Origin of the sequence: Acidisarcina sp. (assembly GCA_035539175.1) — a bacterium.
Classification (GTDB): domain Bacteria; phylum Acidobacteriota; class Terriglobia; order Terriglobales; family Acidobacteriaceae; genus JANXZS01.
In genome coordinates this window covers 57,672-115,342 of sequence record DATLIY010000007.1, presented here as the reverse complement: position 1 = coordinate 115,342, position 57,671 = coordinate 57,672, and the positions used below count along the sequence as shown (strand labels likewise).

Genomic DNA, 57,671 nt, shown 5'->3' with positions numbered 1-57,671 from the left:
CACTGGAACGGAGGACTACTTCCTTGGCGCCTGGGACTTCGGAGATCATGCATTTTCCTATGGGTTGTTTGGCGCGCCGGTAAAGGGTGTCGAACGCGCTGGTGGCCGGTATTCGCTCTATCGCTTCCACCTGGATTCACCGATCCCGTTTAACAAGTCCCTTGTGGCAGGAATCGAGCATGGCAATGCCAACCATCGTTCGGATAACTTCTTCTCCGTGGCCTACTGGTATCAGACGGAGCCGCACGCGAAGTTTCCCGCGCTCCCGTCAGTGGAGGATCGGTTGCCGAGGCTCTATCCCGTGGGCGGTCCAGGGAGTGTTCAAAAATAGACTTGCTTGACACCGTATAACTTGGGGGCAGGAAAACAGCAGCGCCAGTTTTCCTACCCCCAAGCTGACTGCGCCTGCGATACACGAATCCCCGCGCCCGTGCAGGCATGGCGTCCTGCCCGTACGATTCGCCTTTGAGCGTCGAAGGCAATAGAATCACTCAAACCACAGTGACTCCATTTTCTACGGCTCCAATTCGCAATACGTGTGTGCCCGCGGTACCCCGCCGCCGCTGGAGGATCGCATTCCTGTTGGGACTGGGCGTGCTGGTCAACTACTTTGACCGGGTAAACCTCTCCGTCTCGCAGGGCGCGCTGCACGCGGAGTTTGGCATCTCCATCGTTACCTTCGGATATCTACTAAGCGCCTACAACCTGACATATGCGCTGCTGCAGCTTCCGGTCGGAGTGCTGCTCGATCGCTTCGGGGTGAAGAAGGTCGGGCGCTTCAGCACACTCATCTGGAGTCTGGCATCGTTTGGTGCAGCGGCTTCGACAGGAGTTACGGGGTTGTTTTCCTCGCGATTTCTGCTGGGAGTTGGGGAGGCTCCCACATTCCCGGCCAACGCAAAGGCCGTTGGCTACTGGTTTCCGCGGCAGGAGCGGAGCCTGGCGACAGCGATCTTCGATGCCGCGGCAAAGTTTTCTTCAGCGATTGGCGTTCCCGTGATCGGGATTCTGCTGCTGCACTTCGGCTGGCGCTGGAGTTTCACTGCAACGGGCTTCATCAGCTTTGCGTATTTTCTGCTGTTTTGTGGGATGTATCGCAATCCCAGCGAAGATAGCAAGCTCTCAGATGAGGAGCGGCGCTTTCTGGTGGAAGGGGGCGCACAGGCAGAGCGACCCGCCGGGGCAGCGAAGAGTGTATCGCTTGGGTACCTGCTGCGCCAGCGGAAGGTAATTGGCCTGGCGCTGGGTTTTGCCGCCTATAACTACACCTTCTATCTGCTGCTGACCTGGCTGCCGAGCTACCTGTCGATGGCCATGCACATTTCTCTGTTGCACTCGGTCACGTACACCAGTGTTCCATGGGCGTTTGCGACAATTACGGATCTGTTTGTCGGGGGCTGGCTGGTGGATGCGCTTGTCCGGCGCGGCTGGAACGAATCGCGGGTGCGGCAGATTGTGCTGGTAACAGGTACGAGCCTGGGGCTGGGAATTCTGGGCGCAGCGTATTCGCACACCCCACAGGCGGCTCTCTTCTGGATCAGCCTGTCCATTGGGGGACTGGGAGCGGCGGCGCCCGTGGCGTGGTCTATTCCTTCCCTGATCGCGCCGCGCGAGAGCGTAGGAAAGGTGGGCGGGATCATTAATTTCGGCAACCAGATCGCAGCGATTGCCGCGCCGATCTTCACCGGCTACATTGCAGCGATAACGCACTCCTTCGCATGGGCCTTTGCAACCGCTGCCGTGTTTCTGCTGATTGGCGTTGCAGGATATGTGCTGCTGCTGGGCCGCATCGAGACCATACCCGAGGCGGCGTAAACGTCTCTCGAAGCCTGCGGCGCGGGATCAGCGCGCTGCGTAGTGCTGGGACTCCCCGGTGCGGGCGTTGAAGACTTCCATGCTGTTATCGGGATGGACGGTCAGCTTCAGGTAATAGCCGCTATCGGCTCCCGGGAGGTTGGCTATGTAGGGTACTGCGGTATTGTGCGCGGTGCCGCCCTCCTCCGAATAGTGAAGCTGCCAAAGGCGCTCAAGGCCGGGAGCCTGCTGCACTCTATCGATAATGCGAGGGGTTCCGCCTTTCTTCGCTCCGTTATCCATGATCGCAATGCGTGATTGAATCGCGCCCATCAGTGCAGGCGAGGTGCTCTGCTCCCAGCCATGATGGGAGACGATGTAGACATCGATCTTGCCCACCTTGTTCACTGGGCACATCAACTGCATCTCTTTGTCGGCGGTGAGGTCTCCCAGATCGAGCACGCGCACCTTGCCGAAGGTAAGCAGAAGTCCGAGGGAGCGAGCGTTCTCCGTAACGTCGTCAGGGTAGGATGCGGCTGAGTTGCAATAGGAGTTCGCCGCGCCACTGCCCTCTATCGGGTGGTCGATGAGATTTCCATCAGAGCTGACCACGGTTGCATGCAGGCCCTGGATGGGGAGCGTATCGCCAGGCTTTACGACGAGGCGCTTGCCGTGCGTCGCCAGGATCTTCTGGTAGATTTCCCAGTTCTGTTCGGTGTCTGCGTCCGCTGTCTCACGGTTTGGGCCGTGGTCGATAAAGGTACCCACCGGAATGCGTTCCACTAGTTGGGGCACTCCGCCGATATGATCGTTGTGATAGTGGGTAATGAGAACGTAGTCGATCCGGTTGAGGCCTGCGAGTTTGGCGGCTGCAACGATACGGTCCGCATCGCGGCCGTTGTTGCCGGCCCACCCGGTATCAATCAGCAAGGATTCATGCGCGGGAGTGACGAAAAGCGTGGCCTGACCGCCCTCGACATCGATGAAGTAGACCTGGAGCGCGCCTTTGGCGGCTGCGGCGGAGGTTTGAGGGCAGAGAGCAAGCGCCATCATCAGCGTCACGGCCAGCGCCGCGGTTTCCCCAGCGGCTTTTGCCTGTTGAATTTTCGAGAGCCACAGAGCGATGCGCTTCATTCAATCCTTCCTCGAGTGCGGCGGCAGATGGTGACCGCATCCGACTCATAACGGGTCAGTGGGCGTGAGCACAACCTTCATCAGATTGGGTTCATGCGCATAGAGCCGTTGAAACCACCGTGGCCCTTCTTCGAGCGGAGCGATGGCGGTGATGAGCGGCTGGACGCGAATGGCTCCGCTCGATAGCAGTTCGATGGCGCGAGGATATTCTCCTGCGGAGGCAGCCGATCCCTGCAGGCGAATCTGGCGGGTGACAACTTGCTGCAGTGGCAGCGTGACCTCGGGCGTGATGTTGCCGACGAGGGTGACGGTGCCTCCCTTGCGAACACTGGAGATGGCAGCGCGAACCGTGAGATCCAGGCCGACCGCCTCGACGACTGCATCGACTCCTGCTCCATCGGTGCGCCGGAGGATCTCCGCTGCCAGGTCGTCGCCTGAGAGTTGCAACGTTGCATCGGCTCCGAGTTCCTTCGCCAATTTGAGTCGGGAGGAATCGACGTCCGCGACGAGGACGCTGGGAAAACCCTCCGCGCGAAGGGCCTGTAGCGTGAGGATGCCGATCATTCCCGCGCCGATGACCAGAGCGGTGTTCTGCGGCTGGGTGTGGGAGAGAGACGCCGCATGCAGGGCAACCGAAGTGGCCTCGAGCATGGCTGCCTCAGCAAAAGAGAGGTTATCCGGCAGGCGGTAGAGGATGCGCTCGGGTACCAGAACATATTCAGCAAAAGCACCTGCGCGGCGGTACTCCTCGGTGGAGACTCCTAGCACCTGTCGGTTATCGCACAGGTTGACCATGCCCTGCAGGCAGAAGCGGCAGTGTCCGCAGTAGATGGTGGAATCGAAGGTGACGCGATCGCCGACGGCATAGTCGTGGACTCCTTCGCCTACTGCGGCAATGGTGCCCGCGGCCTCGTGTCCCATAACGATGGGTGGGATGCGACGGCCAGACGAGCCATCATACCCATGAACATCGCTGCCGCAGATGCCACAGGCGGCGACGCGAACCAGAACCTCTCCCACGGCGGGGATAGGCTGGGGCAGGTCGGCAATTTCCAGTTGTTTATAAGCAGAGAGCAGCAGAGACTTCATGATTCTTGAAGATTCCTCACGCCTGCAAGTCTGCCACATCCGTCCGGTGTCCGGCTACCGCACTGGATAGCGCATGGCCAGGCCAGACCCTGCCGTTCCTCGCAGCAGATGAAATTTATGAGATTGCCGGTGTGCACCGGCGCGGAATTAAGGGAGGATAGTATCCACGGATGCAATCTGGCAAAGCAGGTGCCCATCCACGAGGACCCATTTTACAATAGGAAATAGTTTCTCAAAGAGGGTGGATCGAGAGGGAACGCACGTGAGTGAAGACATCAATCGACTGAGTGAAGATCAGATACGAAAGATCGTGCGGCGAGCGATCAACGAATGCCTGCCCGTGCCAAGCACCGCGAGTCTTTCGCCGCAAGAGGCAACAGAACTATTCCATTCACCCGAGGCGCTGACTCTCAAGCGAGAGATCATCGATGCTGGACGCAAGCTGTGGCATCGTCAGTATGTGGATGGCAACGGGGGAAACATTTCGGCGCGAATCTCCCCCGGATATGTGATCTCCTCACCGACTCTTTGCAGCAAGGGCGATCTGCGTATCGAAGACCTCTCGCTCGTCGACCTAGAGAACAACCGCATCTGCGGCGATCGCCCTCACACCAGCGAGATCCTCTTGCATCTGGAGATCTACAAAGCGGTCCCGCAGGCCAAAGCAGTCATCCATTGCCATCCGCCTTATGCCACGGCACATGCTGTCGCCGGAGTGGTGCCTCCTGGCAACCTGATACCGGAACAGGAGGTCTTTATCGGGCCCGTTGCGTTGTCTCCCTATGAGACGCCGGGAACCAAGGCCTTTGCGCGCACAGTGCTGCCCTTTGTAAAGCATCACAATACGATCCTGCTGGCGAACCACGGCATCGTATGCTGGGCCGATACGGTAACGCATGCCGAATGGTACGTAGAAGTGATCGATACCTATTGCAAGACGGTGATGATTGCCTCGCAGCTGAAGCAGCCACTCAATGAGATTCCGCCGGACAAGATCACCGAACTTCTGGCCATCAAGAAGACGCTGGGATTGCCGGACGCGCGATTCGCCGGGGAAGAGGACAAGGAGCCAATGAATCGCGCAGTCAAGACGGCGATCAGCAAAGCATCCTTGACCGAGCGGCCATCGGAGAGCGAGATCGACCGGCTGGTGGATACGCTGAGCAGCGCTATCTTCGACTTCCTCGGAAAGTAGTCACACCACACCGCCATTCAGCGGCGGAACAATTCCTCTATGATGGTTGGTCAACTTAAATCAATCATGCCGCAGCCGTGATCGATCCACAGTCGCGACGTGGCATAGGAATGGAAAAATGCCAATACCGTGTCAGAGAAGTGGGAAGTGCCTGCTGGTGGCAGCGCTGTTCGCGTTGTTGTCCGCGAGCGCTGCATGGTCCGAGGTGAAGCTGCCTTCAATCTACGCCGATCACATGGTAGTGCAGCGCGGCATGCCCGTTGTTGTGCGTGGCAGTGCGAACCCAGGGGAGGCTGTCTCGGTTACATTTCGTGGTGCAACGCGGAAAGCCGTCGCAGACAAATTCGGACTGTGGGAGGTTGGACTGCCCGCAGGCATCGCCGGAGGCCCCTTCACCATGGATGTGGTGGCCAGCAACACAGTTACATTTTCCGATGTGCTGGTGGGCGATGTGTGGGTTGCGTCGGGACAATCCAACATGGAGTTCCCCATGAGCCGGGTGAGAAACGCAGCGGAGGAGTTAAAGACCGCAGACCGTCCGAATATCCGGCTGTTCCATGTGGAGAAGGCTGCGTCGCAGTATGCATTAGATGATGTAACCGCGAAGACCTGGGTGGCATGCACACCGGAGACGGTTACGGATTTTTCAGCAGTGGCCTTCTTCTTCGCCAAAGATGTTCAAGCCGATCAGAAGGTTCCGTTAGGTCTGATTGAGGCGGATTGGGGAGGAACCCCCGCAGAGGCATGGACAAGTATGCGGGCGCTCTCCGCCGATGCCTCGCTGATGCCGGTCTTCTCCGAATGGGGAAAAATGACCGACGCACAATCTCATCGCATGCGGGAACTGGACTACGAAAAGCACGCGCGAGAGGCAGCGAAAGCGGAGGGCAAGCCGGAGCCGAGGTTTCCCTGGCACCCTGAAATTCGCTCCTATGCTCCGGGTGAGCTATGGAACGCGATGATTGCCCCACTCACGCACTTTCCCATTCGCGGAGTGATCTGGTATCAGGGCGAGACGAACTCCGCCGTGGGACGCTGGCCCATTTACAGCCATCTGTTTCAGACCATGATTCGCGACTGGAGACATAGCTGGGGCCAGGGCGATTTCCCGTTCCTCTTTGTGCAGATATCGAGCTACCACTCGCCCGAGGAGAATTGGCCCGAGGCTCGCGATGCCCAACGTCGCGTGCTGGCACTGAGAAATACGGCGATGGCGGTGACGATCGATATCGGCAACCCCGACGATGTACATCCCACCAATAAGCAGGACGTAGGTGCACGGCTGGCGCTGGCGGCCCGAGCCCTCGCCTATAACGAGACACTGGAGTACTCCGGTCCGCTGTACCGCATGGTTTCTCCCGAGGAAGGTGGTTTGCGGGTATGGTTTGACCACAGCGCGGGTCTGGTTGCGAAGGGCGGTGCTCCCCGGGGATTTGAGATTGCCGGGGCCGACCGGAAGTTCGTAAAAGCACAGGCGCGGATCGATGGGCAGTCGGTCGTCGTGTCCAGCGCAGAGGTGGCCGAACCGGAGTATGTGCGCTACTCCTGGAGCGAGGTTCCGGATGGAAACCTCTACAACGCCGCAGGCTTACCGGCTTCACCCTTTGTATCGGATTAAATTGCAGAGATGTGCGCCCGGGCCTGCAAGCCGATTTGGATGCAGGCCCAGCCCGTCAAAATGTTCAGTTACTCGGTCAGATGGTACATGACGGAGGCGTGGGGTTTGAGCGTTATGGCGAGGGACTTGGCGGGTCCAAGATCCTTGGGCTGCCATAGGTCGCGCACTCTGTAGCTGGAGGCTTTCAGTTCGAGATCCTTCCAAGCGTAGTGGATACTCTGGTCCGCGTCTCCTGTATTGAAGATTGCAAGGTAGTGTCCTTTGCCACTCTCCGGCTGAGCCAGCCAAATGACAGTGTTGGCCGTCTCGACTACAGGATGGTTTCCGGTTGAGTGCTGGTCGATGGCGAGAATTTCGCGATTGGTGAGCAGCGGAGTGAGCGAGGCTCCGCTCTCGGCAAAGTTGGAGCCGATGAAGAGGGGCGAGCGGAAGATGGCCCATAGATTGAGCAGCGTGTGCTGCTCGTCCGGAGTAAGGTTGGAGTCGCGCGCAGGCCCCCATCCGGGTATCGGGCCGAGATGGCCTACAGGCAGCATATCTGCATCTGGCCAATGGCCGGGCTGTGCACGTCCAGCCCACGCGGCTGTCAGCGCAAACTGATCCCACACACCCTGCGGAAACCAGTCCTTGACCCCGGTGTGCTTCCACTGATCCCACACGTCATTAGAGATCCGCCACATCTGCGCATACTTGCTGAGCTCGGCCTGCTTGTCCAGCGGAGTGGGGCCGGGGGACAGGCTGAGGACGATGGGACGTCCCGTCTTCTGCAGCGCCAGGCTCATCATGCGAATCTCATCGTCCTTATATGGCGAAGAGATGCAGTCCACCTTGATGAAGTCCAGGCCCCATCCGGCATAGAGCTGAGCGAGCGAATCGTAGTACGCCTGTCCGGCAGCATTGGCTTTAAGGCCGTAGTTGTCCGGATTCCAGGCACAGGTGTCGCTCTTGTCGGCGGCATCGGCAGCGTGGAAGGACGAGCCGGCGATGGGGAGATTCTTCTCGACCGCATCGCGGGGGATCCCGCGAATAATGTGGATGCCGAACTTCAGGCCGAGTGCGTGGACGGAGTCAGCGATCGGCTTGAATCCAGCGCCATTGGCGGAGGAAGGGAAACGCATCTCGGAGGGCATGTACCTGCCATCCTTGCTGAGCGTGTACTCCCATGCAGGCTTGCCCTGATTCTCCGGGTGGTTGAGATACCATCCCTCGTCGATGACGACATACTGCCAGCCGTATGCCTTGAGATTCCTGCTGAACCAATCGACATTGGTTTTGAACTGCGCCTCGGTGATGGTAAGTCCATAGGAATCCCAACTGTTCCAGCCCATCGGCGGAGTGGCGGCGAGAATCTGGCTGCTTGCCGTGGATGGCAAGGAGACGGTGCCGAGGAAGAGCGCGAGAACAAGGGCTGTGCGTCGCATAGAGACGAGCCTTTCGGAGAGCATGCACAGATGTCGCGGAAACAGTCAGGTAGCAGCGACCATCCATCTTAAAGGCATGCAGGGAGGCCCGCAGCAATATCTCAAAAGCCGGGGCGATGGGCGACGGGAGCTTGGAGTTACTTTTGAGGTTTATAGCTGTTGCAGCTGACCTCAATCTTGTTGCTGCTGGTGCAGCTCCATTCCGGATCGTTGCCCAAACCAGCCTGCGGACCCTCGGGATAGAACACCATAAGCTTGCGGTCACTAATCCATTCGAGCTTTATGTCGCGTGGATCGCTCCGCGACGTGAAGGCGACAAGGTGGTCCACTCCAAGGATCGCATGCACCATAACCGAGGTGTGGAAGGGGTTGGCAGGACCGCCGTGGAACTCCTCCACGCTGGCAGCGTAGCGGTGATCCGGACTCACTATAGCCGGGAAGCGATGGCTGGCGATTACGATGTATCCATAGAGCGCCACGGAGAGAGTGCTGCAAACCAGGATTGCCCATCGCAGCGGCTGCAGGATCCAGCGAACGGCTTTGGGCCGAGGCGCGATCCACTGGCCGGATTTGCCTGCGACAACGATCAGCAGGACGAACAGGAAAACAGGCAAAAGCTCGTGAAGATCCAAGACCTCACTCCCAGGGTAACGGATACTTCTACGCTTAGTTTACATAGTCGTGCATCCTTACAGGCTATTCCAGCAGGTGCAGCAGCCTCTCCAGTTGCTGCTTCATCCCGGCGACTTCGGCTTGCAGGGAGGCGACCTGCTCTTCCAGCGCCTGGACGCGGTCTGGGGTAGAACTGGAGCTTTTTCCTGAGGACGACGGCGTCTCAGCGGCCTCCACCTCGCCAGAGAAGAGGTGGATATAGCGAGCCTCCTTGGTGCCCGCCTGGCGCGGCAAGGCCTTGACGAGCGGAGGGTCTCGCTCGATGAGGCGATTCAGCGCCGTCTGGACATCGCTGAGCTCGTCGAAGTGGAAGAGGCGCTCGCTTCTGCCGCGAATCTCGCCAACTGTCTGCGGGCCGCGAAGTAGCAGCACGCAGATGGCGGCCATCTCTGCCCGGCTGAAGTTGAAGGCCTCCTGCAGCCAGTGCTCATATTTGCTGACGCGGCCATCCGATCCGCGGGCGACTCCGGCAAGACGCTTCTCCTCCAGCCCATGCAGTGCCTGGCGGAGGTCCTCCTCGTCTAAGTCCATCACCGGCTCGCGGTTGGAGCGCTGGTTGCACGCATTCATCAGGGCGTTGAGCGAGAGGGGATAGTAATCCGGCGTCGTGATCTCTTTTTCAATCAACGCGCCGAGAGCACGCGCTTCCACCAGGGTGAGCAGGGGATTCATGATTCAGGCCTTTGTGAAGAGTGTTCGCGATCATGCTCCCCGCAAGCGCGAATAGCAAGATTGGCTAGAGTATTGAGGGGCATTTGCCGAATTGCTGCAGCAGGTCGTCGATCGTATCGGCGGTTTTGGAGCGCCACGTCTCCTCGGTCGTGTGTGTCAAACCGGAGGTGCTGGTCTCCTCTTCCCTGGTTACAAAGCTGAGGACACGATCCTCGGGATCATCGATCCAGTTGTTCTTGCCCTGCGATCGCGTGGAGCCGCGCTGCCACCCACGCGGTGTCAGGTGCCATTCCGTCCACTCGCGTCTTGCTGCCATGGAAGCATCGTAGCATCCCAGCCCGCGCCGTAGAATAGCTGCATGATTCGCGAAACCTTTCCTGTAGGACCGCTGCAATGCAACTGCACCATCCTGGGCGACGAGGTCAGCCACGAGGCCATCGTCATCGATCCCGGTGACAACATTCCCCAGATTTTGACGCGGTTGAAGAACCACAACCTGACGGTGAAGCAGATCCTCGTGACCCACGCACACATTGACCACGTTGGCGGTGCGCTGCAGTTAAAGCGACTGACCGGAGCGCCGATTTTCCTGAATGAGCGCGATCTGCCACTGCTCAAGATGATGAACATGCAGGCAGGATGGCTGGGAGTCGCTCCGCCGGAGGTTGCCCCTCCAGATACCAGCCTGGAAGATGCCATGACGGTTGGGCTGGCAGCCTATCCTGCACAGGTGCTGCATACGCCAGGGCACACGCAAGGGAGCGTCTGTCTCCACTTTGCGCCGCAGAATCTGCTGATTGCAGGAGACACGCTGTTTGCCGGATCGATTGGGCGCACCGATCTCCCGGGTGGCAATTCGAGCCAGATCATCGAATCGATCCATGACCGTTTGCTGGTGCTTCCGCCTGAGACGCAGGTGATTCCCGGTCACGGCCCAGAGACAACGATCGGGGTAGAGGCAGCCCGTAACCCATTTCTTGTATAGATAAGATGCTTATAATGAAATAGATGAGCACGAATATCTAACGTGACTCTTGAAAGAATTAGCAGGAAAGGCCCCATTAAGGTCGAAACAGATGTTAATGCGGATAGTAAATATAATGTATCCATGCAGATACGTTCAATATATAAAGTATAAGTTTAGGGGATCAAGAAAGGTAGCATCTATTTTTTAGATTCCTTCTTGACAAGTTGCAGCAGCCCGTGAATTCCCTGGAAGAAATCCGCAGGGATGGTCAGCAGGCTGACGACGAGCCAGCCGGACTCAGGGAATCCGAAGAAGTATCCCGGGTGTAGAGAGATGCCTTCCGCGAGCAGTGCAATGGCAGTCTCTTCGTCCGGCCGGATGGCTGGAATGCGAAGCACCGCATACCAACCTCCCTCGATCACGAGCTGCGAGACGAGTGTCTGCGTTTCGAGCAATTCGTGCAAAACACCTAGATTCTCTGCAACACGTCTGCGAATCTGCTCCTGAATCCGGTCGCTGGTGTCGAGCCAATCGGGCAACGCGTGCTGGACCGGTGCGTTCATGGAGAGGAATGTGTCAGCAATGATCTCCAGTCGATCCTGAGCAAGATGCCTCTCCGGTTCGGGGCCGAGGCAGGCGATCCAGGCAGCCTTCATCTGTGGTAATCCGGCCACTTTGCTCAATCCGCTGAGGACGAAGGTGAGGACGGGAGATGGGCCCTGGGCAAAGCTGTGTGCAACGGCGGAGCGATCGAGTCCGTAATCGAGAAAAACCTCATCGACGATGAGTGCCAATCCGTGTTCCCGGCAAAGGCGCTCCAGCATCTCCCGCTCCCACGGCTTGGTGAAGTGTCCGGTGGGATTGTTGGGATTGACCAACGCAATGGCCCGGGTGCGAGGGGTAATGCGCTGGCGCAGCGATTCCTCATCCATCTGCCAGCCATGGTCATAGATCAGCGGATAGGGAATCAGGCGCACATCATCGAGCACAGCGAGAAAGTCGAAGAGCGGATAGCTGGGCTGTGCGATCAGGACCTCATCGCCGCCGTCGCAGAGCAGCCGGAAGACCCAGCTATAGGCTTCGCTGGTACCGGTGGTAAGAAAGATCTGCTGCGGTTCCAGGCTGGCCTGGTGCGCCGAATAATACTTGCAAACCGCCTCCCGTGCCGTAAGCATGCCGCGTGGATTGGGATCGTAATCCAATGCGGCGGGGTTCGCGAGCGGCGCCAGAAGAGACCCCGCGTTATAGGCGAAGCCGCAGTGGGTAGGGTTCGACGCGGTGAGGTCGAGCACGGGGCGTCCCGAGTGCTGCAGCTCCCGCAGAGCCTTTGCCAGGGCGGTCTCCATGACGTCCCAATTCGTGCGCTTTGAAAATGCGATTCCCAATGGATTCTCTCCCGATGTCTTTTCAAGCGGGTGTCATCACAGATAGCAAGCTCTCTCCCGCATAATAAAGAGGTTACTTTGTGATTCCACCCGGAGTATTTCATGGATCTTCGTGCTGTTGTTTTTGACTATGGGATGGTGCTGAGTGCGCCGCTGGACCCGCAGGCCCGCCGAGGGATGATCGCAACGACTGGCTTGTCGCCGGAGGTATTCGATCACTATTACTGGTCCAATCGTCACGACTTTGACCGTGGTGCGCTGGATGGTCAAGCGTATTGGCAAAAGATCGCCAGAGATACCGATATTCGCTTGTCGGAGGAGCAGGTCAACCATCTCTTAACTCTGGATGCCTATGGCTGGATGTCGCTGAATGAGCCAGCTCTGGCGTGGGCGCAGCAGGTACAGGCAGCGGGAATGAAGACCGGAATCCTCTCGAACATCGGCGACACTCAGGTGGTGGAGATGAAGAGGCAGTTTGGCTGGCTGAAGGATTTCAACCACTGCACCTGGTCCTACGAGCTGAAAATGGCGAAGCCCGAGCCGGAGATATATCGTTACACCGTGGCGAAGCTCGGAGTGGCCCCGGAGCAGGCCCTTTTTCTCGATGACCGGGCAGAGAATATACGCGGTGCAGAGTCTGTGGGGATGTGCGGATTTGTCTTCCGCAACATGCAGCAATTGGTGGAGGATCTGAAGGCGCACGGCTTGGACCGGCTTCTTCCGATACCGCTGGCGCTGGATCCGCAGGCAGTCTAGAAGGGAATCGATGGGGGACGAAAAGAAAGCATTACCGCTCGCAGGAGGAGCCAAGGAGCCAATCGTCTATGCCAAGGAGCCGCCCTGGCCCGCGCTCCTGGGGTTGCTGGCGGTAGGTGGATTAAGCCTTTCGTTGCCCGAGGAGCTCACAGTGGGACCGAAATGGCTGCTGCTGGTGCTGATCGTGGCTCTCTGGGTTCCATCGATCCTCGCGCATCGCGCCAAGCGATTTGGTGTCAGCCATTTTCTAGGCTATATGTTGAGCGGCGTGATCACGCTGGCCATGGTCCTCTCCCTGGCATCTCTGGTCCGGGCGCTGCCGGCTCACAAGGAGGCCCCGACCGATCTGCTTCTCTCTGCAGGGGCGCTGTGGATTACCAATATTCTGGTGTTTGCCTCGTGGTATTGGCGCCTGGATGCCGGCGGGCCGCACGCACGGTCGCTGCGCGAGGTGCACTCGGATGGGGCGTTCCTCTTCCCACAGATGACGCAGCACACAGGCCGGGGAGCCGCAGCCGCGATGGCCTGGCGACCAGGATTTGTGGATTATCTATTTCTTGCCTTCAATACCAGCACGGCGCTCTCCCCGGCCGATACGGGTGTGCTATCGCGCTGGGCAAAGGGGCTGATGATGGTGCAGTCGATGATTTCGCTGGCCACGATTGCGCTGCTGGCGGCGCGGGCCGTAAATATCCTGTGATCGGTTGGAGTCCCCCGGAGAGCTTTCACCCCGAGGGACTCCGGAAATGCCCTAGATGCCCTGATGGCTGGTCGCGGATTTACTGCGAGCCTCGCCGGGGATGGGGATCTGCTCCACGATTTCAAGGTCGAAGCCCTCGAGCGCAGGGATGTGCGTCGGCGTATTGGAGAGCAGGCGGATCTTACGGATGTTGAGGTCCGAAAGAATCTGGCCGCCGAGACCCACCGCGCGGAGGATCCGCTGGTTGCGTTCTTCGCGCTGCTCCAGTGCACGCAGCTCGCGATGAAAGACGATTCGACCCGCGTCCGGGTTCGTGCGGTCAATCTCAAATCCTCGGCTGGTGTTGTGCAGGTAAACGAGCGCACCACGGCCTGCTTCGGCAATAGCCCTGAGCGAGCGCTGCATGACGGAGTAGCAATCGCAACTTGTTGCTCCGAAGATGTCTCCCTCCGTGCAACGAGAGTGGACGCGCACCAGTACCGGCTCAGTGGAGGAAGCTACGTCTCCCTTGACGAGCGCCACGTGGCTTTCGCCGCCGTCGACTTCGCTCTCATAGGCGATCATGCGGAAGTCGCCAAATTCGGTGGGCAGCGTATTCTCCGCTACGCGATAAATGTAGCGCTCATGCTGGAGCCGATAGCGAATCAGTTCTGCGACGGTAAGAATCCTGAGGCCGTGTTCGTTGCAGAATTCGATAAGGTCAGGGACACGGGCCATCGTGCCGTCGTTCTTCATGATCTCGCAGATCACACCGGCAGGGATAAGGCCAGCCATCCGAGCGAGATCGACGGAAGCCTCCGTCTGCCCTGCGCGTACAAGAACTCCGCCGCGGCGTGCACGCAAAGGAAAGACGTGGCCAGGGCGTGCCAGGTCATTCGCCGAGGAATGCGGATCGATGGCGACCTTGATCGTGTGTGCGCGATCGTAGGCGGAGATGCCGGTCGTGACGCCTTCGCGCGCCTCGATGCTCTCTGTGAACGCCGTTCCAAAGCGCGAGGAATTCTGTTGGGTCATCGGACCGAGACGGAGATAATCGGCCCGCTCCTCGGTAAGGGTGAGGCAGATGAGTCCGCGGCCATGGATGGCCATGAAGTTGATGGCTTCCGGAGTCACGAATTCCGCGGCGAGAGTGAGGTCGCCTTCGTTCTCACGGTCCTCATCGTCGACAACCACAATCATGCGTCCGGCTTTGAATTCCTCTAACGCTCCGGGCACATCGATAAAGGGTGGCTTGGATTGCATTGATTCATTTTATGCTCGCCACGGTGAAACGCCAGTGAGATCCGACACACTATCTCGAACAGTTCTCCTTCTGCTGCATGCAGAATGCGCAGGGAGGACTGGTCCGTTGACTTCGTCCGGACACAGAAACGCCGCTCGGATGGGAGCGGCGTTTCCTAACTCAGCAAAAACAGCGGGAGCTAGAGAGTGGATTCGATCTCAAAACCCCAGGCTTCCAGAAGCGCCTCGGGGATGTACTTGGAGTTCTTGTTGCGGCGAGCCCACTCGCGCAACCGCGTGGAACGAATATATTGATCCGGGGTGAGCTTGAACTCCTTGACGATCTGCTCGAATGAGGTCACGGTCGGAACCACGGGACCGATGGGCTCCGGTTTACCCCAGTTAGGATTACCTCGACGCTTTGCCATTTTGATCAGTTTTCCTTTTGCTGAATAGTGACTACGAAGGTCCGGGGAACGGTAAGCCGCTCCGGTGGGTCACAAACATCTCATTATAAGTATTTTTTATCCAAAAAACAATAGCTTTCGGGTGTGAGTAAGATACAATTCTGCCTGCAACCGGCATCGACCTCTCTTTTCAAAGTGCTTAGATAGAAGAGGATGCACCGCTGGCTCTCAAATCACAGCTCCAAGGCGAGAAACTGGCACTTGGACCGGCCATAACAACCATTCGCCACTCTTTAGACGCATCCTACCTGCGATTTGGTGCAAGACGGCCAGAAGTTTCGTCTGACCTGTCCAAGTGACGGAAATCGTACTCGTCAGGATGGAATTGCACTATGCTGGACGGTGAGCGATCAACAGGGACTCGGCGATATCCTCGCCAATGCGGTAACACATGGTCTAGGGGCAGTGCTTGCGGTCGCCGGGGCGGCTGAGTTGATTGTAGCTTCGGCTCATGGCAATGCCTGGAAGATTGTTAGCTGTTCCATCTTCGGCGCCACACTGATTCTGGTCTACGTATGCTCCACGCTGTACCACTCCCTGATTCGCACTCGCGCCCGGCATCTCCTTAGAATCCTCGATCACTCCTCAATCTACCTTTTGATCGCTGGCACGTATACGCCGTTCACACTCGTATGTCTGCGCGGGCGGGTAGGGTGGGCTCTGTTGGCTGCGGTGTGGACGCTGGCCGTGGCCGGAGTGGTGTTCAAAAGCATTGCGGTGGATCGATACCAGATTCTTTCTGCCGTTGTGTACATCGGCATGGGCTGGCTGGTGATCTTTGCTACCGGGCCGCTGGTTCGCGCGGTGACGTGGCATGGAGCAGCGTGGCTGCTGGCCGGTGGCCTCTGCTATACCGGCGGAGTCTTCTTTTTCGCGCTGGACCGGGTGCCATTTTTTCATGGGATATGGCACCTATTTGTGCTGGCCGGCAGCGCCTTCCACTACTTCGCGGTATGGTTCTACGTTTTGCCCCACGCGGCCTAAAAGACCGCCGCGAGACGTTGATGGCGATACGTTGGGACGAAAGTGTATTACACTCCTTGGCGACGCAATTTCAGCATTGAAACCTTTCCCAAATGGAGGAATTTGTCCATGCGTATCCCTGCTGGCTGGTTTACGTTGGCGCTGGCTTGTCTTGTTGCTGCTCCCGCAGCGGTCGCCCAGTTGCTGCCGTCCGATCTCAAGTGTGAATCCCTAACCAACCCTGCGGGGATCGACGCCACCGCACCACGCCTGAGCTGGCTGCTGGAGTCTTCGGATACCAAGGCGCACAACAAGAAGCAGACCGCGTATCAGATCCTGGTTGCGGGCAGCGAAGAGGCGCTCCAGGGTGACAAGGGAGATTTGTGGGATAGCGGCAAAGTCGCGTCCGGGAACTCCATCCAGATTCAGTATGCGGGGAAGCCGCTGACGTCTCGCGAGGCTGCATGGTGGAAGGTCCGCTCCTGGGATGAGTCGGGCGCGGCCTCGAACTGGAGTGCGCCGGCACATTGGTCGATGGGGTTGCTGAGCGAGACCGATTGGAAGGCGAAGTGGATCGGGCTGGACATGGAAGCGACGCCGGAACAGCGGATTGGGGACGAAATACATCGCACCTTGCCGGCGCGCATGCTGCGCAAGGAGTTCCACGCCCATGGACCGGTGAAGCAGGCAACCGCATATATCAGCGGACTCGGCATCTTTGAGCTCTCGCTGAACGGCCGGAAGGTGAGCGACGAGGTGCTCGCGCCCGCGCTGAGCGACTACGAGAAGCGGGTCTACTATCGCACCTACGATGTGACCTCCCAGGTGAAACAGGGCGCCAATGCGATTGGCGTAATGCTGGGCAGCGGACGCTTCTACGCGCTGCGGCCGAAAGACAAAAACTTCGGATTTCCAAAGCTGTTGATGCAACTCGATGTGACCTATGCGGATGGCAGCACAGAGACCATCGCAACGGATGAGAGCTGGAAGCTGACGGCCGATGGCCCGATTACCGCGCAGAATGAATATGACGGCGAGCGCTACGACGCGCGGAAGGAGCAGACGGGCTGGAACACCGCTGGGTTCAACGACTCTGCCTGGCGGCCTGCGGAGCTGGTCACGCCTCCGGCAGGAGTGTTGGCGGCGCAGGAGATCGCTCCGATCCGCGTAACAGAGACGCTGAAGCCGAAGGCGATCAGCGAGCCTGCCCCCGGCGTCTACATCTTCGACATGGGGCAGAACATGGTGGGGTGGACGCGTCTCACGGTGTCTGGGCCAAAAGGGACAGCGGTCACGCTGGCTCACGCCGAAACGCTGAAGCCGGATGGAACGTTGTACACAGCGAATCTCCGCTCGGCGAATGCCCAGGATATCTACACGCTGAAGGGAGAGGGAACGGAGGTCTATGAGCCTCGCTTCACGTATCACGGGTTCCGTTACGTGCAGGTGACCGGCTATCCGGGCAAGCCCACGCTGGCGACGCTGACGGGTCAGGTGGTGCACGACGACATGACTCCGATCGACGACTTCACCACTTCGAACGAGCTGCTCAACAGCATCCATCACAATATTCTGTGGGGAGCCAAGGGTAACTATCGCAGTATGCCGACGGACTGCCCGCAGCGCGATGAGCGGCAGGGTTGGCTGGGCGATCGCGGAGCATCCAGCTTGGGAGAGTCGTATCTCTTCGATGTCTCGGCACTCTACTCCAAGTGGATGACGGATGTGGCGGATTCACAGCGTGCTGACGGAGCTTTGCCCGATGTTGCGCCTCCTTACTGGAGTGTTTACAACGACGATGTGACCTGGCCATACGCATTCCTGTCCATCCATCGAATGCTCTACGAGCAGTACGGAGACAAACACAGTATCGAGCGCGACTATCCGGCGATGCAGAAGTGGATGACGCGCATGGAGTCGTTCGTGAAGGAGGGCATCACCGCAAAGGACACCTATGGCGACTGGTGTGTCCCGCCAGAGTCACCCGATCTGATCCACTCAAAGGATCCCTTAAGGAAGACGGAGGGGTCGTTGCTGGCGACGGCATATTTCTACAGCGCGGCGCGGCTGATGGCGGAGAATGCATCCTTGTTGAGCAAGCCGCAGGATGCGGCGGAATACAACGAGCTTGCGGACCGCCTTAAAGTATCCTTCAACCGCAAATACTTCCATGCGGAGACGAACCAGTACGCGAACGATTCGCAGACTTCCAGCATCCTGCCGCTGGCGTTTGGGCTGGTTCCCGACGGTGCCCGCAGTGCGGTCTTCGAGCAACTGGTAAAGAAGATCGAGGAGCAGAACAAGGGACACGTTGGAACGGGATTGCTCGGCGCGCAATTTCTGATGCGGACGCTTACCGAGAACGGGCGGCCCGATCTCGCTTATGAGATTGCCGCGCAGGATACCTATCCCAGCTGGGGCTACATGGTTCGGCAGGGAGCGACAACCGTGTGGGAGCTGTGGAATGGGAATACAGCGAATCCGGAGATGAACTCTGGCAATCACATGATGCTGGTGGGCGATCTGAATATCTGGTTCTATGAGGATCTTGCCGGAATCAAGCCAGACCCAGTGCAGCCGGGCTTTCAGCACTTCCTCATCCGGCCTTCGACGGTGGAGAAGCTGTCGTTTGTTCGCGCCTCGCATCTGTCGCCTTATGGAAAGATCGTTTCGTCGTGGAAGCGCGATGGATCGCGGCTGACACTGGATGTGACGGTTCCCGTGAATACGACAGCGACGGTATATGTACCCTCTGCATCGGCCGATGGGGTGAAGGTGAACGGCAAGCTCGCCTCTGCTCAGGCGGATGTGAAATTTGTGAGGGCGGAAGCGGGAGCAGCCGTCTACGAAGTAGGCTCGGGTCAATATACGTTTGTCACACAAAACCTGGGCGGCGTAGCTCGCAAGTAAGATGAGGACCGCGCAGATAGCAGGAGAAAGGGAGGCTGTCCTTTTTCCTGCTTTTTCGGTATCGTTTTCACGAAAGAAAAAACAGGTATTTGTACTCGTCGTGGATTGATTCACGGGTGTTTCTGCGCGTGAAGACAATGCCCCAGACGAGGCTTCCAAACGATCAAAAGAGGGAATCCATGACGCTAAGCTGTAATCGTTTACAAAAATTCCTGCTGTCGATGGCAATCTTGTTGCCTGCTGGGGTGGGATCTCTCTCCGCCCAGCAGCGGCCTCCCGCGGTACCGCTGGTGGCACACGATCCTTACTTCAGCATCTGGTCCATGAACGACAAATTGACGGACGGAAATACGCGTCATTGGACGGGAGCAGAGCAACCGCTGGCCGGGCTGGTTCGCATCGACGGAAAACCGTATCGCGTAATGGGAGCAGAGCCTCGCGACGTTCCCGCGCTGGCACAGACCTCTCTGCGGATGACGCCGACGCATACGATCTACACCTTTGCGGGAAGTGGAGTGGAGGTAACGTTGACGTTCTTCACCCCCGCACTGGCCCAGGATCTCGACATTCTCTCGCGGCCGGTGACGTATCTGAGTTGGCAGGTCAAATCGACGGAGGCGACGAGCCACCAGGTCTCGCTCAACCTGGACGTGGATTCGCGAGTAGCGGTGAACTCCAGTGACCAGGAAGTGGTGTGGGGGCGCTCTCACGCAGGCGGATTGTCGGTGCTGAACGTTGGCTCGCGGGAGCAGAAGATGCTGAACCGCTCCGGCGACAATCTGCGCATCGACTGGGGCTACTTCCATCTGGCCGTGCCGGACAGCGAGCATGCCACGCTGGCGACTTCGGATGCAGCGATAGAAGAGTTTGCGAAATCCGGCCGGCTGCCGGCGGATGACGATATGGAGATGCCGAAGCAGCCTCGCGATGGAGCGGCGCGGCTGGCGGTGGAGTTCGATCTGGGCAGCGTCGGGGCAGAGGCGCAACAGCGCCACGTACTGCTCTCCTATACGGAAGATTTTGCGATTGAGTTGATGAATCGCAAACTGCATCCCTACTGGCAGCGGAATGGGCAGACCGTGCAGTCCATGCTGACGGATGCGGAGGCGCAATACTCCGCCCTGGACGCTCGCGCGGCAAAGTTCGACGCGGAATTGACGGCGGATCTGGAGCGGGTTGGCGGCAAGGGATATGCGGATCTGGCAGTGCTGGCCTATCGGCAGACACTCGCCGCGCACAAGCTGGTTGCCGACCTGGATGGATCGCCTGCGTATTTCCCGAAGGAGAACTTCAGCAATGGCTGTATTGCAACCGTGGATGTGCTGTATCCCTCGGCGCCGTTTTTCCTGCTGCTGAGTCCGCGTCTGCTGGAGGCGCAGTTGAAGCCCGTGCTCGATTACGCCAATCTGCCCCGCTGGCGGTGGCCTTTTGCTCCGCACGATCTGGGGCAGTATCCGCTGGCGAACGGGCAGGTGTACGGCGGCGGCGAGCGCACGGAAGAGAATCAGATGCCGGTGGAGGAGAGCGGAAACATGCTGATCCTGGTAGCGGCACTGGGCAAGGCGGAAGGGAACTACCACGTCGCGGAGCAGTACTGGCCGCTACTCTCCAAATGGGCGGAATATGTGCGTCAAAAAGGACTCGATCCGGAGAACCAGCTATCGACGGACGACTTCGCCGGGCACCTGGCGCATAACGCGAACCTCTCCATCAAGGCGATTGACGGACTGGCGGCCTACTCGCAGATGGCGCGGGCACTGGGCAAGGCCGCTGTTGCGGAGGACTATGGCAAGGCAGCGAGAGAGATGGCCGCGAAGTGGCAGCAACTGGCCATCGATGGGGACCACTACAAGCTGGCCTTCGACAAACCCGGCACATGGAGCCAGAAGTACAACCTGGTGTGGGATCAGGTGCTGGGGCTGAACATTTTTCCGGCAAAAATTCGTGAGACGGAGATTGCCTTCTACGAGAAGCACATGAATGAATATGGGCTGCCGCTGGATAGTCGCGAAACCTACACCAAGCTGGACTGGGAAGTGTGGACGGCGACTCTGGCCAGCACTCCGGAGCACTTCCAGACGCTGTTTGCGCCGATTCCGAAGTGGATCAACGAGACGCCAAGCCGCGTTCCGCTGACCGACTGGTACGACACGAAGTCAGGAAAGATGATCGGCTTCCAGGCGCGCTCGGTGGTAGGCGGAGTGTACATCAAGGCGTTGGCCGATAAGGACACCGCTGCGAAGTGGCAAGGACGTGCAAGGCAGTAAGCCGAACAGTGCGGAATGCAGCGAGGCCTCTTCGAATCCGAAGAGGCCTCGCTATTTTAAAAGCTTATTTTGTGGAACGCCCGCATCGTACACTCGGGCGATTGCCCCCACCGCATTTAGATCTCTGCGGCGGAGTCCGGAAGGTTGCGTTGCTGCTGGAACCAGTCGATGGCAACCGACAGGCAGGAATATTCCTCTGCAGGCAGATGGGAAGCAAGGTTGACGATTCCGATCAGTGCCAGGCCGACCAGGTCAGGAAAGAGCATCGGGGCCATGGGCGGCGCTCCGTTGACCAGCTTATCGAAGATGCTGGAGCCGGGAGCAACAAGGTTCGCCTGAAGATGAAACCAGAATCCAAGGATTCCGACGAGCGCCTGAAGGATCATCACTCCCATGCAAAGATCGAGAAAGCGGCGGCGTACCGGCATCATGAGCGGCACGAGCAGAAAGCCAGTGGCAAGTGCGCTGGAGATGACCGGGATCCACTCCGTCTTTGCAAAGAAGCCGTTGGAGGCGTGGTCGGTCAGCGAGAGGACAAAGTTGCCGAAGAAGCCTCCCAGCGCGAGGAACATGACCCAGCGGGACCAATCGATGCTGCGGGGATCGACGAGCCGGTTCATCAGCAACAGGAAACCGAGTCCCGAATAAGCAAGCGGAGCGACGAACGGGGCCGCATAGGTCAGACTGCGGAGGGTACGTTCGAGAAAGAAGTGGCTCTGCAGATGCAGGACGACTCCGGTCAATCCGATAAGGAGCGAAACCCAGCCGATGAGATGCCCGACATCCCGCCACGGCGCTGTTTTATGCCACACCCACTTGAGCGCGATGCAGAGGGCGAGCAGCACCGGCGCCGCGATGGAGAAGTAGAGCGGAATGTACTCGGCAGGCTTGCGAAACCGGTTGACCGAGTGAGCAAGATAGATATCCGCGGCAAGCACGGCTAGGTTCGAGGTGACGAAGAGCTCCACCCACAACTGCGCGTCATAGATCCAGGCCATGCGCGGATTGGCCAGCAGGGGCCAGCGCCGGCTGAGCCAGTTACTTGCCGGCATGCTGCCTCCGCAGTTCCGCGTCCATCTGCTTCAACTGGATGGTCTTCTGCAGCATGGGGTAGTTGCCGTGCCACTGAACGAAGTCGGCGCCTCCCATATACGCGGCATGCTTGGAGGTGCGTCCATCGTAGTGCCACAGATCAAAGTAGAGGAAGTCGACCGGGCTGGAGAAGGGAGGACCGGTAATGATGCCGTCCTTGCGCAAACCATCGACGATGGCCTTGGCTGCCAGCACGTGAGCATTGGTGTTGCTGATAACCTGCTCGCCCTGCGCATAGACGCGATCGACGACGCTCTTGGTATGGCACTGCAGGCAGACCTGCTGCATGTTGGCCTGGGCGCGGAGATAGTTGGGCCGCCTCTGGCTCACCGCATCTGCCAGATACCAGGAAAGACGCTCCGAAGGATCGTGCGTGACCTTGAGTCCATTGATGCCGCTCATGTGACAGGTGGCGCAGGTCGGCACGAACATATCACGGGTGGTCAGCGATTTGGGTTCGGCATCGAGGTTGAGGAGATGCTCCTGCGCAGCAAACATAACGCCATGCTTGGATTCGTCATAGATCTCGATCTGGGAGTGATCCGGCCCCATGTGGCATTGCCCGCAGGTGCTGGGCCGGCGTGCAAGCGCAACCGAGGTGGTGTGGCGTGAGTGACAGTTGGTGCAGGTGCCGATGGTTCCATCGTCGTTGGGCTTACCGACGGAGTGGCACTGCTCGCAGCCGCTCTTCATGGCGGAGTTGCCCTCTGCGGTGACGAAGGGATGCGGCGGGCGGCGCGTGCCGCCGGGCTGGTACTGCTCGGAGAAATTGACCTGCTCGGGCGAAAGCCCCTTTTCGCCATAGATAGCCGCCCACGAGGGTGCGGCATGGCGGCTGTGGAGGAACTCCTGGTAGATGCCCTCATGGCAACTGCGGCAGTTTCCCGCGGTGAGGTGCGTGCTGATCACAAATCCGTGGTGATCCTGCTTCTGCTGGCCCTGCGCGGGCTGGTGGCAGTCCAGGCAGTTGATGCCTTTCTTGGCATGGGCGCTCATCTCGTATTCATGCACGATGGAGTACTGAGTACGCGCATGACACTCGGCGCACTTTCCCGAGGCGCGAACGAAGTCGGCGGTGGGCTGTTGAACCTCGGCCTTGGGGCGCTGACGATTCAGGAAAAACGCAGAAAGGATAAGCGCGAAGGCGATGACCACGGCGACAAAGATCGAGCGAAAAGACATTCCTGGGCCTCGAGACAAATAAGACTGGTTTTGAAAGCTGCGGTCAAGAGAGACGCAGCCGCTTGCTCACAATAATAAAAATGAGATGTGAGAGGACAGCACTAAAGTCACAGACAGACATTTATTTTTGAGCACAAACAGGTATTTTTTTTAAAAAAAACGAAGGCAGGGCAATAGAAAAGGCAGGCTCAAGGCCTGCCCTGGTAGCTTTGCGGTGATTTGACGGCTATTTGCCGGATTTTGCCGGGGCCGAGGTGGTGGTACCTTCCAGCACGGAGTGCGATCCGTGCGCGCGCGCCATCAAAATCGTCAGGCTGATGGAGGTGCAGGTGAAGATGACCGCGGACCAGGTCGTCAGCCGGGTGAGCAGGTTCGCTGCGCCGCGTGGGCCAAAGGCCGTCTGAGATCCCTGACCGCCGAAAGCACCGGCGAGGTCTGCGCTCTTGCCCTGCTGCAGCAGGACAACGCCAATCAAAAAGAGCGAGACGATGACGTGAATCACGATGACGAAACCTAGAAGATAGCTCATGCGGATATTTCTTTGAAAGACCTCAGCCGGAGTGCTTTACCCGGAAAATGGTTGGGTTGTTCGTTGGTGCGGAAGGGGGGACTTGAACCCCCATGCCTTTTGGGCGCCACCCCCTCAAGATGGTGTGTCTGCCAATTTCACCACTTCCGCAATTCGTGGAACGATCCGTAGCTGAGTATAGCAAAGCAACTCGAAGAATCCAAAGCGCGCGCTACTGCACAGTAACGGCTCAGTTTGTTCTACCTCCACGAATCAATGTGTACACGCCGATCAGAGACCGTGAGCGGCACGAATTGTTCTGCTAAACAGAATTTCCTAGATGGAAGATTGGCTCAACCCCAGGTGCGCGTGCGAGCAGCGCCTGCTCCTCTGCGGGATCGAGTGGCTTGTAGTTCTGCGCCACGTCCATGGCAAGACGGAAGTAGGTTTCGTCTCCCGGCGGAACAGCGGCAGTGATGGGATGGCCAAGCGTCCAGCGCAGGCCGAGGGAAGCCTCCTGAGGATAGCCCGCAGGCTGATACCAGCATTTTGGCTGAGGATGATTGTTCCGCTCGTCGGCTTTCCAGGTCGTCTTGGCCATTCCTTTCAGCGCGAGGACGCCGACGCCTTTCTCCTGTGTGCGCTGGAGCACCTGCGGCCCGAAATTGGCGCGCGAATAGAGCACCCAATTTACCGGGAAGAGGATGCTGTCGAAGTTGTAGCGGTCCAGGGCGGAGAGGGCTGTTTCCACGGAATGCGCCGAAAAACCAATAAAGCGGATCTTGCCTTCCTTGCGTGCGGCTTCAAATGTCTCCATCGCGCCGCCAGGGCCAAGCACCTGGTCGAGGTCCTTCATCTTGGTGAGTGCGTGGAACTGGTAGAGATCGAGGTGATCGGTCTTGAGCAGCTTCAGGGAGTCTTCCAGTTCCTTGCGTGCGCCTTCTTTATCGCGGGCATCGGTCTTGCAGGCCAGAAAGCTCTTGCTGCGATAGGGTTCGAGAGCGGGGCCAAGGCGCTCCTGCGCATTGCCATAGCTGGGTGCGACGTCGAAGTAGTTGATGCCGCGATCGACTGCCTCAGCGACGATCTCTTTCGCGTGGCCGGGCTCAGCGTCTTTGACCACGATTCCGCCCATACCGATGATGGAGAGGCTCTCGCCCGTCTTGCCGAGCTTGCGGCGTGCGATGGCATGTGTGTTGGTGGAGGCTGCCAGCGAATCAGGGACATTGCTGGATGCCGCAGCGGCCGCTGCGACGATTGCGCTCTGCTTCAGAAAATCGCGTCGTTCCATGCTCATGTGCTCCTGCAAACTATTTTGCCAGAGGCGGCGGAGGTTGTCTTGCGGCTTCGATATGCCGTGATGAGGTATTACATCGATTTTCTACCGCATCAAAGAAGGGAAATGGGAGTGGAGAGCGTCCTAGAAGTGTTCGAGCAGGGATGCGAAGCCGGAGAGTTCCAGAAAGCGCTGGCCTTGAGGAGCAGGATTGACTGCTTCATGTTCCAGAATCCAGGTATGCGGATGATGCACCAGCACCGCGTGGAGACCGGCCGCGAGCGCAGGGTTAATGTCGGAGCGCGGACTGTTGCCGATCATCCAGGTATTGGCGTAGTTCAGGTTGTGCCGGCGGCAAACATCCACATAGGCGGCGGTGTCCTTCTCCCGGGGAATTTCGACTGCGGAGAAGTATTCGGAGATGCCGGAGCGGGCGAACTTATCGGCCTGTTCGGTCCGGTGGCCCTTGGTCATCAGGATGAGCTGGTGGCGCGAGGCGAGGTTGGGCAGAGCTTCGCGGACACCCTCGAGTAGTTCGATCTCGCGATCGGCGATGGCCTGGGCAAAGCTGAGGATGCGGGCGTGCTTCTCCTCGGTAATCGGCTCGGTGCTGAGGTGCTCAAAGCAGGCGACGAGGGAGCGGCGAAAGCTGGTGAGTCCATAGCCGTGCTCGCGGATGGTCTCCCGTTCAGCGCGGTTAAGCTCCTCGCGCACCTGCTCCCGCGTGTACTTGTGATGGTTGAGATAGGTGATGAAGGAGGCGATGGCCTGCTCAAAGTAGATGTTGTTTTCCCATAGCGTATCGTCCGCGTCCATAAGGAGCGTCTGGCGCGAAATAGAACGATGAGCGAAGGCAGTCATCCACCTCCAGCTTAGCGCACTCTAGCGGAAGAGAAGCGGAGCAAAGGTCGTCAGATTGCGCCGCCATACCATCCAGGTATGTGCACCGGGCGTTTCGATGGTTGTCGGCTTGATGCCCTGCGCATTCACCCAGGCGATGAATTTGTGGTTGGAGTCGAGCAGATGGTCGCTGGTGCCGCAGGCGATCCACAGCAGCTTGATGCGGTCTGCGTCCTTTGCGCTGAGCGCAGGAAAGATCTGCGAATAATTATCCCTGGCCACGCCATTGGTCAGGCCGCCCATGCTGAAGGAGCCGATCCACGCAAACTTATCGAGGTTGTTGAGCCCGGTATAGAGTGACTCGGAGCCTCCCATCGAGAGGCCGGCGATGGCGCGGTCCTTGCGGTCGCTGGAGACCTTATAGCTGCGCTCCACCTGGGGTATTACCTCGGTGAGCAGGGCATCGCGAAACTTGTCGACATTGTGCTGCGTGAGTTCAGGGTCATCAAAGTTGTGGCTGTTATGCGAGGCGTAGTTCGGAACGCCATAGCCCAGCGTCATCACGACGAGCATCGGCTTTGCTTTGCCTTGTGCGATCAGCGAATCGAGAATGAAATTGGCTTTGCCTACCTCGCTCCAGCCGCTGGCGTCATCGCTGAATCCGTGCAACAGGTAGAGCACCGGATATTTCGTCTTTGCCCTGGCATCGAAGCCGGGCGGCGTGTAGACGAAGTAGTCACGATCATCGCCGATCACGGCCGAGTGGTAGAAGTGGTGATGCAGTTCTCCGTGCGGTATATCCGTCCTGTCCCAAGGCTGAGGCACATCTCCGGGCACATCGAGCAGATTGCTCGGCGAGAGCAGGTTGCTCTTGTAGCTGGTATTTTGCGGGTCTACAACCAGCGTGCCGTCCACGTCAAAGACGTAGCCGTAAAGATCCGGTTCCAGGACTGGCGTCGTCACGCTCCACAGGCCCTCGGCATCTTTTGTAAGCGGAAGGTTCTGTGCCGTCTCCAGCTTGACAGAGACCTTCTGCGCGTTGGGCATGAGCAGGCGGAAGGTAACAGTGTGATCGGGGTGCACTTCAGGAGAGACAGGAGCAAGTGGCTGCTGCGAGAAGACCGGGAGGGCCGCAAACATTGCCACGACCAGCGCGGCAAAGCAGGAAGGGCGAAGCACGGTGGTTTTCATAGACACGCCAGTGTACAGGGATTCGCTTCTGGAGCGAAGGCCATCCATCGACTTAGCGTGTTACTGAATTGTGGGCCGGGGAAGAGACGCAGGAGAACCGAAAGCGGCCAGAACCGCTTCCATGCGGCTGGAGACACCGAGCTTTTCAAACATGCGGAAGAGGTGATTCTTTACCGTGTGTTCGCTCACGTGGAGAGAAGCCGCAATTTCCTTGTTACTAAAGCCCTCGGCAAGAAGCATGAGGACCTCCTGCTCACGCTTGCTCAGGAGTGCTTCCGCGTCGGCGGTGACGATCGGGGAGCGCTTGATCTGCGAGAGTGTTTCCACGAGATATTGCAGTTGCAGGCTATTGGCCCATATTTGCCCGTTGTTGATCTGCTTGACTGCTTTTGCCAGCATGTCGAGATCGGGCACAGGATACTGCATAATTCCGCGGGCTGCCGATTGGAAGGCGCTGACGACATCGTCGCGTTCGAGGCTTTCGGCGAGCAGCAGGGAACGGGTCTCCGGGTGGGAGCGTGCCAGTTGCTGAATCGCGGCAAGGCCAGAACGGCGGCCTTCGTTCAGATTCTCCCTGACGACGGCAATGTGAGCATCGTGGTCGATAGCGAGCCTGAGCAGGTCCGAGGTATGGAATGCATAGCCAACGAGCCGGAAATCAGGGTACCGCGCCAGTGCGCGCCCCAGAGCTTCACAATTTGCCTGGCCCGTGTCCGCGATCACTATCCTGGTAGGGGTATCGCCCATCCGTGAACCCAACTCTGCGTGGTGATGATTTGTGGTGTCTGGTTACATGTATGCCGCTTCAATGAGCTCCAGGACTGCAGCAAACTAACGGCATTATGGCATCTGGAGTCGCGAAAGGAACTACCACGAAAGATATTTGACTCGCATGGGACGGGGGTTAGCTTGATAGGCAATAGAAGCGAAGTTTCCCTGAGGGTTGCAATACTTTGCGGGTAGACTGATGGCAGCAAAAGGACCATCGTAGGTCCAATTTCTCATAACCGGGGAAGCACCGGATTGTTAAACAGAGGCAACTTGATGGTACTGCTTGGGTGTCTTAATTGGCAGTAAAGGATTCGTGTAAAGAATTCATCCTGAGGGAAATGCATGTCTAACGTTTTCGACTTCTCCGCTGCTTCCGGGGCACAGGCGGCGGAACCGGTCAGAATTGCGGTCATTGGTTCCGGTTATGTCGGGCTTGTTGCTGCAGCCTGTTTTGCCGAATTGGGACATCTTGTTGTGTGCGTGGACAATGACGAGGAGCGGGTCGCCTCTTTGCAGCAGGGACATGTACCGATCCATGAGGACCTGCTGCCGGAGCTGTTGGCGCGGCATAGCGGTAAGTCGTTGGCTTTTAGTTCGGATCTGGTTTCTGCGGTTGAGGAGTCCGAGGCAATCTTTATCGCCGTTGGCACTCCGTCCACGGAGAACGGCGATGCCGATCTTTCGTATGTCGAGTCGGTGGCCGCGGAGATCGCGCGCACGATGACGGACTACAAGGTGATCGTGGAAAAGAGCACCGTCCCGGTCTACACCAGCGGATGGATTGCGCGCATCATGAGCCGCAACCAGGTCCCGGAGTCCCAGTTTGATGTTGTGTCCAATCCCGAGTTTCTGCGCGAGGGAACGGCAGTGGGCGACTTCCTTCATCCTGACCGGATAGTGATAGGCACAAGCAGCGACCGGGCCTTCGCGATTATGGAGCGCATCTATCACCCCCTGACCTCCGGCGAGTACTACAACCAGGACACCAGCGTCCCTGGCGACTGCAGCCAGGCCTCTCCCGCGCTGCTCCTGCGGACATGCCCGGCGAGCGCCGAGCTGATCAAGCATGCGTCGAATGCATTCCTGGCGATGAAGATCAGCTTTATTAATTGCGTGGCGAATATGTGCGAGGCGGCGAACGCGGATATCGGCGAAGTCGCGAATGGGATCGGGTCCGACAGAAGAATCGGGCGAAACTTCCTGAAGGCTGGCCTGGGGTATGGCGGATCCTGCTTCCCCAAGGACGTAAAGGCATTTCGCGCCGTAGGTGCGGAGATGGGGCTCGATCTGGGCTTGCTGGAGCATGTCGAGCGAATCAATAACAACCAGCAAAAGCGTTTCCTCCACAAGGTTCGCTCCGCCTTATGGACACTGCGGAAGAAGAAGCTGGGGGTGCTTGGACTGTCTTTCAAGGGCGGTACGGACGACATCCGCGAATCTCCGGCGATACGGATGGTGCAGGCATTTCTGGTGGAGGGTTGCTCGATCGTAGCCTATGATCCGGCGGCAATGGAGAATTCCCGACCCCTGTTTGTCGGTCAGGATGTGTCGTTCGTGGAAGAGGCTGCGGATGTTGCAGACCAGGCGGATGCGCTGATTATCCTTTCGGACTGGCAGGAGTTCACGCAACTCGATTTTGCCGACATTAAGCGGCGGATGAAGTATCCCATCCTGCTGGACGGCAGGAATCTTCTGGATCCGCGGCAGATGGCGAGTCTCGGCTTTACGTATCTGAGCGTTGGCCGGCCAACCTATGAGCCGCAACCGGCGCCAAACTTCATCAACAAGGCGGTCATTTAGATGCGTGCCCTGGTCACAGGAGCGGCAGGCTTTCTAGGCTCGCATCTGGTGGATGCGTTGCTTGCCATGGGACACCAGGTCGTAGGAGTCGACAACTTCCTGACGGGAACCAAAGAAAATCTTGCCCATCTGGCCAGGAACGCGAACTTCGAGTTCCTAGAGCAGGACATTACGCTTCCGTTCGACGTAGGGAAGGTGGATTACGTATTCAATCTTGCGAGTCCCGCGAGTCCCGTGGATTACATGACCTATGGTGTCGAAACGTTGATGGTGGGCTCCGCTGGGACGCGTGAGGCGCTGGAGATCGCCCGTCGCTACGATGCAGGCTTTCTGCACACCTCCACCTCGGAGTGCTATGGTGATCCTCATGTTCATCCGCAGCCGGAGAGTTACTGGGGCAACGTCAATCCGATCGGCCCAAGATCGGTGTATGACGAAGCGAAGAGATTTTCCGAAGCCTTGATCATGGCCTATCACCGCTACTACGGGGTGGATACCCATATCGTGCGGATCTTTAATACCTATGGCCCGCGGCTGCAGATGCAGGATGGCCGGGTGATCTCGAATTTTATGTCGCAGGCGCTGCGGGGCGAAGACATCACGATCTATGGAGACGGTACCCAGACGCGCAGCTTCTGCTACGTTTCCGACCAGATCGATGGCATTCTCAAGCTGGCCCAAAGCAGCGAACACCGGCCGGTGAATATCGGGAATCCCGAAGAATTCACCATGATCGAATGTGCGCAGGAGATTCTTAAGCTGACTGGAGCGATCAGCAATCTCAGGTTCGAGCCATTGCCCGAGGATGATCCCAAACAGCGCAAACCTGACATTACACGGGCAAGGGAAGTGCTCGGCTGGTCACCGAAAATCGATCTCCAGGAAGGGTTGAAGCTGATGCTTCCCTGGTTCCGCGAGCACGTAGAACCGCCGAAAACCGCAGCCAGCTCCAATGCCTGAGCAGTTATCTATGACTTGGTCAGTTCCTCAAGCAAGACCTTCGCCTTGGTCGCCAGGGTGGAGGCTCCATCAACATCGTCGACGGTGAGTGCCTGCTTGGCCTGCTTGAGATAGGTACGAATCTGTGTCGCGGTTTCCTGCTCCTGGGTATTCAACGCGCGTTTGATTGCGTTCAGTCCCTGCTCCGTATTGCTGATCAGATCCGAGGTGTCATGCCGTTTTTGCGCTCCATTGGCACCTTCACCGCTGGATAGCTGGCCGATGGGCGAGACTCCGGAAGGCTCGACCGCGGCTTGTTGAACCGGCGCGGAAGCAGGCTCCGCCGAGTTCGGCACCATCGGCTTGGCCGCCGAGGGTTTGGACTTGGCTCTCACTCCGGAGGTCTTCTTCCGTGTGCTTGCCTGGTGCTTCGGGGATGGTGGAGGGGGCGGGGCTACCTTCGGCTTCGTCGGCTCGGGAGTAGTCGGCGGCGCGTCAGTTGTTTGCGGAAAGGGCGACGGGTACATGACTCCCGCCTGATCGGTAGTCGTGGGAGCCTGGGCCGCAATGGGAGGCTTCGTCTTGGCTTTTCTGAAGGCGCACCCCTGCAGCAGCGCAAGGGAAAGAGCCATAAGGACGATCTTGCCTGCCTGCTTCATGCCTGGGGCTCCACGGATGGCGTTATCGTGCCGACAAGGTGTCCGCGCAGCCTCGATTCGACCGGATTATTTAGCGGAATTCGAAGTGTAAACGTTGTGCCTTCACCTGGCACGGATTCAACATCCACGCTCCCATTATGCAACTGGATAATGCGGTATGTCATGGCAAGACCGATACCACTGCCCTCTTTTTTTGTGGTGAAGTAAAGGTCAAAAATCTTCTCCAGGAGATCGTCGGGAATTCCTTCTCCTTCATCGCGGACGCTCAACATGGCAGTACGTCCATCTTCGACCAGGCGGACCTCGAGAACTCCGCCCTCGGACATGGCCTGGGCCCCATTGAGAATAACGTTCAGCAGTGCCTGGCGCACCAGATCGGTATCGATCTTGACGAGCACTGGCCGCTCAGGCACGCGGCTAACTACTTTGACATTACGGGTTTCCATCTCGGCCGAGGCCAGCATCAGAACCGATGTAACCACGGATCGCAGGTCGCTCTCCTGCAGGCGCAGTTCGACGGGGCGGGAGAAGTCGACGAGGGTCTGGACGACGCGATCCAGCCTCTGGATCTCGCTCTCGATGATCTCAAGGTGGCGCAAGGCGCGTGCGTCGGAGCTATCCAGTTTATTTTTAAGCAGTTCCAAATGAACCACGATCGCGTTGATGGGATTCTTGACCTCGTGGCCAACGCCGGAGGTGAGGCGCCCAATGGCAGCCATGCGCCGCGAGAGTTCCAGTTCGCTCTCGATCTCCTGGACGGATTCGAGGTCGTGCAGCGTTAACAGGGCACCCAAGGAATTGGGAGAGGCATGTTCTTCACGGATAAAGTCCAGCGAAACCTCGATGTGCCTGTCGGTCTCAGTCGTGATCTCCTCCTGGACCAGGGCGATTCCGCCATCGAAGGCTTCGCGCACGGTGCGTCCCAGGAGGCTCTCGCCATCAAAAATCTCGCGTACCTCGGCACCCAGAATGTCCTCCCGTCCCCGGAGCAGGAAGCGCTCCACCGACGAGCTGACAAGGACGGCGCGTCCGGTGCGTGTAAAGAGGATGATGCCGTCCTGCAAATTGGTCAGGATCTGGTCGAGGTTTTCCTTCAGGGCAGAAAAGACCTCCTCGACGTTGCGCATGCGGCGGCCAAGCTTTTCGATCTTGTTGGAGACGAGGACGACGGCATCCCCGGAGCGCGGAGCCTCCAGTTCGCCGGCGGTTTCCGCCTCTGCGCGGTCGAGTGCGTCGAGCCGGATACTGATATCCTCCAGCGGCTGGAGCGCCAGGTTGGCAACCAGTGCGGAGGCCAGGAGCGAAAGCAGGATGGCGAGGCCCGTAAAGGCGATGGCGGCGGAGATCCACGGCTGGAAGAGATTTCGCAGAAAGGTGGTGCGAATTCCGACGTGCACGGTGGCGAAGGGCTGACCGTCACGGCCCAGTGGAAGAACCACGTCATAGACGCGGGGAGGCCCAAAGACCGTCGATAAAAGCCGGATTACATTGCCATCGCGCAGGTCAATATAAAGAGGGCGAGAGGGAAGAATGGTATCGATTGCGCCCGGGTCGGTACTGGTGAACGCGCGATTATCGTTGTCGGCAATGGAGACGTCGAAGACCGTCGGGGAGTAGCGGATGACCGAACTCAGCAAAGCGCTCAGCCCCTCGTCGCGTCGCAGGGTATTGGCTACGGCGATCCGGAGGGATGCCGGATCGTTGAGATCCTCTGGAGGCCTGGTCATCCCCGTCTCCAGCGCATGGCGGGTGGCGAAGAGAACCTGGTGCGCCACGAGATCGGTGTTTTGATAGGACTGCGAGATCTGTTGACGGAGCAGTTCCGTGAGATACAGCATCGAAAGCACACCAGCAACCAGAAATACGAGGCCGGTGATGGCTACTACGAGCTTGGTCTTAAGACGCATGGCAGACGTCGGCTATCCTTCAACCGTCTCACTGTTCGCGGTGGAGCTGCCGTATTCTTTGAGCTTGTTGTGCAGGGTCTTCAAACTAATATCGAGTATCTCGGCGGCCTTTGTTTTGTTATTGTGGGTCGACTCCAGCGTCTTGAGGATGAGTCGTCTCTCTGCTTCGTCCACCGTAGTGCCAACTTCGAGCGAAACACTATTGAGCGGGCCTGAATCCCTGCTGGGCATGCGCACACCCTTGCCGAAGCTCGGGGGCAGATGGTGCGTTGTCAGATAGCCCTCTTTGCACAGAATAACGGCACGCTCAATTGTATTCCGTAACTCGCGCACATTGCCGGGCCAATCGTACTGCATAAGCCGGGTCAGCATCTCGGGATCGATGCCGCTGACGTTGCAATCGTGCTTCTTGTTCATATCGTTGAGCATGGACTCGACCAGGGCGGGAATATCGTCCTTGTGCTCGCGCAGCGGAGGCATATGAATGTTGAAGACGTTGAGGCGGTAGTAGAGATCACCGCGCAGTTCCCCGGAAGCGACGGCCTCCTCCGGGCTCTTGTTCGTGGCGGCGAGCACGCGGACGTCCATCGAGGTTTCCATCTTGCTGCCGAGGCGGCGCAGCTTTTTCTCCTCTAGCACGCGCAGGAGTTTGGCCTGCGTACCGATGGGCATCTCGCCGATCTCGTCCAGCAGAAGGGTTCCTTCCTCGGCCAGTTCAAAACATCCCGCACGGCGCTCCATTGCCCCGGTGAAGGCGCCTTTCTCATGGCCGAAGATTTCGCTCTCGATGAGCGTCTCGGGAATGGCGGCGCAGTTTACGGCAACAAAAGGCTTGAGCTTGCGGGGGCTGAGCTCGTGCAGGGCCCTGGCGACTAGCTCCTTGCCGGTACCGCTCTCACCGGTAATGAGAACAGATACATTGCTGGGAGCCGCCTGCTCGATAAGAGCATAGGCCTCCTGCATCTTGCGGGAAGAGCCGACAAGAGGCCCGAGAATGCCAGTATCGCGGAGTTTGCGCCGGGTAACCTCCAGCTCGCGCTCGGTGTCGCGCTGGCGGCTTGCATTAGCCAGAATGGTGCGCAGACGCGTCGGATCGACCGGCTTCTGGATGAAGTCGTAGGCGCCCATCTTCATCGCTTCGACCGCACGCTCAATGCTGCCCTGGGCAGTAAGGACGATGACGGCAAAGTTCTGGTGCAGCTCATTGAGCCGCTCAAGCAACTGAATGCCGTCCATACGGGGCATTTTGAGGTCGGTAACGACGATCCCCGGCGTCCAGGAGGCTACCAGGTCGAGCGCTTCGATCCCATCCCGGGCGGTCTCCGTACGGTAGCCCCATCCCGAGACCAGCTCGGCAAGACCGACCAGGGCATGCATTTCATCCTCAACGATCAGGACTTTCTCTTGTGTTGACATAGACCCTATTACGCACCAATCCCCTTTTGTATCACGTCAACCCTGCAAAGTATCGTTTTTGGGGCGCCGCGGGGAAGGATTCGGGAGCGGGCTCGGTATATTCTGGCACAATGCTCCCTTATGAGATAGACGCACCGGCGCTGAAAACGCTCCTGACAGACGGCAATGCCCACCCGCGAACCGAGGGCGATGCACCCGGTTTGGTGCTTCTCGATGTGCGGGAACCCTGGGAATATGCCACCGCCCGTATTGAAGGCAGCATTTTGATGCCCATGGGCGAGGTCCCCAGCCGCGCATTTCAGGAGATCGACCCGGAGAGTCATATTGTGACCATCTGCCACGCCGGGGTGCGATCGATGAACGTGGCAGTCTGGCTGAGGAACCAAGGATTCGAGCAGACGCAGTCGTTGCAGGGAGGAATCGATGCCTGGTCGCGACTGGTGGACCCCAAGGTTCCTCGCTATTGAGCGGCCGATCCTGCGGATGCGTCAGGTCTGCTTCGCAGTTCCTGTGACCAGGCTCGCTGGCGCAGCGCTTCTACTCCGCAACGCTTATACTCTCTAGTTCGGCTGTGTGGATGCGCCGATTCATTTGCCGTTTTCGACGGAGAGGAAGCCCTACCGATGTCATCAAAAGCAGTTGCCTACGCCCATACCCAACAGGATCGCTTTCTGCAGGAACTCTTCACCTTGCTTCGCGTGCCCTCAGTTTCTACCTTGCCAGAGCATGCGGGGGATGTTCGCCATGCGGCGGAGATGCTCGTGAAAGAGCTGCAGCGCATTGGGATGGAGCACGTGAGACTGATCGAAACCGCAGGTCATCCGCTGGTATATGCGGACTGGTTGCACGCGGAAGGCAAGCCCACCTGCCTCTGCTATGGCCACTACGACGTGCAGCCCGCAGAGCCGCTGGAAGAGTGGCACACTCCTCCCTTTGAGCCGACCGTGCGCGACGGCAACGTGTATGCCCGCGGCGCCGTGGACGACAAGGGCCAGATGTACATGCACGTGAAGGCCCTGGAATCTCTCTTGCAGGCTGACGGGAAGCTGCCTCTGAATGTTCGCGTGATTCTGGAAGGGGAGGAAGAGGTGGGCGGCGAGGCAATCGCCAAGTTTGTCGCGGAGCACCCGGACGAGCTGAAGGCCGATTTCGCGCTGATCTCCGACACCGAGATGTTCGCTCCCGATCTGCCAACGCTCTGCGTAGGGCTGCGCGGCATGATCTACACCGAGATCGAAGCGCGTGGAGCGAAGACCGACCTGCACTCCGGGATGTATGGCGGCGCCGCACCGAATCCGTTTATTGCGCTGGCGCAGATCATCGCGCAGTTGAAGGACGCGAACGGCAGGATCCTGATTCCCGGATTCTATGACAAGGTTGCAAAACCGAGTGCCGACGAGCTGAAGGCGTGGAAGAGCCTGCCCTTCGACGAAGAGCACTACCGGAAGAGTGAGGTGGGCTCCAGCGTATTGACGGGAGAAGAAGGGTACTCCGTGCTGGAGCGGACCTGGGCGCGGCCGACGCTGGACGTTCACGGCATGCCTGGAGGCTTCATCGGCGCAGGCGCGAAGACGGTGATCCCGGCCAGGGCGGTGGCCAAGATCTCGATGCGCCTGGTGCCCGACATGACGCCGCAGGAGACCTTCGCACTCTACAAAAAATATGTGGAGTCCCTGCGGCCGAAGGGAATTGAGCTGGAGGTGCGCCTGATCCACTCCGGTGACCCGATTGTTGTGGGAACGGACAATCCCTACGTCAAGGCCGCGCAGAAAGCGATGCACGAGGTGTGGGCGAAGGATACGGTATTTATTCGCTCGGGCGGCTCGATTCCCATTGTTGGTGACTTCGAGCGTCATCTGCACATACCCAGCGTCATGATGGGCTTCGGTCTGCCGGACGACAACCTGCACGCTCCGAATGAAAAATTCCACATTGCGAACTTCTACCGCGGCATTGACTCGCTGATTCTGTTTTTGGAGGAAGCGGGAAGATGACCCCACGGGATGCAGGCTTGCTGGAGGTCGAAGGCTTCGTCCTTGCCGGCGGCCGCAGCATCCGAATGGGACAGGACAAGGCACTGCTGGACTTTAACGGAATGCCGCTGGTTCAACTGGCGCTCAGGAATCTCGGCACTGTAACCGAGTCGCGGCGCATAGTGGGCGATAGGCCGGACCTGACTTGCTTTGCGCCAGTGGTTCCCGATCTACAGGCATCCTGCGGGCCGCTGGGGGGCATCTGCGCCGCGCTTAAGGCCACATCCACTGACTGGAATCTATTCCAGCCAGTAGATGTGCCGCTGCTGCCTGCGGGGTTTCTGCGGTGGATGGTCCGCAGGGTGTCGCAGACCAGAGCGCTGGCCACGGTGCCAGCGGTCGGCGGCATGCCGCAGCCGCTCATCGCCATCTATCACCGTGCGCTTCTGCCGGAGTTGGAACAGCGGCTGATGACGGGAGACTATGGAACGATTCGTGCTATCGAAGCCGCAGTGGCAAAGGAAGGCTGTTCCGGGGGCTGCATGGACTTCTTCCACGTAGAAACGCTGGCAGCGGCGGGTCACTTTGCCGGTATTGAGACGGGAGACCGCATCGGTAGATGGTTTGAGAATCTGAACCGCCCGGTTGATCTGGAGAACTGTGCAGCAAGCTGAGAATAGCGAACTTTGCCGCGGCGCTGCGGCATCCAATACTCTGTTCCTTTACTCTGTTCTTTGGATCGTCTGTTTTCTCCATCAACAGTTACGTATAAACATTCCATCCTTAGGGAGAAGCCTCTGAGTTCGATACCGCAAGGCGAACAACCGGATGCGGACGTGCCGATTGCCGATTCGTCAAGAGACGGCGATCAGACGGTTCGCGATATTCCAAAGCTAGTGGTGGAGACGCACCTGGCGAAGAAGGATGCTGCGAGCTCTGCCTACATTGCCTTCGAACACGTTTACAAATCTTTTGGCGACCTGCACGTTCTGGATGACGTGAGCTTTTGCGTGGGACAAGGTGAAACACTTTGCATACTCGGGCGCAGCGGGGTGGGGAAGTCTGTTTCGCTGCAAAACATCATGGGATTTCTAAAGCCCGACTCTGGACGCATCTATGTTGCGGGAGAAGACATCACACATTTCGATGAGAAGCAACTGCAGGTGTTGCGAAAGAAAGTGACCATGGTGTTTCAAAATGGGGCATTGTTCGATTCGCTATCTGTAGGCGAGAATGTCGCATTTCCGCTTCGTGAGCGCCACGAACTGGAAGATGACCAGATCGACCAGGTGGTGAATGGCCTCTTGGACATGGTGGGAGTTTCGGGGATGGCAGATCAGTTGCCTTCGGACCTGTCTACTGGGATGAAGCGATCGGTTGCAATCGCGCGGGCTTTGGCTGCGCAGCCGGAAGCGATTCTCTACGACGAGCCGACGACAATGGTCGATCCGCTTATGGCTCGGCTGCTAGGCAACCTAATTCAAAAGTTGAAGCATCAGTTACGATTAACGAGCATCGTAGTAACCCACGATACGCGGTTCGCAGAGCGGTTGGCGGACAGGGTCTTGTTTCTGAATCAAGGGAAGGCATGGTTTTTTGGAACGCTGGATGAATTTCGAGCTTCTCAGGATCCAGTAGTACGGCAATTCCTTGATCTGGATGCACTTGAGGTACCTCAGGGGTAAACGTAGGTCCTCTACAACTTCCGTATCTTCACCGAATTTTTGCTTGCCGTATTACCGCAGTCAGTGGATTCTAGAAGCAGAAAGTATTCGTTGGAAACGATGTGTTTTCGTAACCATCACTGGTGGGAATACTAAAAAATGAATGAGCGGCGCTGTTATAATAAGCGTTACTGTCAGTTCATAACACACCCCACGGGAAACATGAGCGCGAGCGTTTGGGATTTGTACCGCTTGCCTCAAGAGAAATGTGACAGGCTTGCCGCCAAAGTTCTTCGCAGACTGCTACGCGTAGAACAATGGTTCACCCGCAATTTCAGGTACGCGGTAGTGTGGAATACCGCTGCGGCCTGAAGACGGGTACCTGCGACACTGCACCCTACTTAATCTGCAAAAAGCATTCTTCGGAATTCAACGCATCATCCACCAGAGTGTGACACTCCAACGGGCCTGTGACTTTAGTTTGCAGTGTCCGTTAGAGAGTGGAACATAAGGTCAAATACACGACTCATGGCTACTTCAGAGTTTCTACAACGTCTGACGGTGAAGGCCCCGGAGACCAACGACTCGCAGAACCGCAGCAGGGCTGTGGCTGCAGCGGCACGTTCCACGCGTGCTTCGATGGTCTTGTGGGTGCTCACCGACGTGGTGACTGTATTGTTTGCGTTAATGGTCTCGATTGAAGTGACCTTTGGCGGGTTAGGACAGGGGCTGCACGCGGTTCATTCTTCGGCATCGAATCTGCCCTCGTTTCATCATCCTCTGACATTGCTTCTGGGCTATCTCATATGGTTTATCGCGGCCATTGTGCTGGTCAGCCGTCGTTACCATCTCTACGAGCCCTTGCGGATTTCCAGTACCTTCCATGAGCAGCGGATGACCATGCAGGCCTGCTTCACGGCCGGCTTGTTGCTGACGGGCAGCTTGTACCTGGTGCATGGCGAGGTTATCTCGCGCACGCTGGTGCTGTTGATGATCATGCTTACCACCGCTGCGCTATGCGTGCGCCGCCTGGGATGGCGTGCCATCCTTTACCGCCGGTTTGAACGGGGCCTGGAGACGCGCAACATTCTGATCATCGGAACCGGGCGAATCGGCCAGGCGCTTCGCCACCACATCGATAGCGTTCGGCATCTTGGTTACACCTTCAAGGGATACATCCATGTCCCGGGAGTCGATCTCGACATTCCTTCGATGAGCGGTGAAGTCCTGGGCGGAGTGGATCACGTCTTCGATCTGGCACGGGAACATTTTGTTGATGAGATATTTGTTGCCAGTCCGTGTGAACGGGGCCTGGTAAAGCACATCGTGGCGCAGGCACGGAATGCCGGTGTCGATATACGTGTCGTTCCGGATCTCTACGACGGCCTGGCCTGGAACAGCGAAGTGGAATACGTGGGGCAATTTCCCACGATCCCGCTGCATCGCGGTGAGGCACATGAGATAGGGTACTTCCTAAAGCGGATGCTGGATGTCGTGCTGTCGTCCGCGACCATGCTGGCAATCTCACCGCTGCTAACCGCGATTGCGATCGGCGTCAAGCTGGATTCTCCCGGACCGATCTTCTATCGCTCCGAGCGCATCGGTAAAAAGGGCCGTGTCTTCAAATGCGTGAAGTTTCGTACGATGGTGCGCGATGCGGAGCGTCGCCGTGCGGATATCCTGCATATGAACGAGCGGGACGGCGTCCTGTTCAAGATCACCAACGATCCGCGGATCACGCGCCTGGGGCGTCTGCTGCGGAAGTACTCGCTCGATGAGTTGCCGCAGTTCTACAACGTACTGCGTGGCGATATGAGCATCGTTGGGCCGCGTCCTCCGCTGGCCAGTGAAGTGAAACAGTACGAACTAAGCCATCTGCGGCGTCTGGATGTGACCCCAGGCATCACCGGCTTGTGGCAGGTACAGGCGAGGCAGGATCCATCCTTCGATAGCTATATTTCGTTGGATACCGCTTATATCGAGAACTGGACCTTGTGGCTGGATATCAAGATCCTGATTCGCACGGTAGCGGTTGTCGTTCACGGGACTGGCAGCTAGTTGCGGCCAGTCCTGCCTCATCTTTGCTGCTCCTAGTGTGTACTCCAGGTCTTGTCCGCTGAGTTGCAGAGTGGTTCCAGCGGACAGTCCGCGCAACGCGGCTTTCGCGCGATACAGATCTCCCGGCCATGGTGGATCATCTCGTGCGAGAAGGCGATCCAGTGATCCTGCGGAATAATCTTCATCAAATCCTGCTCCACCTTTGCCGGGACCGTGTTGTGCGTCAGACCCAGGCGCATGGATAGGCGCAGAACGTGCGTGTCCACGACGATCCCGGCGGCTTGCTTGTAGGCCACTCCGAGCACGACGTTGGCCGTCTTGCGAGCCACACCGGGAAGCGTCAACAACTCCTCCATGGTGCGGGGAACCTTGCCGTGAAACTCGCTCATCACCCGTTTGGCTGCGCCTGAGATGGACTTTGCCTTGTTGTGGTAGAAGCCCGTGGAGCGGATCTCGGCCTCGATCTCCGGCAGGGAAGCAGCGGCAAAGGCAGCGGGCGTCGGAAACTTGCGAAAGAGCGCGGGGGTAACCATGTTGACGCGGGCATCGGTACACTGAGCCGAGAGAATCGTCGCTACCAACAACTCCCATGCATTGCGATGGTGCAGCGCGCACTCAGCCCCAGGATAGGTCTCTTCCAGGATCCTGAGAATCGAGGCAATCCGCTCAGGCGCCAGATCCGATTGAGAGGAGGACTTTGTCCGCGGCTTGACGGAGGCGGTTTTTGCTGTGGGCTTGGCTGCCGTTGTCCTGGGCGACGCGGGCCGGTTCTTCGTGGTGCTCAGCGATGCGGTTTTCCTGGTTGCCATGGGCCTCTATCCTAATCGATTCTGTCTGGCTTTCCACGTCCCGCGTCGCGTCAGAAGGCAGCGGCGAGAACACGTGACCGTGCGTTGAATACTCTCGTTTATACTCAACGAGGATGACAGAGAAAATCTTAGTTGTTCTGGCCCACTTCATCATCTCGGTGATCTCGGCTGGGGGGTATGCAGGAATCGTCTTTCTGATGGCGGTGGAGTCGGCTTGCGTGCCTCTTCCATCGGAGATCATCATGCCATTCTCCGGCTACCTCGTCTTCATGGGGCGGTTTCATCTCATTTGGGTAGCCACCGCTGGCGCCATCGGCTGCAATGTGGGCTCGGCTATTGCCTACTGGATTGGCGCCTATGGCGGAAGACCGATGGTGGAGCGGTATGGCCGGTTTGTTCTGCTCAGCGAGCATGATCTGGATCGCACGACACGCTTCTTTTCCAAGTATGGTTCCATCACCGTCTTCGTTGCCCGATTGCTGCCCGTGGTACGAACTTTCATTGCTCTGCCGGCAGGAATTGCAAAAATGCCGCAACTTCGTTTTCACGTCTACACGTTTTTAGGATCGTGGCCGTGGTGCTTCATCCTTGCCTATGCCGGAATGAAGCTGGGGGAAGGGTGGGAAACCGATCCAAGGTTCAAGGCCGTCTTTCATCAGTTCCACACCGCGGTCGTCGTTCTTCTGGTGTTCGGAATTGCGTGGTTCCTCTGGTCTCACCTGAAAAGTCGCTTCTTGCGGTCTGGGGAAGCATCGTGACTGTTGAAACCGACTACATTGCCCCTCGGCACTTGCTGCTTGCCATCGGTTCACTCCAGGGGTGATTCTTATGAATCTTTAATTGTTATGTATTTTGAGAGGAAGGATCGGTAAGAAATGTCTACTGTTCAGGATAGCGGTGCCAATTCGAGATCGCAGATTCAGCCCGCTACGGGCAAATTAGGGGTTATGATCGTCGGCCTGGGGGCCGTCGCTACCACTTTGATCGCCGGTGTGGAAGCAGTTCGCAAGGGTCTCGCCAAGCCCATCGGATCCATTACACAGATGGGCACGATTCGTCTTGGAAAGCGCACTGAATCGCGGACTCCACTGATTCATGACTTTGTGCCGCTCGCCAAGCTGGACGATATCGTGTTCACCGGGTGGGATATCTTCAAAGATAACGTGTATGAGGCGGCCAGCAACGCCAAGGTTCTGGACAAGGATCTGCTGCAGCAGATCAAGCCCTATCTTGAGACCATCAAGCCTCTGCCGGCAGTCTTCGACCAGTATTACGTCAAGCGCCTGCAAGGGACGAACGTAAAGAAGGGCAAGAACAAGCGGGATCTGGCCGAGCAGGTACGGGAGGACATCCGGGCATTCAAGAAGACCGTTGACCGCGTCGTCGTGATCTGGTGCGGATCGACCGAGATCTTCCTGGAGCCTCACCCGGTGCAAGACTCCCTCGCCGCCTTCGAGAAAGGCCTGGACGAGAACGACATCAACATCGCTCCTTCCATGATCTACGCGTATGCGGCACTTTCCGAGGGGGTTCCCTTCGCCAATGGCGCGCCGAACCTTACCGTCGATATGCCAGTAATGCTCGAGCTCTCGAAGAAGAATTCCGCGCCTATTTGCGGCAAGGACTTCAAGACGGGGCAGACGCTGATCAAGACCGTCCTTTCGCCGGCGTTCAAGGCGCGCATGCTCGGCGTCAGCGGCTGGTACTCGACCAACATCCTCGGTAATCGCGATGGGGAAGTGCTGGACGATCCCGAGTCTTTCAAGACCAAGGAAGAGTCCAAGCTGGGAGTTCTGGATTTCATCCTGCAGCCTGAGCTATACCCTGAGCTCTATGGCAACATTTATCACAAGGTTCGCATTAACTATTACCCGCCACGCGGTGATAACAAAGAGGGTTGGGACAACATCGACATCTTTGGCTGGCTCGGATATCCGATGCAGATCAAGGTCGATTTCCTCTGCCGGGATTCCATTCTCGCCGCTCCGATCGCGCTGGATCTGGTTCTCTTCATGGATCTGGCCAAGCGCACAACGGGACTGAAGGACCTTGGCATCCAGGAGTGGTTGAGCTTCTTCTTCAAGTCGCCAATGACTGCGCCCGGACTGTACCCCGAGCACGATCTCTTTATTCAGTCGATGAAGCTGAAGAACACGCTGCGCCACATCAGGGGCGAGCAACTGATCACCCACCTGGGCCTGGAATACTACGATTGATGCTGCCCGCAGGTCTTCCGCGTTTTTGACCGTTGCTCGAATGTACGGACGGCGAAGACGCTGTAAGACTCCAAGCGGTTGGCACTTACCAGGAACGAATCGAAGGACGGCATGGCAATTAGCCCTGCCGTCCTTCGATTTTGCACAGCGGGAAGAGGAGGAAACCCTTATTTTTCCCCGCCTTGTTGCAGCCGCAGGTTGCTGTTGCTGGAGAGGGAAATTGCGGATTGGCGCCCGCCATCCGGAGTAAAGCAATTTCGATGCACGGGCGTACCCAAATTGCGGATATATACGTCCAATGAGCAAGGGGTCGGGTATCTTGATATATAAGACACCGACGATCGGGGTGGTGGATATGAGTCGACGGAGAAACGGAAACCGGATTCCTTTACGCATGGCGGTAGTGGCAGGCCTGGCAATGGCTCCGCTGGCGTGCTGGTCCGCTGGCACAGGCTACGCGGCCGCTTCTGAGGATTCTCCGCAGAGCACGTCCACATCGACCACGGCCAATCCCCAGGACAACTCTGCGCCCGCTTCCAGCCCGGCAAATGCCCCTCAAAGTGCGCCGAATCCGCAGACCGCCCCGAACAATCCTCCCGACAATGCCAACGGAACAGCCACGACGCCAGGTGGAACGGGCACGGCGCCGACAGCCACAACCAGTCCCCAGCAGAACTCGGGATCGGGTACGCCGGCGACCCCGGCTTCGGGATCGTCTTCCGCCGACAAAACCGCTCCCAAGGTGAAATCCGGCAGCATCAAGGATGTGAATTCGGTCGGGAATCGCGATATTGGCGGACGGGGCATGGGGAATTGGTACTCCACCGAGAGCGAGATCAAGATGGGTAAGGGGTACGCGATGGAGCTCGAGAAGAGCACCCGCCTGATCACCGATCCCGTCGTCACGGAATACATCAACCGCGTGGGCCAGAATCTGGTGAAGAACTCCGACGCCAAGGTGCCGTTTACGATCAAGGTCATCGATTCCGATGAAATCAACGCCATGGCGCTCCCCGGAGGCTTCTTCTACGTGAATTCGGGCCTGATCCTTGCTGCGGATGAAGAGGCGGAGCTGGCAGGGGTGATGGCTCACGAGATTGCCCATGTGGCGGCGCATCACGCCGCGCGCGAACAGACCCGCTCCAACTACGCCCAGCTTGGGTCGATTCCGCTTATTTTTGTGGGCGGCTGGCTGGGATACGGGTTGTATGAAGCTGCCTCGATCGGTGTACCGCTGACCTTCCTCAAGTTCTCGCGTGAGTTCGAGACGCAGGCCGACTACCTGGGCGTCGAATATATGTACCGCGCGGGATACGATCCGCAGGCATTTATTTCTTTCTTCGAGAAGATTCAAAACCTGGAAAAGCAGAAGCCTGGAGCGGTTTCCAAGGCATTTTCCAGCCATCCTCAAACTCCGGACCGCATAGCGCATTCGCAGGACGAGATTGCCAAGATCCTTCCGGCGCGGGATGAGTACGTGGTGACAACTTCAGAATTTGACGATGTAAAGGCGCGGCTGGCCCGCATCGAAAATAAGCGAAAGCTGCAGGATGGCAAGGATGGGAAGAAGCCCACCCTGCGCCGCGCAAGCTCGAATCCTAACGGTACCGGTTCGGACCCCTCGCAGCAGGGGGATGACCGCCCGACCCTGCAGCGGCGCGACAACAATTAAAGTCTCACCTAAGGAACCCACCGAACAAAGGCCATCCAAAAACGGATGGCCTTTGTTCTTGAGTTTGCGCCAGTAAATCCCTTTTGCAGGGCGCGGAGGTGGCAGCTTTCCAGTAACATGGAGTAGAGGCGTCTCCACAGACATTCGCCATCATGCAGGGAGTTCCCTTGCGGTATCGATTCCTACTCCTAAGCATCGCTTCGCTTCTGGCGCTGGGCCATTGCACAGCAGCCAGCGCTGCGAACCGGACTTCCGGCAGGCTGGACCCCAATCCGCCTGCGGTTGCCTCAACTGCGCCGCCGGTGACCCTGAGTGCGGTTCCGGAAGCGCCAATGATGGCTGTGCCACTCCTCTCGTCTCCGCCGCACCTGGAGGATTTTCTGGAGCCGTCTCTCCGCTCCTCCGAGGCTCGCAAGATGCTCAGGATCGGTGGCTTTGTGCAGCGCTATCCTCTCGATGGAACGCCCGTCACCGAGGCAACGACTGCCTATCTTGGCTCCACTCCGCGGCACCTCTATATCGCCTTTATCTGTAAGGATCGTCACCCAAATCTCATCCGCGCCCACATGAAGCGGCGCGACGCGCTGGGCGACGATGATTTTGTGGAGGTTACGCTCGACACGTTTCGCGATCGGCGCCGTGCGTTTGTCTTTCAAGCGAACCCCCTCGGAATCGAGGCCGACGCACTCTACAGCGAGCAGACCGGGGCGGACTTCTCCTTTGATACAGTCTGGGATTCCTGGGGCAAAGTCACCCCTTACGGCTATGTTGTCTTGATACGGATACCGTTTGCCAGCCTGCGTTTCAGCCAGACTTCGACGCCCGGGCAACCGCGCACCTGGGGGTTGGTTCTGCAGCGGGTCATCTCCCATGAAAACGAGAACGCCTTCTGGCCTCAGATCAAGCGCGAGATCGCTGGCCGCCTTACGCAGGATGCTCTGGTCAGCGGGTTTGCGGATGTCCAGCAAGGACACAACATCCAATTCGAACCCTATTTCCTGGCGCACAGCTATCGAACGCTGAACACGTCCGACAGCCAGAATCCTCACTTCAACAATAAGGAATTACAGGGCTTCACCGGACTGGATACGAAGATTGTGCTGCACAACAGCCTCGTCCTCGACACGACATACAATCCGGACTTCAGCCAGGTGGACATCAACGATCCCGCCCCTCCGAATCAGCGCTTCCAGCCGTTTTTCCCCGAACAGCGGCCTTTTTTCCTGGAGAACAGCAGCTACTTTTCTACGCCCATCAATCTCTACTACACCAACAACATCGTGATCCCGCGGTTCGGTGAGCGGCTGACAGGGAAGGTCGGCCCTTGGGCGGTCGGTATTCTGGATGTGGATGATCGCAAACCTGGTCAGAATGCTGCGGCAGGTACCGCCGCGTATGGGACGCGCGCCCGCAATGACGTGATACGGCTGAATCGCGATGTTGGCGCACAGTCGAGTGTGGGTTTGATCTATGCGGATAGGGAATACCGAAACACGTACAACCGGATAGGCGGGGCAGACTATCGCTATCGCTTCAAGGAACGTTGGACGTTGACCGGACAAGCAGTCTCCGGCGGTACGGAGAGTTCGGACGCCACCAAGCGGAGTGGCCAATCCTATGTGCAATCCTTGAGCTACTCCGGTACGCACGCGAACTACTGGGTTTCGTACAACGATACAAGTCCGGGATTCCAGACAAGGACTGGTTTCTTTCGGCGTCCGGATATCCGCGAAGGAAATGGAGGATATTCGTATACCTTCCGTCCGAGCAGGCATGGCGTTCTGTCGCACGGTCCTTCCATCTATGCCGAGCGAATCTGGGATCACCGGGGAGTTCCGCTCGATGTGTATTCGAGGATCTCGTACAGCGTCCAGATGGCGCATCGCACATCGCTTTATGCCTATATGGATATGGCGCAGGAACGGCTTCGACCAGCGGACTACTCTATGCTGGCCACGAATGTGGAATATCACAATGAAACTGCCGGATTCAGCTTTTACACCTCACCGCTCCAGCAGATAGCGGTGGGCGTCAGTGGCTATTCTGGGAGAGTCGTGAACTACTCGCCTGCTGTGGACCAGCCGCCATCCCCGGTCGACGTGAGCTCCACGAACCTCAACGTGGAGGTGAAACCAACGTTGGGGCTGGATCTGCAGAATCGCTATGAGTTCGATCACTTTACCGACCCAGCTTCCGGGGCTCTATCTTATGACAACCACCTGGTTGTAACGCGATGGAACCTGCAGATGAACAAGGCCCTGTCCTTCCGCATCATTGGCGAGTATTTATCGACGATCCCGAACGAGAAATTTACCGATTTGCCGAACACGAGGGACGTCTTTGCCAATGCGTTGTTGAAGTATGAGCCCCATCCGGGCACAGCGGTGTATCTGGGCTATACCACGAACTTCCAGAATCTCGATCCGGCTCTCTGCGACCGCGAGACGGACGGTAGCTGTAATCCCAACGGGACTTTCCTGCCGCGCACGAATGCCGCCATGCTCAACGACAGTCGCACACTCTACCTCAAGATGAATTATCTATTTCGCTTCTAGGTCGCTTGCGTGGCTTCGTGGACAGGCTTTAAGAGCAGCCCTTCTTGCATTTGGAAAGAATTGCGGCGTGGAGACGCTCCCGCAAAGCGGTGGGTAGCTCGTAGATCTCGTGACTGCGATAGATCTCGATGGTCTTGCGCGTGGTGTTGAAGGTTATGACACAGTGTTCGCACTCACGAAGATGCTGTTCTAAGTCAGCACGCATGGCACCCGGAACCTTCTCATCGAGCAAATCGTCTAACTGGGCCAGAAACTCTGTGCAAGTCACTTCTCACCACCATTGGAATTCTTCTTGCGGAAGTAACGGCTGAGCCGCTCCCGCAACTGCAATCGCGCGCGGAGAAGGCGCGACTTTACTGCCGGTACACTCAAACCAAGCGCCTCGGCTGTCTCCTCGGTCGAGAGGCCTTCAACATCCCTCAAGGCAAATACGGTACGAAAGCCCGGAGGCAATCCTTGAATCGTCTTACGCAAAATCTCTGCCAGCTCGGACTGGCCGTACATCATCTCCGGATCGGGACTCCAGTCGGCAAGATCGCGTGGCATGGAACCCTCTTCCGTCTCCACATCCTCGTCGATGGAAACCATCCGTCCCGTGCGGCGTTTGCGCAACCGCATCAACGATTCATTCACTGCAATGCGAACGAGCCAGGTATAGAACTTGGAATTCCCCTGAAACTGATCCAGCTTCTCGTAAGCCTTCAGGAATGCGTCCTGTACTACATCCTCAGCATCCTCGCGATTCTGAGTAATATGCTGGGCGATCCTGAAAACCTGGCGGTCGTACTGTCGAACGAGAGTCTCAAAGGCAGCAACGTCGCCTTCCTTTGCCCGCGCGACTAGTGCGACATCCGGGTGGATCTCCTCTGTACCTAATGGTTGGATGTTGGTCATGGCGAACGGCTTCAGAAATTTGACCTTTCCCTTGGGGAACACGGCTACAGAGGCGCTTCCCAGCTTCTGTAGCACTCCAGACATAGTAAATGCGCCGGACGGCGCTGCAAAGGCCATTTCGTCTTCAGCGCAATGCTGGTTCCGCCCGGTAAGCTTCCTTGCAGCCACGAGATGCGTCGAAATGCTTGTAGGGGACAGGGGCGGTTATATGAAGAATTCGTTGACCCTCTGGATTCGTGTTTTAAGCTTTTCACGACGTTATCCCCGGTTTTGGGCTTAGATTCTTAACAGGAGTCTTTCTGTTGACGAGTGCTGTTCGAAGTGGTTCTGCCTGGTTGCATCGGTTCCCTGGGGCCTTCCGGAGGTTGAAGATTTCCTGGGCGATATTTTGTGCCATTCTGGCTATCTCGGCCGTGTTGCTGAGCCAGCAAGCCGAGTCAGCCTGGGCGCAGACAGCCTCCTCCCATCACAAGAAGGGCAGCACAGCTGCATCCTCCGCAACGCAGACAGGGCGGAAGGGGGCGAAGTCTACCGCATCCGCGGTAAAGAAGACGGGAGCCAGAAGCAAGGCTCACTCGTCCAAGGCGACGCACAGGAAGCGGCGCGTGCTCTCGGCACATGCGAAAGCGCGAAGCATGAAGCTGCAGCGGGCTTTCGTGGCATCCTCGCAACTTCGTCCCATGGCGCAACAGCTTGCGCAGATGCGCACTCCAGCCGGATACGCGGGAGTGACCTCCTGGGCACATGCTCACTCCGGTGAAGCAGCCTCGGCAGCCTATCTGGCGCTGGGCCACGCCTATCTACTGGACAAGCGCTACCCCGAAGCCATCAGCAATCTTCAGCTCTCCAAGAAGCAAGGCCAGTCGCTGGCGGATTATGCAGACTACCTGGCCGCACAAGCCAATCTGCAGGCAGGGAAGCTTCCCGAGGCGGAGGCTCTGCTGAACGGCTTCGCCCTGCGTTATCCCGACAGCATTTTTGTGAACAATATTCCGGTGCTTGAGGCCAATCTTTTTCTGCAGCAGGGAGATCCTCAATCTGCGCTGCGGGTGCTTGCCCCTCACCTTTCGCAGCCAGTCGCCAACCATGCCGACTTCCAGCTCGCCCTGGCCAAAGCTAACCAGATGGCAGGACACTCCGAGGAGTCTGCCAAGGTCTATCGCCACCTGTACCTTGCTTTCCCATTGAGCGGCGAGGCCCAGCAAGCCAAGACTCAGCTAGCCGCCATTGGCGCGATGACTTCTCTTACGGTCGGTGAGCGGCGCGCCCATGCCGATGCACTTTACGGAGCAGGGCGCTACAGCGATGCCGCGGAAGACTATCGAGCGCTGGCCGCTGATCCCGCGGCAGATGAAAGCATGAAGGAAGCTCTGCGCCTGGCTGCTGTCAGCTGTGATTGGAAGTTGAAGCGACTGAGCCATGAGGATCTGGATCGCATCCCGGATACCAATGACGAGGCGGGTGCGCGTCGCATGTATCTGCTTATGGAGCTGGCGCGCAGCAAGGATGACACCGATGGGCAGCGCCAGATCGTGGACCAGATGGAGCAGCGCTTCTCACAAAGCAATTGGCTCGCGGAAGCACTCTACTCCAGCGGCAACATGTACCTGCTGCGTAAGGATTATCCTCACGCGATCCAGTATTACGGGGAATTGACCCGGCGCTTTCCAGGACACAAATACGCGCCCAGTAGCCATTGGAGAGCGGCGTGGCTGAATTATCGTATTGGCCAGTATGCTGAGGCAGCACGGCTCTTTGATGAGCAACTCACCGCCTATGCTGGCGGCAAGGAGATTCCTGCTGCGCTGTACTGGCGCGGCCGCGTATACGAGCAGGATAACAAGCCTGAACTGGCCGCGGCCTATTACAAGACCGTCAGCAGTACGTTTCTGCACTACTACTATGCGCAGGTGGCTGGCGAGCGTCTTGCTGGACTGCATGGCGTGGTGCCGGCAACTGTACCCCTGCTGGCATCGTTCAAGCCCGACACGATCCCCACGCTGGATGACGACGTACCCGACGACGATCCTCATATGGTGGCGGCGCGCCTGCTGGCGAACGCAGGTTTGAATGAATACATACCGGCGGAGCTGCAGTCCAGCGATGGAAGCGACGGCTGGAGTGCATTGGCAGAGGCGGATATCTATGCCTCATACGGCGAAAACTACAGGGCGATGCGCGTTATGAAGCGGGCGATTCCGTTCTACACCTCCGCGCCTATCGGCTCCATTCCAATTGCTTACTGGCGCATCCTCTTTCCGCAGCCTTACTGGAGCCAGATTAAATCCGAAGCGGCAAAGAACGGCCTCGATCCTTACATGGTTGCCTCGCTGATCCGTCAGGAATCGGAATTCAATCCTGGAGCAATCTCAAAGGCAAATGCGTATGGGCTGATGCAAATGCTGCCCGCCGTGGGCAGGCAGATGGCAAAGGAAGAGGGGATCCACCACTTCGATACGGCACAACTGCTGGATCCCGCGACGAATATCCGTCTGGGAACGCGCTACCTGAAGCACACTTTGGACAAATTTGGCGGGCGCGAGGAATATGCATTTGCCGCGTATAACGCAGGCGATGACCGCGTGGCAGACTGGCAGGCGATAGGGAATTATCGCGGGATGGATGAATTTGTCGAATCGATTCCATTCACCGAGACACGCGAATACGTGCAGGCGATTGTGCGCAATGAACATCTCTATCGCGAGATCGATCATCTGGCGGCTGGAAGCGCCTCCGCTCAGCCCTGATTCAGGAGAAGACATCAAGAGGCATCCTCTACAGCAACATTGCAATGAATTTTACGTTTGACAGATTGCAGGGCGCCGGAGAAACTGTCAGCAACATTGCGACATTTCGACGTGGAAATGTTCTGAGAACGGCAACGGAAGATAACGAAGCTTACGCAAGCGTACCGCAAGGGAAGCAGCCTGAGATGTCGAGAGACGGCTTCAGCACGCGCGAGGTTCTGCAATTGACCGGCACCACCGCGAGGCAATTGCAGTGGTGGGATGAGAAGCGCATCATCGTGCCCGATCGCGATGGCCGGCGCAGAATCTACTCCTCAGAAGACCTGGTTGAAATCCATGTGATCGAAGAACTGCGGCGAAGACGGATTTCGCTCACCACGGTCCGGCGCGTGCTGAAGTTTCTGCGCCGCGAAACCAGCATGCGCTTATCGGATCTGGCATCCGGTAAAAGTGATTACCACCTGCTGCTGGATGGTAAGAATCTCTACCTCGAAACTGACACGCGGCAGATTGTGAATCTTATTCGCAATACCATCCAGCCTGTCTTCGTGATTTGCCTGTCAGAGGCCGCTCGACGCGTTGAGATTGCAATGCCGGAACACAAGGAATTATCCGTAACGCGCAATGGCGCAAATTCCAACAAAAAGAGACCCGCGTCTGAAATGGGGCGCATGAAAAAGGAGGCGAACAGCCGCGCAGGTTGAGAGCTGTCCTTCCCAACCACGCAAAAAAAGGATCCGATCCGCAGCGGTGCACAGGAGCGATTGATGAGCACGATCCACAGCACAAGAACATTCGAGGAGAATGGCATGTTGGCCGAACTACAGTTGCTGGAAGAGTGGATTCCCGAGCAGATGGAGCCTGGGACGCTATTTGTGCTGGAAAACGTCGCCGGTATGGGAGAGGCAAGAAATCCGTATGTCGCTGTTCTTGCATGTCCAAGTTGCGGAGCCCTCGGACTGATCACCAAACATCAGCTTGCAGGGCTCGAATCCATGATTTGCGGCGCAGACAACTGTTCCGCGGAATACTTCCTGCAGGATGAGGCTATCGAATTCCGTAAACCCAATTAGATCGGACCGGATATCGACGAGTTCCAAAGCGGATGCGATCGTTGTGCGGCTTTTCGTTGAAAGGCCGCACAACTAAGAGGCCCGCAGACAATCTATTTTCCGCCGATGTTTCGCGCGAACGCTGGAAGGGAAGTCCTCCCGAAGCGGCCCAATTCTATCCCGACTCTATTCAGTTAATCTGATCGGTTAATCTGGTTAGAGATTAACTCGCGCTCGGATCTCGTTTACCATGAAGGGAAGAAGCGCGACGATCCCGTTGACTCCTGTTCAACGATGCCCGGATGGCGAAATCGGCAGACGCAGCGGACTTAAAATCCGCAGGCCGCAAGGCCGTGGGGGTTCAAGTCCCCCTCCGGGCACCATTAAATCAATAGGAAAACATTTCGATCAATAGAGGTATCCAATTAAGTGCTAGCGCCACGTTTGCTGGCACCTGCGTCTGGGACGCGCACTTCTCTCATACGAGCGCCTTTGATTAACGTCATGACGGCATTCGTGACCTTTGCCACATCAAACGGCGCAACTCTGTCCATATAGAGTGCTGACATCCCGTGCAGCAGAGCCCAAAGCTCATCGGCGAGGATTTGCCCATCGGCTTCTCCAGTATCCTCTCCCAGCAGCGGTCGCACTGCTTCCGCTACCACTTTGCAGAGAGATTGAGCAGACCGGCCCACGACAGTTTTTTCGATTGGCACACCGTCCATGCCGTTTACAAGTCGGTAGAGCTGGGTGTGCTCAAGCATGAAGGTCCAATACCGTTCCACCATACATACAGCTGCAGCCCAATGAGGACAGCATGCAGGATGGCGTTGGTCCCTTGCGCCGCCGCCACAATCAAATCCCGATCTAGAGCATCGCCCTTCAGGAATACTGCACAGGAACAATCGATACTGGGAAACGCCCCAGGTCGATAGTAGGGTCCTGGATTGACGCTAAATCTCCAGTGCAAATCGCCGATGTACTTACCGAGCCACTGAGTCGCCATTGCCACATCGGCATATGCGTGAACCTGAACGATTCGCTAGCGTCTTGTGTGCATGATGGCCGACGTACTGCGGGAGCGTCGTTTTCCAGCAGATCGGCATCTGTCGTCAGCCATCTTGTCGTTCACCCGGAAGCGTTTCGCCTTTCTCGCTCTGGAGGCGAATGTACTCCTTCGCATCGAACTTCCTGGCCATCGAAACTCCAGACATCGGTCGCACCAGCCCGAAGACAGGCCGATTGAACCAGGGACGGTCGTGCCGCCCCACGATGGCCCAGGCTATGCCTGCATATCCATTGGGGTCGCGCCCATCCAGTTCGTAGCGGTCATTTAGGAATACCGCCCACTCATAGGCCCTGGCTGGATCGGGAGCCCATTCCAGAATCTTCTTCGCCCAGTACATGCGCATATAGTTGTGCATCCAGCCGGTATTCACCATCTCGCGCTGAGCCGCGTTCCACAGCTCGTCGGCGGTTTCGGCGTGCTCCAATTGATTAAGACTGTAGCGATGCACCCGCGAGTCGGCGGTGTGCTCAATCAGCGTCTTCCTGGCCCACGGCGCGGCGCATTCCCAATTGTCGTAGTTCGGCTCATGGCGCACAAACAAGACCGCCAACTCTCTCCACCCGATCAACTGATCCAGGAATCTTTCGCCGGCTTCAGCCGTCGCCTTGCCCTCGGCCACAGCTTTTTCGACCGCCAGCGCAATGGTGATGGGGCCGATGTTTCCAAAGTGCAGATAAGGCGATAGCCGGCTGGTTCCCTTTACCTCCGGGTGGTTGCGAGTGACCTCGTAATCCCTCAGGCCCAGATTCACAAACTCTCGCAGCCGCCCGAGTGCAGCGTGTGCTCCGCCGGTGAAGCTGTCCACTGGGCCAATCCGGCGGTCCAGCTTGCTGAATCCGGCGGTAATATCCAGATCCAACGAATAGCTTTCCAGTCTCTTCCAGGGTTTCCACGGGTGTAGGGGAGTGATATTGCGGGGCGCGACCAGGTAGTTGGGCAATTCGGCCTTCAGATGCGGGCGGAAGTGGTGCAGCAGCACAAAGCTGCGATTGAAAACCCGCGAAGGAACCACCACATCCGCGTCCACTGTCCAAAAGGGGAGCTTCAGTCGCTTCGCCAATACCTTGCGCCAGCGTTCCGGCTCACGACATGGGTTCTCGTCGCAGATGAGAAGAGCCGCTTCCACTTCTTCCAGGAATGCTTCCAGCGAACCCTCCAAAGAACGGCGCAGCACAAACCCCACGCCCCGCTCGGCTGCGTCTTGCTCAACGTCTCTCAATCCTTGCTGCAGAAAGTGGTAGTGCCTCAGATTCGCGCCGGGGTAGCTTGGAATCACCTGGAAGTACACCACCACCGGCAGGCCCAACAGGTTCCCAGCTTCGATGGCCACATCGAGCGCGGGATTCTCCACAATTCGCATCGCGCGTTGCATCCAGTAAACGAGGCACCTGCCGCCCTTGCGCGGTGTAAGGCTCTTACGCACCAGCACACGAGGTTGGTTCGCAAGTTGCGCCAGATCGTCGCGAGTGTCGAGATTGGTTGGCAGGGAATCCATGCAGAGCAAACCGATAACTCCATTCTTACTTGTCAGCCCGGTGGTCACCGAGGCTGGCGGCAATCCCTTGAAGCATGCCGCTGAAGACAAAGTGGTGGAAGGGGAGCATGGAGTACCAGTAGGCGCGGCCCAGCCACCCTAAGGGATCGAAGGATGCGGTTTGGCGAATCACGGATCCGGTGGAATCGCTTGTCACTTCGAACTCGAGGATGGCGCGGCCAGGAAGCTTCATCTCCGCGACGAGGCGCAAGAGGTGATCTGGCTCGATCGCCTCCACGCGCCAACAATCCACAACATCGCCAACACAGAGCAAATCCGGATCGCGGCGGCCGCGTCCCATTCCTACCCCTCCGCCTAACTTGTCCATCCACCCGCGAAGTTGCCACAGCCAGTTGGCATAATACCAGCCGTTGGCGCCACCAATGCGGCGTATCGGGACGAAAGCCTCTTCAGGGGATGCGTTCACCTGAAGAGTTCGGACGTCTGTCTTGAGATGCTTGTTATCAGCATGGATGGCTGCGGCAATGGCTTCGCGAAATCCGCAAGGCCGAATGCCGAACTCGGTCAATGCACTCGGGTCTTCAACAACTGTCGAATGCCGGATGCTGTCAATCAGCTTTCGGCCCACGCGCACGTAGAGGGGAGTGACCAGACCGAGCCAAAGACTAGACAAGCGCGGCGTGAGGAATGGCACGGAGATTACGACACGCTTCAATCCCCGCTGCCGAGCGTACTCCCGCATCAAGCCGCCATAGGAGACGCGGTCCGAGCCTCCGATTTCGAAGATTTTACTGGCGTCAATCGGATGGTCCAGGGCCGCGAGCAGATAGGCGAGCAGATCGTCGATTGCGATCGGCTGTGCGTCGACCGAAACCCAGCGCGGCGAAATCATGACCGGAAGCCTCTCCACCAGCGCGCGGATCATTTCAAACGAAAGGCTACCCGATCCAATGACTACCGATGCGCGGAACTCGATGACTGGGACTCCGGCCGATCTGAGGATCTCGCCCACCTCATGGCGGCTGCGCAAATGCGTAGAGAGTTGGCCCGAACCGCGGCCGAGGCCACCGAGATAGATGATTCGCTGAACCCCAGCGTCGCGGGCAGCGTGGGCAAAGTTTTGTGCCCCTGTACGATCCTGTTCCTCAAAGGATTGAGTTGAGCCCATGGAGTGGACCAAATAATAAGCTGAGCCGACGCCGGCCATCGCGGCTCGTACCGATGCGGAATTAAGAACGTCACCTTCGACAACCTCGAGCCCGGGAAGCGCCTTCGCTCCGAGAGCTTCCGGATGCCGCGCCAGGCAGCGCACGGTGTAACCTGCTTCCAGGAGCTTATTCAGCAACTCCCCGCCTACATACCCCGTTGCGCCCGCAATCAAAACAAGGGTCTTCACGCGGCGTTCTCTCCAGGCTGCCCGAACAGCGCATCAATCTGCAGGCGGCGGTAATCGAAGATTCGGTTCACGTCCCCACGTACTTTCACCGCGTGAACAATCCGCCCGAGAACACCGAAAGGCAGCGAGTATTGCACTTCGTCTATCATCTTTGTCCGGCTGCCGTGCGCCTCAAACCTGTGCGTGTGACGCCATCGCTTATATGGACCCTTTGTCTGCTCGTCGACGAAGCAATGGGGAGGATTCCACTCGCAGATTTCCGTCCGCCAGTGAATGGGTATGCCGTGCAGTCGCAGGCGATAGCGAATCACCGTTCCTTCAGAAATAGAGTGGGTGCTGATGGAGAGAATTTTGAAGCCCAACCAGGGAGGTGTAATTCTCTCCAGGTTCTGAGCGTTCGCGAAGAAGGCAAATACTTCGTCGATGGGGCGTGCAATCCACTGCTCACTACGCAAGCTATAGGTCACGGCACTCATTCCTTCTCACCGCTTACGACTGCGCTACTACCGTTCACGAAGCAAAGTAGACATCTGTGCATAGAGATCCCGGTAGGCTTCTTCATCCAACGCGCCGCTGTTGCGCCAGCGCACCACACCGCGCTTGTCGAGCAAAACCAGATAAGCTGCATCCGGCGACTGGTAGCCCACACGCTGTTTCCAGGAATCGACTCCACTGTAGACGGTGATCACATTTTCCTGATCGCTTCGGGGCGTTCCCTTGCGCATGCCGCTGTCGATAAACCACTTTCCCAGACGTGCCATGCCGCCAATCATTGGGATCTCATAGAACGTTACGTGAGGATTGCTGCCGAAGTCCTTGCGGAAGCGGCCAATCCAGGCCTCGACCGGAAATCTTGAATTGTATGTGAAGCCCAGCGCGAGCAAGGCTACGCGGCCTGAAGCAGCATCGGGAAGCTGAGCCTGATGGCCGGTGAGGAATTCGCCCTTCAGAGCGGGCAGCGACTCGCCGGGTTGTATCGCTGGAATCAACGCGGATGCCATCAAAACTACCGGTAGAATACTCATCGAACTTGTCCTCCGCTGCCGTCGGTGGTGACATTCTCCAATATATAGCGGGTGTCGATCCACTCGTTTTCGCCGGCGAAGCCTAATGGCTCATCGCATGCCATGAAGAAGATTCGCTAGCGGACGAGCCATCTCTGTGCCTTTGTCCCTTCCATAGACGGCAGACAGCTGTAAAAAGATGGAGGACTTTCTGTCTGTGCTGGTCGATTTCCGCCCGTTCGAACCAATTTCATT

General features: G+C 57.8%; 51 protein-coding genes and 2 tRNA genes (1 of these 53 only partly in view). 25 read left to right on the top strand and 28 right to left on the bottom strand.

The genetic code is table 11. The features are described from left to right. Together VM554_03170 and VM554_03165 are read left to right on the top strand one after the other, a co-directional pair. Positions 1–331 carry the final stretch of a glycoside hydrolase family 172 protein gene (locus VM554_03170; GenBank protein ID HVJ07357.1) on the top strand. It extends 806 nt beyond the left edge of the window, so the window shows 331 of its 1,137 coding nt (coding positions 807–1,137); the start codon falls outside the window, past its left edge; its stop codon occupies positions 329–331. A gap of 209 nt (positions 332–540) precedes the next feature. After that, the gene (locus tag VM554_03165; protein ID HVJ07356.1) at positions 541–1,815 is read left to right on the top strand and encodes an MFS transporter; all 1,275 of its coding nucleotides are present in this window, start codon (positions 541–543) and stop codon (positions 1,813–1,815) included. Between the two features lie 27 nt (positions 1,816–1,842). Here VM554_03165 and VM554_03160 read toward each other — a convergent pair whose 3' ends face one another. Beyond that, positions 1,843–2,928, bottom strand: a complete 1,086-nt coding sequence (locus tag VM554_03160; GenBank protein HVJ07355.1) for an MBL fold metallo-hydrolase — start codon at positions 2,926–2,928, stop codon at positions 1,843–1,845. A 45-nt stretch (positions 2,929–2,973) separates the two neighbouring features. Continuing rightward, entirely contained in the window at positions 2,974–4,017 is a 1,044-nt protein-coding gene (locus VM554_03155) for a galactitol-1-phosphate 5-dehydrogenase (GenBank protein ID HVJ07354.1), read from the bottom strand. 262 nt (positions 4,018–4,279) lie between these two features. On the opposite strand from VM554_03155, the gene VM554_03150 reads away from it, so the two are divergent. Further along, on the top strand, positions 4,280–5,212 hold the full coding sequence (locus VM554_03150) for a class II aldolase/adducin family protein (GenBank protein ID HVJ07353.1): 933 nt from the start codon (positions 4,280–4,282) through the stop codon (positions 5,210–5,212). A 157-nt stretch (positions 5,213–5,369) separates the two neighbouring features. Further along, positions 5,370–6,830 (top strand): sialate O-acetylesterase, encoded by a 1,461-nt coding sequence (locus VM554_03145; protein HVJ07352.1) that lies wholly within the window; start codon positions 5,370–5,372, stop codon positions 6,828–6,830. Between the two features lie 68 nt (positions 6,831–6,898). Here the strand turns inward: VM554_03145 and VM554_03140 are convergent, their stop codons facing one another. From VM554_03140 to VM554_03125, 4 genes are all read right to left on the bottom strand, one after another. Next, a complete protein-coding gene (locus VM554_03140) occupies positions 6,899–8,251 on the bottom strand; it encodes a glycoside hydrolase family 27 protein (GenBank protein HVJ07351.1) in 1,353 nt (450 codons plus the stop codon). A 137-nt stretch (positions 8,252–8,388) separates the two neighbouring features. Next, positions 8,389–8,883, bottom strand: a complete 495-nt coding sequence (locus tag VM554_03135; protein ID HVJ07350.1) for a hypothetical protein — start codon at positions 8,881–8,883, stop codon at positions 8,389–8,391. A 64-nt stretch (positions 8,884–8,947) separates the two neighbouring features. After that, the gene (locus tag VM554_03130) at positions 8,948–9,595 is read right to left on the bottom strand and encodes a YceH family protein (protein ID HVJ07349.1); all 648 of its coding nucleotides are present in this window, start codon (positions 9,593–9,595) and stop codon (positions 8,948–8,950) included. 64 nt (positions 9,596–9,659) lie between these two features. After that, the gene (locus VM554_03125; GenBank protein ID HVJ07348.1) at positions 9,660–9,911 is read right to left on the bottom strand and encodes a hypothetical protein; all 252 of its coding nucleotides are present in this window, start codon (positions 9,909–9,911) and stop codon (positions 9,660–9,662) included. A gap of 42 nt (positions 9,912–9,953) precedes the next feature. Here VM554_03125 and VM554_03120 point away from each other — a divergent pair, with 42 nt between their 5' ends. Next, the gene (locus VM554_03120) at positions 9,954–10,580 is read left to right on the top strand and encodes an MBL fold metallo-hydrolase (GenBank protein HVJ07347.1); all 627 of its coding nucleotides are present in this window, start codon (positions 9,954–9,956) and stop codon (positions 10,578–10,580) included. Positions 10,581–10,759: 179 nt separating this feature from the next. On the opposite strand, the gene VM554_03115 is transcribed toward VM554_03120, so the two are convergent. Then, positions 10,760–11,947 carry a pyridoxal phosphate-dependent aminotransferase gene (locus tag VM554_03115; GenBank protein ID HVJ07346.1) on the bottom strand — a complete coding sequence of 396 codons (1,188 nt, stop codon included), beginning with the start codon at positions 11,945–11,947 and terminating at the stop codon, positions 10,760–10,762. A 102-nt stretch (positions 11,948–12,049) separates the two neighbouring features. On the opposite strand from VM554_03115, the gene VM554_03110 reads away from it, so the two are divergent. Beyond that, positions 12,050–12,703 (top strand): HAD family phosphatase, encoded by a 654-nt coding sequence (locus VM554_03110; protein ID HVJ07345.1) that lies wholly within the window; start codon positions 12,050–12,052, stop codon positions 12,701–12,703. A gap of 10 nt (positions 12,704–12,713) precedes the next feature. Continuing rightward, positions 12,714–13,403, top strand: coding sequence for a hypothetical protein (locus tag VM554_03105; GenBank protein ID HVJ07344.1), 690 nt, complete (start codon positions 12,714–12,716; stop codon positions 13,401–13,403). 51 nt (positions 13,404–13,454) lie between these two features. On the opposite strand, the gene ribB is transcribed toward VM554_03105, so the two are convergent. Further along, positions 13,455–14,645: a 3,4-dihydroxy-2-butanone-4-phosphate synthase gene (gene ribB / locus VM554_03100; GenBank protein HVJ07343.1), complete on the bottom strand. Its 1,191-nt coding sequence runs from the start codon at positions 14,643–14,645 to the stop codon at positions 13,455–13,457. A gap of 179 nt (positions 14,646–14,824) precedes the next feature. Then, positions 14,825–15,052 carry a hypothetical protein gene (locus tag VM554_03095; protein HVJ07342.1) on the bottom strand — a complete coding sequence of 76 codons (228 nt, stop codon included), beginning with the start codon at positions 15,050–15,052 and terminating at the stop codon, positions 14,825–14,827. Between the two features lie 381 nt (positions 15,053–15,433). Here VM554_03095 and VM554_03090 point away from each other — a divergent pair, with 381 nt between their 5' ends. The 3 genes from VM554_03090 to VM554_03080 all read left to right on the top strand — a co-directional run bounded on the left by VM554_03090 (position 15,434) and on the right by VM554_03080 (position 21,231). Further along, entirely contained in the window at positions 15,434–16,075 is a 642-nt protein-coding gene (locus VM554_03090) for a hemolysin III family protein (protein ID HVJ07341.1), read from the top strand. Positions 16,076–16,183: 108 nt separating this feature from the next. Further along, positions 16,184–18,964: a glycoside hydrolase family 78 protein gene (locus tag VM554_03085; GenBank protein ID HVJ07340.1), complete on the top strand. Its 2,781-nt coding sequence runs from the start codon at positions 16,184–16,186 to the stop codon at positions 18,962–18,964. Between the two features lie 221 nt (positions 18,965–19,185). Then, entirely contained in the window at positions 19,186–21,231 is a 2,046-nt protein-coding gene (locus tag VM554_03080) for a DUF4965 domain-containing protein (GenBank protein ID HVJ07339.1), read from the top strand. 116 nt (positions 21,232–21,347) lie between these two features. On the opposite strand, the gene VM554_03075 is transcribed toward VM554_03080, so the two are convergent. The 8 genes from VM554_03075 to VM554_03040 form a co-directional block, all read right to left on the bottom strand. After that, positions 21,348–22,283, bottom strand: a complete 936-nt coding sequence (locus VM554_03075; GenBank protein ID HVJ07338.1) for a hypothetical protein — start codon at positions 22,281–22,283, stop codon at positions 21,348–21,350. After that, entirely contained in the window at positions 22,270–23,505 is a 1,236-nt protein-coding gene (locus VM554_03070; GenBank protein HVJ07337.1) for a multiheme c-type cytochrome, read from the bottom strand. The genes VM554_03075 and VM554_03070 overlap by 14 nt, the downstream gene beginning before the upstream one ends. A gap of 226 nt (positions 23,506–23,731) precedes the next feature. Continuing rightward, entirely contained in the window at positions 23,732–24,034 is a 303-nt protein-coding gene (gene secG, locus VM554_03065; GenBank protein ID HVJ07336.1) for a preprotein translocase subunit SecG, read from the bottom strand. Between the two features lie 64 nt (positions 24,035–24,098). Continuing rightward, positions 24,099–24,184: transfer RNA gene (locus VM554_03060), tRNA-Leu, on the bottom strand. Positions 24,185–24,335: 151 nt separating this feature from the next. Continuing rightward, positions 24,336–25,304 (bottom strand): aldo/keto reductase, encoded by a 969-nt coding sequence (locus VM554_03055; protein ID HVJ07335.1) that lies wholly within the window; start codon positions 25,302–25,304, stop codon positions 24,336–24,338. Between the two features lie 129 nt (positions 25,305–25,433). Beyond that, positions 25,434–26,150 (bottom strand): HAD hydrolase-like protein, encoded by a 717-nt coding sequence (locus VM554_03050; GenBank protein ID HVJ07334.1) that lies wholly within the window; start codon positions 26,148–26,150, stop codon positions 25,434–25,436. 21 nt (positions 26,151–26,171) lie between these two features. Then, positions 26,172–27,320 (bottom strand): alpha/beta hydrolase-fold protein, encoded by a 1,149-nt coding sequence (locus tag VM554_03045; GenBank protein HVJ07333.1) that lies wholly within the window; start codon positions 27,318–27,320, stop codon positions 26,172–26,174. Positions 27,321–27,380: 60 nt separating this feature from the next. After that, positions 27,381–28,067, bottom strand: coding sequence for a response regulator transcription factor (locus VM554_03040; GenBank protein ID HVJ07332.1), 687 nt, complete (start codon positions 28,065–28,067; stop codon positions 27,381–27,383). Positions 28,068–28,433: 366 nt separating this feature from the next. Between VM554_03040 and VM554_03035 the strand changes: the two genes are divergently transcribed. Together VM554_03035 and VM554_03030 are read left to right on the top strand one after the other, a co-directional pair. Next, a complete protein-coding gene (locus tag VM554_03035; protein HVJ07331.1) occupies positions 28,434–29,891 on the top strand; it encodes a UDP-glucose/GDP-mannose dehydrogenase family protein in 1,458 nt (485 codons plus the stop codon). After that, positions 29,892–30,851 (top strand): UDP-glucuronic acid decarboxylase family protein, encoded by a 960-nt coding sequence (locus VM554_03030; GenBank protein HVJ07330.1) that lies wholly within the window; start codon positions 29,892–29,894, stop codon positions 30,849–30,851. It begins immediately after the preceding gene. A gap of 8 nt (positions 30,852–30,859) precedes the next feature. Here VM554_03030 and VM554_03025 read toward each other — a convergent pair whose 3' ends face one another. Genes VM554_03025 through VM554_03015 form a run of 3 tightly spaced genes read right to left on the bottom strand, consistent with a single transcriptional unit; the run spans position 30,860 to position 34,812 of the window. After that, a complete protein-coding gene (locus tag VM554_03025) occupies positions 30,860–31,489 on the bottom strand; it encodes a hypothetical protein (protein HVJ07329.1) in 630 nt (209 codons plus the stop codon). Next, positions 31,486–33,396: an ATP-binding protein gene (locus VM554_03020; GenBank protein ID HVJ07328.1), complete on the bottom strand. Its 1,911-nt coding sequence runs from the start codon at positions 33,394–33,396 to the stop codon at positions 31,486–31,488. Before VM554_03020 ends, VM554_03025 begins: the two co-directional genes overlap by 4 nt. Before the next feature lie 12 nt (positions 33,397–33,408). Then, the gene (locus VM554_03015; protein HVJ07327.1) at positions 33,409–34,812 is read right to left on the bottom strand and encodes a sigma-54 dependent transcriptional regulator; all 1,404 of its coding nucleotides are present in this window, start codon (positions 34,810–34,812) and stop codon (positions 33,409–33,411) included. Positions 34,813–34,922: 110 nt separating this feature from the next. Here VM554_03015 and VM554_03010 point away from each other — a divergent pair, with 110 nt between their 5' ends. From VM554_03010 to VM554_02990, 5 genes are all read left to right on the top strand, one after another. Beyond that, complete coding sequence (locus VM554_03010; protein ID HVJ07326.1) at positions 34,923–35,279, top strand: rhodanese-like domain-containing protein; 357 nt, start codon at positions 34,923–34,925, stop codon at positions 35,277–35,279. A 156-nt stretch (positions 35,280–35,435) separates the two neighbouring features. After that, entirely contained in the window at positions 35,436–36,806 is a 1,371-nt protein-coding gene (locus VM554_03005) for a dipeptidase (protein ID HVJ07325.1), read from the top strand. Continuing rightward, complete coding sequence (locus tag VM554_03000; GenBank protein HVJ07324.1) at positions 36,803–37,459, top strand: molybdenum cofactor guanylyltransferase; 657 nt, start codon at positions 36,803–36,805, stop codon at positions 37,457–37,459. Before VM554_03005 ends, VM554_03000 begins: the two co-directional genes overlap by 4 nt. Before the next feature lie 162 nt (positions 37,460–37,621). Beyond that, positions 37,622–38,470: an ATP-binding cassette domain-containing protein gene (locus tag VM554_02995; protein ID HVJ07323.1), complete on the top strand. Its 849-nt coding sequence runs from the start codon at positions 37,622–37,624 to the stop codon at positions 38,468–38,470. 507 nt (positions 38,471–38,977) lie between these two features. Then, the gene (locus VM554_02990; protein HVJ07322.1) at positions 38,978–40,507 is read left to right on the top strand and encodes a sugar transferase; all 1,530 of its coding nucleotides are present in this window, start codon (positions 38,978–38,980) and stop codon (positions 40,505–40,507) included. 32 nt (positions 40,508–40,539) lie between these two features. Here the strand turns inward: VM554_02990 and nth are convergent, their stop codons facing one another. Further along, a complete protein-coding gene (gene nth, locus VM554_02985; protein HVJ07321.1) occupies positions 40,540–41,316 on the bottom strand; it encodes an endonuclease III in 777 nt (258 codons plus the stop codon). Between the two features lie 113 nt (positions 41,317–41,429). On the opposite strand from nth, the gene VM554_02980 reads away from it, so the two are divergent. From VM554_02980 to VM554_02965, 4 genes are all read left to right on the top strand, one after another. Continuing rightward, positions 41,430–42,074 (top strand): DedA family protein, encoded by a 645-nt coding sequence (locus VM554_02980; protein HVJ07320.1) that lies wholly within the window; start codon positions 41,430–41,432, stop codon positions 42,072–42,074. Positions 42,075–42,191: 117 nt separating this feature from the next. Continuing rightward, on the top strand, positions 42,192–43,532 hold the full coding sequence (locus tag VM554_02975; GenBank protein HVJ07319.1) for an inositol-3-phosphate synthase: 1,341 nt from the start codon (positions 42,192–42,194) through the stop codon (positions 43,530–43,532). A 355-nt stretch (positions 43,533–43,887) separates the two neighbouring features. Further along, positions 43,888–45,204, top strand: a complete 1,317-nt coding sequence (locus tag VM554_02970; GenBank protein ID HVJ07318.1) for a M48 family metallopeptidase — start codon at positions 43,888–43,890, stop codon at positions 45,202–45,204. 167 nt (positions 45,205–45,371) lie between these two features. Then, positions 45,372–47,759: a carbohydrate binding family 9 domain-containing protein gene (locus tag VM554_02965; GenBank protein HVJ07317.1), complete on the top strand. Its 2,388-nt coding sequence runs from the start codon at positions 45,372–45,374 to the stop codon at positions 47,757–47,759. A 28-nt stretch (positions 47,760–47,787) separates the two neighbouring features. Here the strand turns inward: VM554_02965 and VM554_02960 are convergent, their stop codons facing one another. Beyond that, a complete protein-coding gene (locus tag VM554_02960; GenBank protein ID HVJ07316.1) occupies positions 47,788–48,027 on the bottom strand; it encodes a zf-HC2 domain-containing protein in 240 nt (79 codons plus the stop codon). Further along, on the bottom strand, positions 48,024–48,770 hold the full coding sequence (locus tag VM554_02955; protein ID HVJ07315.1) for a sigma-70 family RNA polymerase sigma factor: 747 nt from the start codon (positions 48,768–48,770) through the stop codon (positions 48,024–48,026). The genes VM554_02960 and VM554_02955 overlap by 4 nt, the downstream gene beginning before the upstream one ends. 248 nt (positions 48,771–49,018) lie before the next feature. Between VM554_02955 and VM554_02950 the strand changes: the two genes are divergently transcribed. The 4 genes from VM554_02950 (at position 49,019) to VM554_02935 (ending at position 52,835) form a co-directional block, all read left to right on the top strand. Next, positions 49,019–51,400, top strand: a complete 2,382-nt coding sequence (locus tag VM554_02950; protein ID HVJ07314.1) for a transglycosylase SLT domain-containing protein — start codon at positions 49,019–49,021, stop codon at positions 51,398–51,400. A 185-nt stretch (positions 51,401–51,585) separates the two neighbouring features. Then, entirely contained in the window at positions 51,586–52,104 is a 519-nt protein-coding gene (locus VM554_02945; GenBank protein ID HVJ07313.1) for a MerR family transcriptional regulator, read from the top strand. Positions 52,105–52,209: 105 nt separating this feature from the next. Next, complete coding sequence (locus VM554_02940; GenBank protein ID HVJ07312.1) at positions 52,210–52,473, top strand: hypothetical protein; 264 nt, start codon at positions 52,210–52,212, stop codon at positions 52,471–52,473. 275 nt (positions 52,474–52,748) lie between these two features. After that, positions 52,749–52,835 (top strand) — tRNA-Leu (locus tag VM554_02935). A gap of 42 nt (positions 52,836–52,877) precedes the next feature. Here VM554_02935 and VM554_02930 read toward each other — a convergent pair. The 5 genes from VM554_02930 to VM554_02910 all read right to left on the bottom strand — a co-directional run bounded on the left by VM554_02930 (position 52,878) and on the right by VM554_02910 (position 57,437). Continuing rightward, positions 52,878–53,240, bottom strand: coding sequence for a TetR-like C-terminal domain-containing protein (locus tag VM554_02930; GenBank protein HVJ07311.1), 363 nt, complete (start codon positions 53,238–53,240; stop codon positions 52,878–52,880). A gap of 324 nt (positions 53,241–53,564) precedes the next feature. Then, positions 53,565–55,016 (bottom strand): deoxyribodipyrimidine photo-lyase, encoded by a 1,452-nt coding sequence (locus VM554_02925; GenBank protein ID HVJ07310.1) that lies wholly within the window; start codon positions 55,014–55,016, stop codon positions 53,565–53,567. A 25-nt stretch (positions 55,017–55,041) separates the two neighbouring features. After that, entirely contained in the window at positions 55,042–56,412 is a 1,371-nt protein-coding gene (locus VM554_02920) for an SDR family oxidoreductase (protein ID HVJ07309.1), read from the bottom strand. Beyond that, entirely contained in the window at positions 56,409–56,879 is a 471-nt protein-coding gene (locus tag VM554_02915) for an SRPBCC family protein (protein HVJ07308.1), read from the bottom strand. The genes VM554_02920 and VM554_02915 overlap by 4 nt, the downstream gene beginning before the upstream one ends. Positions 56,880–56,915: 36 nt before the next feature. Next, positions 56,916–57,437: a hypothetical protein gene (locus VM554_02910; protein HVJ07307.1), complete on the bottom strand. Its 522-nt coding sequence runs from the start codon at positions 57,435–57,437 to the stop codon at positions 56,916–56,918. Positions 57,438–57,671 lie beyond the last annotated feature (234 nt).

Bases quoted from the DNA above. Each gene is read 5' to 3' on its own strand.
- VM554_03085 (HVJ07340.1), top strand. From the start codon at position 16,184: ATGCGTATCCCTGCTGGCTGGTTTACGTTGGCGCTGGCTTGTCTTGTT.
- VM554_03105 (HVJ07344.1), top strand. From the start codon at position 12,714: ATGGGGGACGAAAAGAAAGCATTACCGCTCGCAGGAGGAGCCAAGGAG.
- VM554_02955 (HVJ07315.1), bottom strand. From the start codon at position 48,770: ATGGCCTTTGCAGCGCCGTCCGGCGCATTTACTATGTCTGGAGTGCTA.
- VM554_03125 (HVJ07348.1), bottom strand. From the start codon at position 9,911: ATGGCAGCAAGACGCGAGTGGACGGAATGGCACCTGACACCGCGTGGG.
- VM554_03035 (HVJ07331.1), top strand. From the start codon at position 28,434: ATGTCTAACGTTTTCGACTTCTCCGCTGCTTCCGGGGCACAGGCGGCG.
- VM554_03075 (HVJ07338.1), bottom strand. From the start codon at position 22,283: ATGCCGGCAAGTAACTGGCTCAGCCGGCGCTGGCCCCTGCTGGCCAAT.
- VM554_02930 (HVJ07311.1), bottom strand. From the start codon at position 53,240: ATGGTGGAACGGTATTGGACCTTCATGCTTGAGCACACCCAGCTCTAC.
- VM554_02980 (HVJ07320.1), top strand. From the start codon at position 41,430: ATGACAGAGAAAATCTTAGTTGTTCTGGCCCACTTCATCATCTCGGTG.
- VM554_03095 (HVJ07342.1), bottom strand. From the start codon at position 15,052: ATGGCAAAGCGTCGAGGTAATCCTAACTGGGGTAAACCGGAGCCCATC.
- VM554_02940 (HVJ07312.1), top strand. From the start codon at position 52,210: ATGTTGGCCGAACTACAGTTGCTGGAAGAGTGGATTCCCGAGCAGATG.
- VM554_02990 (HVJ07322.1), top strand. From the start codon at position 38,978: ATGGCTACTTCAGAGTTTCTACAACGTCTGACGGTGAAGGCCCCGGAG.
- VM554_03020 (HVJ07328.1), bottom strand. From the start codon at position 33,396: ATGCGTCTTAAGACCAAGCTCGTAGTAGCCATCACCGGCCTCGTATTT.
- VM554_03155 (HVJ07354.1), bottom strand. From the start codon at position 4,017: ATGAAGTCTCTGCTGCTCTCTGCTTATAAACAACTGGAAATTGCCGAC.
- VM554_03050 (HVJ07334.1), bottom strand. From the start codon at position 26,150: ATGACTGCCTTCGCTCATCGTTCTATTTCGCGCCAGACGCTCCTTATG.
- VM554_03080 (HVJ07339.1), top strand. From the start codon at position 19,186: ATGGCAATCTTGTTGCCTGCTGGGGTGGGATCTCTCTCCGCCCAGCAG.
- VM554_03055 (HVJ07335.1), bottom strand. From the start codon at position 25,304: ATGGAACGACGCGATTTTCTGAAGCAGAGCGCAATCGTCGCAGCGGCC.
- secG (HVJ07336.1), bottom strand. From the start codon at position 24,034: ATGAGCTATCTTCTAGGTTTCGTCATCGTGATTCACGTCATCGTCTCG.
- VM554_03015 (HVJ07327.1), bottom strand. From the start codon at position 34,812: ATGTCAACACAAGAGAAAGTCCTGATCGTTGAGGATGAAATGCATGCC.
- VM554_03070 (HVJ07337.1), bottom strand. From the start codon at position 23,505: ATGTCTTTTCGCTCGATCTTTGTCGCCGTGGTCATCGCCTTCGCGCTT.
- VM554_03140 (HVJ07351.1), bottom strand. From the start codon at position 8,251: ATGCGACGCACAGCCCTTGTTCTCGCGCTCTTCCTCGGCACCGTCTCC.
- VM554_03045 (HVJ07333.1), bottom strand. From the start codon at position 27,320: ATGAAAACCACCGTGCTTCGCCCTTCCTGCTTTGCCGCGCTGGTCGTG.
- VM554_02910 (HVJ07307.1), bottom strand. From the start codon at position 57,437: ATGAGTATTCTACCGGTAGTTTTGATGGCATCCGCGTTGATTCCAGCG.
- VM554_03000 (HVJ07324.1), top strand. From the start codon at position 36,803: ATGACCCCACGGGATGCAGGCTTGCTGGAGGTCGAAGGCTTCGTCCTT.
- VM554_02945 (HVJ07313.1), top strand. From the start codon at position 51,586: ATGTCGAGAGACGGCTTCAGCACGCGCGAGGTTCTGCAATTGACCGGC.
- VM554_03010 (HVJ07326.1), top strand. From the start codon at position 34,923: ATGCTCCCTTATGAGATAGACGCACCGGCGCTGAAAACGCTCCTGACA.
- VM554_02975 (HVJ07319.1), top strand. From the start codon at position 42,192: ATGTCTACTGTTCAGGATAGCGGTGCCAATTCGAGATCGCAGATTCAG.
- VM554_03130 (HVJ07349.1), bottom strand. From the start codon at position 9,595: ATGAATCCCCTGCTCACCCTGGTGGAAGCGCGTGCTCTCGGCGCGTTG.
- nth (HVJ07321.1), bottom strand. From the start codon at position 41,316: ATGGCAACCAGGAAAACCGCATCGCTGAGCACCACGAAGAACCGGCCC.
- VM554_03005 (HVJ07325.1), top strand. From the start codon at position 35,436: ATGTCATCAAAAGCAGTTGCCTACGCCCATACCCAACAGGATCGCTTT.
- VM554_03040 (HVJ07332.1), bottom strand. From the start codon at position 28,067: ATGGGCGATACCCCTACCAGGATAGTGATCGCGGACACGGGCCAGGCA.
- VM554_03120 (HVJ07347.1), top strand. From the start codon at position 9,954: ATGATTCGCGAAACCTTTCCTGTAGGACCGCTGCAATGCAACTGCACC.
- VM554_03030 (HVJ07330.1), top strand. From the start codon at position 29,892: ATGCGTGCCCTGGTCACAGGAGCGGCAGGCTTTCTAGGCTCGCATCTG.
- VM554_02925 (HVJ07310.1), bottom strand. From the start codon at position 55,016: ATGGATTCCCTGCCAACCAATCTCGACACTCGCGACGATCTGGCGCAA.
- VM554_03110 (HVJ07345.1), top strand. From the start codon at position 12,050: ATGGATCTTCGTGCTGTTGTTTTTGACTATGGGATGGTGCTGAGTGCG.
- VM554_03160 (HVJ07355.1), bottom strand. From the start codon at position 2,928: ATGAAGCGCATCGCTCTGTGGCTCTCGAAAATTCAACAGGCAAAAGCC.
- VM554_03025 (HVJ07329.1), bottom strand. From the start codon at position 31,489: ATGAAGCAGGCAGGCAAGATCGTCCTTATGGCTCTTTCCCTTGCGCTG.
- VM554_02970 (HVJ07318.1), top strand. From the start codon at position 43,888: ATGAGTCGACGGAGAAACGGAAACCGGATTCCTTTACGCATGGCGGTA.
- ribB (HVJ07343.1), bottom strand. From the start codon at position 14,645: ATGCAATCCAAGCCACCCTTTATCGATGTGCCCGGAGCGTTAGAGGAA.